The organism is Amycolatopsis sp. MEPSY49, assembly GCF_051337345.1.
Taxonomy (GTDB): domain Bacteria; phylum Actinomycetota; class Actinomycetes; order Mycobacteriales; family Pseudonocardiaceae; genus Amycolatopsis.
The window spans coordinates 1716216-1771095 of record NZ_JBDLYJ010000001.1 but is presented as its reverse complement, the minus strand read 5'-3'; the positions used below and the strand labels follow the sequence as shown (position 1 = coordinate 1771095).

Here is a 54880-nt window from a genome sequence, read left to right as displayed (position 1 = left end):
AAGCCGTAGGGCGTCTCGACGTCGAACGCGCTGCCGAACACGACGTCGGGCTGGAACCGCCGGATCTCCCGGCAGATGTCGCGGCGCAGGTCGAGGCCGTAGACGAGCACACCGTCCGGGTGCTCGAGGACGGTCAGGTGCTCGACGCCGACGGCGTCGCAGGCGGCCCGCTGCTCGGCGACCCGCAGGCGAGCCGTCTCCTCGGGCGGGTTCGGCATGCCGGCTTCGCCGCGGGTAAGCAGCAGATAACCGACCTCGACGCCCCGCGCGGTCCACCGGGCGACGGCCGCGGACGTGCCGTACTCCATGTCGTCGGGGTGCGCGACCACGCAGAGCACGCGCCGGAAGGACTCTTCGGGGAGAGCAGGCAGGGTCATGCCGGCCATCCTCCCGCATCCGGGGCCCGCCGTCCGCCGATTCGCCCGTCACTGCCCGCTGAGCCGGCCGACGGTCCGCCGCGGCAGCAGCGCGCCCGCCAGGACCGTGAGCAAGGCCACCGCGGCGGCGATCGCAGCGATCAGGTACGCGGCCGTCGCGACGATCGAGGTCGGCGCCAGCAGCATGCCGGTCCACAACATCGTCGTCACCGCCGCGACGAGCGTGATCCGATAGCGCCGCTCGATCCGCAGCTCCAGCCGCGCCGCGGCGGCCGTCCGGGTCACAGCCGCGCGCCGGTGACGGCGGCGAAGACCTCGTCCAGCGACGCTTCGCGGGTGTGGACGGTCTCGACGGAGCCCGCGCGCAGCAGCTCGGCGAACGTCCCGTCCCGCCCGAGGTCCGCCAGCGGGGACTCCTTGCGCCGCACGACGTCCTCGTCGCGGTACTCGACGATCGCGGTGGGCTTTCCATGCGCCAGCCGGAATCCTCGCGGCGAGTCGATCGCCGCGATGCGGCCGTCGGCGACGAACGCGACCCGGTCGCACACCTGGTCGGCGGTGGCCATGTCGTGCGTCGTCAGGAACACCGCCCGTCCCTGGGCGGCCTGGTCGCGGATCAACCGGCGCACCGCGGCGGCGTGCACCGGGTCCAGCCCCGAGGTGGGCTCGTCGAGGAACAGCACCCGGGGCCGGTTCACCAGCGCCCGCGCCAGGTGGAGCCGCATCTGCATGCCCTTGGAGAACTCGGCGACCGGCCGGTCCGCGGCGTCGGCGAGGTCCACCAGTTCGAGCAGGCGCGCGGGCTTGTCCACCGGCCCGGCGAACAACCCGGCGAACGCGGCGAGGTTCTCCCGCGCCGTCAGCTTCGAGAAGTGCGCCGGCAGCTCGAACCCGACGCCGACGTGCTCGTAGAAGTCCGGCCCCCAGCGCTCGACCGCGCGGCCCAGGACGTCGGCGCGGCCGCGGTGGCCGCGCAGCAGCCGGGTCAGGATCCGTTGCGTGGTGGACTTTCCCGCGCCGTTCGGCCCGAGGAACCGAAAACCTCGCCCGGCGCCACCGAGAACGAGACGCCGTCGACCGCGTCCGCCGGCGCGCCGCGGTACCGCATGCGCAGGTCTTCTACCAGGATGGCGTATCCCATTCGAGCCTCCGGTCGGGGTTCGCCGGGTGCCGGTTTGCCTCGACGCGGCCGATGAGGCATGTTTACCCGCGGAGCGCCGGGAAGTCTGGTCGGCACAACCCGCCCCGCCGGGGAGCGGGTCGAGACGACGTGGACGGGAGAACCTGGTGCTGGATCCGACGGTGCCGGCATGAGCACGGTCGTCGCGGTCGTGGTGTTCGTTGTTGCCTACGTCTTCATCGCCACCGAGAAGATCCCCAAGATGGTCGCCGCCCTCGCCGGCGCCGGCGTCGTGCTCGCCTTCGGGGTCGTCGGCTCGGAGGACGCGTTCTTCTCCCACGAGACCGGCGTCGACTGGGACGTCGTCTTCCTGCTGCTCGGCATGATGATCATCGTCGGGGTGCTGCGCAAGACGGGCGTCTTCGAGTTCACCGCCATCTGGGCCGCCAAGCGCGCCAAGGGATCACCGCTGCGGGTGCTGGTCCTGCTCGTCCTGATCACCGCCACCGCGTCGGCGTTCCTGGACAACGTGACCACCGTGCTGCTGATGGCCCCGGTGACGCTGCTGGTCTGCGACCGGCTCGACGTCAAGCCGGCGCCGTTCCTCATCGCCGAGGTGTTCGCGTCCAACATCGGCGGCGCGGGGACGCTGATCGGCGACCCGCCGAACATCATCATCGGCAGCCGCGCCGGGCTGAGCTTCAACGACTTCCTGGTCAACATGGGCCCGATCGTGTTGCTCGAGGTCATCGTGTTCGCCCTCGTGCTGCCCCGGCTGTTCCGCGACTCGTTCACCGCCGACCCGGCCCGCGTCGCCGACATCATGAAGCTCAACGAGCGCGAAGCCATCCGCGACCCGCGGTTGCTGCTCACGTCCGGCGTCGTGCTGGCCGCGGTGTTCACCGCGTTCGTCGGGCACTCGCTGGTCCACATCGAGCCGTCGGTGGTCGCGCTGCTCGGCGCGGGCGTCCTGGTCCTGGTCTCGCGCGCGAAGCCGAAGGACTACCTGGCCGCGGTCGAATGGGAGACGCTGCTGTTCTTCGCCGGGCTGTTCATCATGATCGGCGCCCTGGTCAAGACGGGCGTGATCGGCGACCTCGCGAAGCTCGCGGCCGACGCCACGGGCGGCAACGCCCTGCTCGCCGTCATGCTCATCCTCGGCGTCTCGACGCTGCTGTCCGGCGTCATCGACAACATCCCGTACGTGGCGACCATGAGCCCGCTGGTCCTGGCGCTCACGCAGGACATCCCCGACCCGACGCATTCCGAAGCCCTGTGGTGGTCGCTGGCGCTCGGCGCGGACTTCGGCGGCAACATGACGGCGATCGGGGCCAGCGCCAACGTCGTCGTGCTGGGCATCGCGGCTCGCGCGGGCAGCCCGATCTCGTTCTGGGAGTTCACGAAGAAGGGCGTGATCGTCACGCTGATCACGGTGCTCGTCGCCGCGCCTTACCTGTGGTTGCGGTACTTCGTCTTCAGCGCGGGGTGAGGGCGAGTTCGAGCAGCCGGGACGCGGTGATCACGCCGACGAGGGTGTTGTCCCGCAGGACGGCGGCCAGCGGGCACCGCAGCCGAGCCATCGTGGCGGCAACCTCCACGATCGTGTCATCGTGGTTGACGGCGGCCAGTTCCTGCGGCTCGTCGGGCAGCAGGTCGCGGACGGTTTTGCCGCTCAGCTTGTCGGCGACCCGATCGGCCATGGACTCGTCCAGCACCCCGGCGAGCGACGGGTCATCCTGCACGTACTGCGGCACAAGAAACTTGACGACCTCCGAGGCAGGCAGGATCGAGAAGGGCCGGCCGTCTTTGTCCGTGACGACCAGACCCGGCAGCCGACGCCCAGCCAGCGAGCGCGCGGCGTCGAGGGCGTCGGAGTCCACGTCCACGACCGGGAACTCTTCGGCCATCTGCTCGGCGTGCATCTTCGCAGCCTACGACCTACGTGGCCGTCGCGATGCGGTCTTGTCGTGTTCTTTATCCCGGACACCTCGACGGCACGAGGCGGAGTTCGAGCTGTCATCCACCAGCAAACTCTCAGAGCCGGACGGCCCGCCGTCCCAAACCGCGACCATCTTGTCCACGATGGACAGAACGCGTTCACTGGCGGTCATGTGGGCGTCGCGGTTCGACTTGGTGAACGGCATCGGGTGGATGCCGCTCGCGTTCGCGACGAGGCTGTCGAACTCGGCCGCGTTGTCCGGCTTGACCTTGCGCTCGCGCTGCCCTCGAGGATCTCGTGGAGTTCACCTGCCACGAGCTGGGCGGTGGCCACGGTCAGGTTGGTGTGGCCGGTGGTTCCGATGCGCACCACGGAGTGTCCTTTCCCAGGACCGCGAGCTTGCCCCCGGCTCGGCCGCGCGACCAGCGCGTTTGGTGCCCCCGACGGGACTCGAACCCGCACTGAATCGATTTTAAGTCGACTGCCTCTGCCGATTGGGCTACGGGGGCACCGCCCACTCTAGGCGACCGCCACCCGGCTCACCACGACGGCTCGGCCGGCTGTGCCGCGCCGCCGCGCTGCGTGGCTCCGAGAATCGATCACGAAAGTCGCCACGACAATCAAATGACCTGATTCTGTCCACCTCGATGAACCGGTGCGCGGCCGCCTCCGGCGATATCCTCGAAGAAACCACACTTCCGCCGGGGCAGGAGATGGACCACTCGCGCACGGAATCGCTCGCCGCCGAGTTGCTCGGCGTTTCTTCGGTTCAGGATCTCGTGCGGTCCCAGCTGGCCCGTTCCGTTCTGCCCGGTGGACGTGTCGAAGCCCAGGAGTTCGGACGCGATCAGCACTCGTCGGCCTCTGCCGGCGGGGTACTGATCGGCCTCGCCGGCTGTCCTTGCGTGCGCGACCAGCTCATCGCCCCGCTCGCCCGGCTCGTGGGCGATCTTGTCGACGACACGGGCCAGGTCCGGCCGCACGACGGGAACCGCAGGAACGGCGACAGCACGTGGGCCGAAGCGCAGATTCTGCTCGGGCTCCTGATCCGGCCGCACCTGAGCGACATCCCGGCGAAGATCACCGCCCTGGTCGGCAGGTTGACGGCGCTGCAGGACGGCAGCGGTGGCTGGCCACTGCGCACCGGCGGGGAACCATCGCCCACCTTCACGTTCTACCCGGTTCTCGCCTTGGCGCAGGCCGTCCGGCTGGGCTTCCGCACCGGCGAAGCAACTCCGGCTCTGCACGCGGCGGGGAGGTTTCTCGATCAGCAGCTCGCCTCGGCTGCCCTGCGCGCCGAGGAGCGCGTTCTCGCCCAGTTCGCGCTCGAACGGGCAGCCGCGTCGACCGGGACGGCCTTGGGCCCTGCCGCGCTCGGCCGAAGAGCTGAACTGCTTTCCTCGTGCTGGAGCGCGCAGGCGGGAATTCGGCTCCACGACCAGCAGATCACGATCCACGACCAACCCGTGTGGCACACCGTCACCTGGCGGCCGCTGCTCTACCTCTGCCTCCGGAAATGGACACCGCCGCTCGGGCCCGTCGCCACGGTGCTCGGCGCCGAACTGATCGATTCCTTCGACGCCGGCATCAGCGCCTGGCACGGCCCGGCGAGCAACCGGAACGCGGCGGGAACGTCGTGGGCGTCGGCTCTCGCACTGCGCGCCACGATTGCTTTCGCGCACGACCTGCGCCTGAACGGCCACACTCCCGCGGAGTTCCGGGCACGGCACACGGAACTGACGTCCGGGAAATACGCCTACGACGTCGCGATCTCGTTCGCCGGCACGGACCGCGGGACCGCCGAGACAATTTCCCGCCACCTCCAGGCCGCCGGTCTCCGCGTGTTCTACGACCGCGACTACCAGCACGCCCTCCTCGGCGAGGACCTCACCAGCCTCCTGCAGAACACGTACTTCTCCGCGAGCAGGTTCGCCGTCGTGCTGGTGTCGCACGCTTTCCTCCGGTCCCGGTGGGCCGGCAACTGGGAGTGGCGCGCCGTGCTCGCCCGGATGCAACAGCAGACCAGCGGTTACGTGCTGCCCTACCTTCTCGACAAAGTCGAGATTCCGGGCTTGAGTCCCACGATTGGCTACGCTTCGGCCACCCAATTCAGTGCTTCGGAGTTCGCCGACCTGGTGATTCGCAAGGTGCGGGAAGCACGATCGAACCTCGATCAAGAACCAGACGGAAATCGCTAATCCCATTGAGGGAATACGGCGTGTCCGGCACCGACAATCAGGAAGTTTGGCTATACTCCGCCCATGTCCGATTCAGACGCAGCCACCAGAGCGAGACCCAGAGTGCCGGAGGAACTGATCCGGCAAACCGAGCAGGTCGTCCGGGAAAAACTGCGAAATGAGCCCACCGGTCACGACTGGTGGCACGCCGATCGCGTTCGGAGCACGGCGGTACGCATCGCCAGAGAAGAGAGCGCTGACGCTTTTGTTGTCGAGCTCGCCGCACTTCTCCACGACGTCGAAGATTACAAGCTGTCGGGAAGCGAAGAGGCAGGTCCGCGTTTCGCGAGTGAATTCCTCACCTCAATCGGTGTCGCCGGGGAAGACGCGGACCACGTCGCGGAAATCATCCGGAACATGTCCTTCAAAGGCGCGCGCGTCGCGCCGGCGCCGCTGTCACTCGAGGGCCGCTGCCTCCAGGACGCCGACCGGCTCGACGCCATCGGAGCGATCGGGATCGCCCGCACCTTCGCCTACGGCGGCTACAAGCAGCGGCCGATCCACGACCCGGAAGTACCGGTGGTCGCCCACGACTCGGTCGCGAGCTACCTCGCCTCACAGGGCACGACCATCAACCACTTCCACGAAAAGCTCCTGCTCCTCCGGGAGCGCATGAACACCGAGTTCGGCCGGAAACTCGCCGAAGCCCGTCACCGGTACATGGAAGAGTTCCTCGAGGAGTTCGCCGGTGAGTGGAGCGGCGAACGCTGACGCAGCGGCGGGTCCGAGCCGGCCGGCGGAGGAGCACGATCGGCCCGGACCCGTCGCCGCGACGAGTTCTAATGCAGCGTCCAGGACTGGTTAGCCGCGCCAGTACACGTCCAAATCTGCAACGGCGTTCCATCCGCCGAGCTGGGACCGGTCGCGTCCAGGCACTTGCCCGAGGCCGGGTTCACCAGCTGGTTGCCCGAATGCGTCCACTGCTGAGCGCCCGTCCCATTGCAGTCGTACAGCTGGACGCGGGTTCCGTTCGCCGTGCCCGCGGCGTTCACGTCCAGGCACTTGCCCAGCGCTCGCAACGTGCCCGCCGAAGATGTCCACTGCTGAGCGCTCGTCCCGTTGCACGTGTACAGGTCCACTGCAGTTCCGTTGGCGGTGGCAGCACCGGCCACGTCCACGCACTTGCCGCCGTAACCCGTGATCGTTCCACCCGACGCAGGCGGCGTTCCGCCCGTGATCGCGTTGAAGATCCTCGAGTACGCGTAGCCCGTCGCGCGGTCGTAGTCCTGGAGTTCCCAGAACGACAGCTCCGCCACTCCGTTCGAAGCCGCGAACGTCTCCAGCTGCTGGGCGTCCGACTGGCTGAACTGGGCGCCGTCGTCGTTGCGGCCCGCTATCGGCGTCAAGCCCATCATCGCGTACGCCGCTGATGTCGAAATGCCGTACAGGCTCGACAGCTGGGACGCCGATGCCCGGGCCGCCGACAGGGCGTCGCCGAGGACCGGCTGGCCGTCGTAGAAGTCCATCACCATCAGGTTGACCACGCTGACCTTGACGCCCTTGCTCTTCGCGTCGCGCAGGAGGTCGAGCTCGTTCGACGGGATGCCCGTCGGGTCGACCGCCAGCGTGTAGTCGACCTGGACCGCCGGGTTCTGCTGCTGCAGCGCCGCCAGTGCCGAGTTGCGGCGCTGGTTGGACGCCGTGTCGTTCAGGACGCCGCCCTCGATGTCGAAGTCCAGGCGGGGTGTGCCGTACGTGTTGACCACGTTCGCGTACGCCGCGGTCAGGCTGGCCGTGTTCGTGCACGTCTGGGCCAGCTCGCCGCCTTCGGCGCCGCCGAACGACGGGATCACGTTGCCGCCCGCCGCCTGCAGCGCGCTGATCTGCGACTTGAACGAGCCGACGCCGGTGCCGTTCGCCTCCCACACCGGCGTGCAGCCGGACTGCGGGGTCAGGAACGCCAGCGTGTAGAACTTCGTGCCGGTCGCGTTCATGTCGGCCGCCATCTGGCCGGCGTCGGCGTCGCTGATCTGCAGGTACGGCGCCGCGTAGTGGGCCGGGAAGGCGGGGCCGGCCGCCTCGGCGGTGGCGGGGACCGCGAGGGCGAGCGCGGGCATGACGGCCACGAGTGCCGCTCTGAAAAGGGAAAAGCGCATGGAAGCTCCAAGGAGGGGACCGTGGGGAGGGAGCCGGAGCGGACTTATTCCGCGTTGTGAAGAAAGGGTTTACCCGCTCATCGGCCCAGTTGTCCAGACCATGTCGCTCACCGGCACATAGCCGGGCATTTCCCTGCAATAGCCCCGAAAACGACGAAAGCCCCCGGCCGCGAGGGCCAGGGGCTTTCGAAAAAAGGGCGTCAGGACTTCGAAACGCGCGCGAACTCGTCCTTCGGGTTGTTGATCTGACCCAGCGAAATGACCTCGCGCCGGAACAGCCCACCGAGGATCCAGTCGAACAGGATGCGGATGCGGCGGTTCCACGTCGGCATCGCCTTGAGGTGGTACGCGCGGTGGAAGAGCCACGCCGGGAAGCCCTTGATCTTCAGGTTCAGCGCGTCCGCGACGCCCTTGTGCAGGCCGAGGCTCGCCACCGCGCCGAGGTTCTTGTGGAAGTAGTCCTTCGGCTTGCCGCCGCGCAGGACCTTGATGATGTTCTTCGCCAGCAGCGTCGCCTGGCGGACCGCGTGCTGCGCGTTCGGCGGGCACGTCGCCGTCGGGTCCTCTTCGGTCCGCGAAAGGTCCGGGATCGCCGCGTTGTCGCCCGCGGTCCACACCTCCGGGTGCCCCACGACCTGCATCGCGGCCGTCGCCTCGAGGCGGCCGCGCTTGTCCAGCGGCAGGTCCGAGTTGGCCAGCACCGGGTTGGCCTTCACGCCGGCCGTCCAGATGATCGTGTCCGTGTCGAACTCCGTGCCGTCCGAGAGCACGACGTGGCCGTTCTCGAACGACTTCGCCGCCGTCGACAGGTACACCTCGATGCCGCGCTTCTCCAGCTGCTCGACCGTGTACACGCCGAGGGTCTCGCGGACCTCGGGCAGGATCCGGCCGGCGGCCTCGACGAGCACCCAGCGGATGTCGGAGACCTTGATGTTCGGGTAGTAGTTCTCCACCGCGAACCGGGTCATGTCCTCGAGCTCGGCCAGCGCCTCGATGCCGGCGAACCCGCCGCCGACCACCGTGAACGTCAGCAGGCGCTTGCGCAGCTCGGGGTCGAGCGTGCTGGCCGCCTCGTCGAGCTTGGTCATGATGTGGTTGCGCAGGTAGATCGCCTCGCCGATGGTCTTGAAGGCGATGCCCTGCTCGACCAGGCCCGGGATCGGGAGGATGCGCGCGACGGCGCCGAGCGCGACGACCAGGATGTCGTAGCCCAGCTGCTCGATGTGGCCGTCGGCCGCCTCGACCGTGACGGACTTCTTCTCGTTCTCGATCTTGGTGACGCGCGCGGTCAGCACATGGCAGCGCTTGAGCACCCGCCGCAGCGGCACGACCACGTGCCGGGGCTCGATCGCGCCGGCCGCGGCCTCCGGGAGGAACGGCGCGTAGGTCATGTGGGGCTGCGGGTCAACGACGGTCACGGAGGCCTCGTTGGCCCGGAGCATCTTCTGGAGGCCGTACGCCGTGTAGAGCCCGACGTACCCACCACCGAGGACGAGGATCCGAGTCGGTTCCGACTTCGACTTCGCAGCAGCCATGTCCTCATGGTGACACCTTCGCCGCGACCCCGCTCGGGGGCCCCATCCGGCTGTGACCAGCGTCGCTGCGGTTTCCGTAACGATTCAGTTCTGACCCGTCACCGAGGTCGCGGCGCGGAACACGTCGGCCACCATGGCGTGGGTCACGCGGTGAGTCTGGACATTGCGCGGGGATACGTGATAACAGCCGAAAAGCCGCAGGTCGCCCAGCTCCACGACGGCGCCGTGCGCGAACGCCGGACGCGGTCGCGGCACCGGCCAGCCCGCCGCGGCGAGCACGGGCAGTAACGCCTGCCAGCCGAACGCCCCGAGCACCACGATCGAGCGCAGTGTCGGACGTAACAGCGTCAGCTCCTCCGCGAGCCACGGACGGCACGTGTCGCGCTCGGCCGGGGTCGGCTTGTTCTCCGGCGGGGCGCAGCGCACCGGCGAGACGAGCCGCGTGCCGTACAGCTCGAGACCGTCGCCCAGCCGCGCGGACGTCGGCTGGGACGCGAGGCCGACCTCGTGCAGCACCCGGAAGAGGAAGTCGCCCGACGGGTCGCCGGTGAACATCCGGCCGGTGCGGTTCGCGCCGTGCGCCGAGGGCGCCAGCCCGACCACCGCGAGCGACGCGTCCGGCGGCCCGAAGCCCGGCACCGGGCGCGCCCAGTACTCCTCGCCGCGGAACGCCGCCTTCGTGCCCGCGACGCCCTCGCGCCAGGTCACCAGCCGCGGGCAGGCGCGACACCCGGCGACCGCGACGTCCAGCTCGGCCAGTGACCTCATCGCAGCGCCGCCCGGGACAGCCGGTCGGCCCGCCGCGTCGTCTCGGGCAGGCGGTAGCGCGGGGTCAGGTAGCCGGCGTGCACCCCGATCTGCTGCCCGGCCGGGAGGTACCCGGCCTTGATGCCCTCCTGAACGCGCCCAACCGGGTCGACCGATGGCGCTCGACGACCGCGGGCGTCGAGATCGTCGACGGTCCGGGGCTCGACGACTCCGAACGCCGGCCACCCGGGCATCAGACCTGCGCGACTTGCGGAGGCGGAGCACAGAACGTGGGCGACCCGGTGGCCTTCGTCGACCAGCACGCCGCACTGCCGGTCCGGCAAAATCGACAGCTGCTTCGACTCGCGAAAACCGACCGGACCGGCCTCGCCCGTACCACCGGCTCGCACGCGCCCCGTTGCCCTTCTGGTCTCCGAAATGACGGCCGGCGCGTCGTAGGCGACGTCGAGGCCGGTCACCGTCGGCGGCAGCTCCGGGAGGTCGTCGGTGAAGTCGACCAGCACGCGCAGCCGCTCCTGGACGGCCGGCGCCTCCTCGACCGTCGCCGGCCAGTCCCCGGTGTGCACCAAGTCACCCTGCCACAACTAGGTTGGGGCCATGGCGGACACGACCCCCGAAGAGGCCCCCGAGAAGAAGGCCGCGGAGACGACGGAGATCCCGGCCGAGCCGACCGACGACATCGTCACGACCCAGCACACGCTCACCGTGAAGCGCAAGAAGCTCGCGTACACGGCGAAGGCGGGCCGGATCGTGCTCCGCAAGGAGATCGTCAAGGACGGCAAGTCCGAGGGCTTCAAGGCGAAGGCGGAGGTGTTCATCACCTCCTACACCCTCGACGACGCCGACCCGGGCACGCGGCCGGTGACCTTCGCCTTCAACGGCGGCCCCGGCTCGTCGAGCATCTGGCTCCACATGGGCCTGCTGGGGCCGCGGCGGGTGCTCTCCGGCGACGTCGACGACCTGGTGCCGCCGCCGTACGGGCTGGCCGACAACCCCGAGACGCTGCTCGCGCACAGCGACCTGGTGTTCATCGACCCGGTGTCGACCGGCTACTCGCGCGTTTCGGGCGGCGAGGAGACGAAGGACTTCCACAGCTTCAAGGGCGACATCGAGTCGGTCGGCGAGGTCATCCGGCTCTGGGTGTCGCGCCACCAGCGCTGGCTGTCGCCGAAGTTCCTGGCCGGCGAGTCCTACGGCACGCTGCGCGCCGCCGGGCTGGCCGCGCACCTGCAGGAGCGGCACGGGCTCTACCTCAACGGCCTGCTGCTGATCTCGTCGGTGCTCGACCTCGGCACGCTGCGGTTCACCGAGGGCAACGACCTGCCGTACTCGCTGTACGTGCCGACGTACGCGGCCATCGCGCACTACCACGGCCTGCACGGCGAGCGCCCGCTCGACGACGTCCTCGCCGACGCCGAGGACTTCGCGGCGAAGGACCTGCCGTACGTGCTTTCGCGCGGCGCGCGCCTGTCCACTCAGGACCGGGCCGAGGCGGTGGCCACGCTGGCGTCGCTGACCGGCCTCACCGAGTCCTATGTGGACCGGGTGAACCTGCGGATCGAGCACGTCCGGTTCTTCACCGAGCTGCTGCGCGACCGCGGCCTGACGGTCGGCCGGATGGACGGCCGCTTCACCACGTGGGAGCCGGACGGCGGCCGCGAGCACATGAGCGACGACCCGTCGATCTCCCGGGTGATCGGCGCGTACGCGGCGTCGTTCAACCACTACGTGCGGGCCGAGCTCGGGTACGAGAACGACCTGCCGTACGAGCTCATCCACGAGGACACGTTCAAGGCGTGGTCGTACTCGGACTTCGAGGGCCGCTCGGTGTCGGTGGTGGACTCGGTGAGCGCGGCGATGCGCGCGAACCCGCACCTGCGGGTCCACGTGGCGTTCGGCCACTACGACGGCGCGACGGCGTACTACGCGGCCGAGCACGTGCTCGCCCACCTGCAGATCCCGGAGGAGCTGCGGGAGAACATCGACACGGCGTACTACCCGGCGGGGCACATGATGTACGTCCACGAGCCGACGCGGGTGCAGCAGTCGAAGGACCTCGCGAAGTTCGTGAAGAAGGCCTCGAACCGCTGAGCTTCACCGGTCCCCGGAGAGACCCTGCTCCAGGGACCGGTGGAGGTCGTCGGCGCGTTGCCGGACGTCCGCCCACGCGGGGCTGACGTGCACGATCTCCTTGGCCTCGGCCAGGGAAGCGCCGGTCAGCGCGCACACCGCGCGGATGCCGTCCACCTGGGTGCACCCGCCCTCGCGCAGCTCGGCGAGCACGGCGTCGAGCGGGACGCCGGCGGCTAGGCGCGTCCTGGCGGCTTCGAGCGCGCTGTTGTCGATCACGTCGCCAGTTTGCCCGGTCAGCGGGGGCCCGGGGGCGACCAGTCGACCTCGGACCCCCGCGGCACCGGGTCGCCGTAGTGCCCCGGTGGCAGCGGACGGCGCCCCCGGACGTACGCGACCAGCTCGGCCGCCACGACCACCCCGGCGTACGCGACCAGGAGCGGCCAGTACCCGCGCGGCAACGGGGACTTGGTGACGACGTCCAGGAGCGACGGCACCGCGACCAGGGCCGGCGACGCCGCGTGGACGTTCTCCGCCCGCAACCCGCGGTACACCGCGGCCGACGCCTCGTCCACGGCGAGCACCGGCGCCCGCAGGAAGCTGACCAGGATCAGCACCGCGCACAGCCCGAAAACCCCCAGCAGGATCAGCCGGCCGGTGGCGTAGCGCGGCGCCGTGGACAGCAGCGGGACCGCGATAGCCACGCCGCCGCCGTAGGCCAGCGCGCAGGCCGTGAGGAACCAGCCGCCAGGGCGTCCCACTTCCCTGCGCCACGGGGAAATCTGCTTCGCCAGCTGCCGCTGCGCGGACCGGACGGACCGCCACACCGACAGCTGGATGGCCAGGCAGATGAAGTACACCGGCGCGCTCGTGTTCGCGCCGAACAGATCCATGTAGCCGACCGCACCGACGAGCGCGGGGACGCCGAACACCACCAGCCACAGCAGGCTGCGGCGGGTGAGGTTGCGCGTGGCCAGCAACGCGTCGATGAACGGCGTCGGTGCCGAGACGCGCTGTCCGCGGCTCGCCAGCCAGCGCAGCGCGGCCGCGCGCTCGCTCGCGCGGCTCACGCCGGCACCCCGTAGTCGCCGGATGCGGGCAACTCCGGAACCCGGCGACGCTGGGCGAACCACGCGACGACGTGCGTGGCGACCGCCAGCACGACGTAACCGGTGAGCCACGGCCGGCCCGGCGGGTTCTCGAAGACGAGGTCGACGACCACCGGCACCGCGAAGAACGACGGCAGGGCGAGGTGGACGTCCTCCAGCCGCGTCACGACGTCGACCGCCAGCGAACCGTCGTCCTCGGCGAGGACCGGCCGGCGCAGCACCCCGGTCAGGATCACCGCCTCCACGACGGCGCCGACCGCGAGCAGGGCGAGCCAGAAGACCGCCCACAGCGAACCGGCGGCCGCCAGCGCGATGCCGAGGACGGCGCCGCCGCCGAACGTGATCGCCAGCGACGTCACGTACCAGCCGCCGACCACCTCGCGCCACGGCGGCGTCGGCCGGTCCAGGCGCCGGGTTCCCAGCTGCACCGCGGCCCGCCGGTCGCCGGCGCGGCGGTGGAGCCACGCCACCGACAGCACCAGCACGGCCGTCAAGGTCGCGATCCCACCGGCCGGCAGGTCGGCTCGCTCCACTCCGGGCAGGAGCTGCAGGAACCGGTAGCCGAACAGGGCCACGCAGTTCACCACGGTCACGACGACCACCGGGACGAACGCCTCCGGCACGCCCTTGCCGCCGCGGGGGCTCAGCCGCGCCGTCAGCAGCGTCGCCGGCTCGGCCACGCTCACGCCGTGCCGCTTCAGCCACTTCGCCGCCGCGCGCTCCTCCGCCGTCAGCACGATCATCGGACCTCCCCTTATCCCGACGTACACGCGCGAAGCGCCGGAGAGGTTTACCGGCCGTAGAAGCCCGGCGGCAGCTCGCGGCGGCGCGTCACCAGCCAGCCGGCCACGAAGGTCCCGAGCGCGACCACGGCGTACGCGACCGCCGTCCACTCGAGCCAGCCGGGCAGCCGCCCGGCGGCCATCGTCGCGGGCAGCACCGCGAGGGCGAACACCGCCGACGGCGCGTAACGGTAGGCGTCCTGGGCCCGGAGCAGGGCGTCGACCACCCGCGAGCTGGCATCCTCCGCGATGACCGGGGCCCGCAGGATCCGGCCGGCGACCGCGACGGTGGCGCCGGCCCCCACGGCCAGCGCCGCGGTCTGGGCGAAGGCGTCGAAGGCCGGATCGAGCACGATCGTCGCCGCGCACAAGGCCGCTCCCCCGGCGAAGGTGATCGCGGTGGCGGCCAGGTACCACCCGCCGACCTGCCGCACGGCCTCCCGCGGCGCCGGCGGCGTGCCGGTGCCCGCCCAGCGCTCGGCGACGTCTTCCCGGCGGCGGATCTCCCGTGAGCGGACCACCATCAGGACGGCGAACACGACGAAGAGCAGGCCCAGCCGGCCGGGCACCTCCGGCAGGAAACTGCCCACGGTGAGCACCATGACGTAAACCGCCCCGAACCACGGCGACACCATCTTGGCGGCCCACTCCCGGGAGCCGAGCCGCAGCGAGAGCAGCCGGGTCGGCAGCCACACCCGGACGCCCCGCTGGGCGAGCCACGCCCGGGCGGCCGCCACCTCCGCGACCGTCGGCTCGCCCGGCAACCACGGATCGACCGGCAACGCCGGTTCACGCACGTCCACCCGAAACCTCCCCCTTGTCCCGGTGGATACGCCCGAGCCCCCGAAAAGGTTGCCGCGCGACGCGAAACGGCCCACCCCCGGCTGGGGGTGGGCCGTCGTGCGGAACTTCCTACTTCAGGTACTGCGAACCGCGCGTCACCGCCGCGTAGGCGTCGACCGCGCCGTGGCCGTAGAAGCCGTTGAACGACGGGTCACCCACGCACGTGGCCGTGAACGACGCGTCCCGGCCTTCGTCCAGGTAGTCCACCGTCCGCGGCGTCGGGCAGGCGATGTCCGTCGCCGTGCCCTCGAGCACGCGCTGGACCTTGTCCGGGTCCAGGCCGAACTCACCGTGCGACTTCTTGCCGTACTGGGAAATGATCAGCGCCGAGACGCCGGTCGCGTGCGGGGTCGCCATCGACGTGCCCTGCAGCCACTGGTAGTAGCCGACCCGGCCGTCGGCCGCCGTCGCCTTCTGGACGCCCAGCGCGACACCGGCCGGCGTCACGTTGCCGTTCGCGTCGATGTTGCCCTCGGCCACGCCCACGTTCTTCGGGTACGTCGAGAGGATCTCGTTCTCGACCGTGCGGAACCACGGCGTACCGAAACCGTCGCGGAAGTAGCCGCCCGGCGCGGAAACCGAGATCTGCTCGGTGCCGTAGTTCGAGTAGTCCGCCTTCGCCTGCGACGGCCCGAACGCGCTCACGCCGATCGTGTGGTTGCCCTCGACCGGCAGGTTGAGGCACGAGTTGTTGTCGATCGTGCGCGGGTGCGTCGTGTTCGCCGGGTAGTCCGGGCTGGTGGTGTCCGGCTGCGGCGCGCCGAGGTCGGTGTGCTGGTTGCCCAGCGCGACCACCATCGTGACGCCCTTGCGGTGCGCGTAGTTCAGCGCGCGCTGGGTCGCCTCGATGATCGTGCGCTGCTCGGCCTGCTCGGCGGCCGAGTCGGCCGGGTTCGCCGTGCAGTTGTACAGCCACGGGTCGGTGTAGAACGACATGTTGACGACGTCGATGCCCGCGTCGCCGGCGTAGGTCAGCGCGTCGACGGTCGGCTGCAGGAAGAAGTACCCCGAGTCCTGGCCGGCGCGGATGTTCACCAGCGTCACGTTCGGCGCGACGCCCGAGACGCCGAAGCCGTTGGCCGCGGCGGCGATGGTGCCGGCGACGTGCGTGCCGTGGCCGCCGTCGTCGTGGTTGGCCGGGTCGACGCAGCCGCGGAACTCACAGGGCCCGTCGACCTCGACGCCGTTGACGTCGAACGGGATGTCCTTGGTGAAGTTGCGCGAGTCGGCCGCGTCGAAGTTCGGCGCGATGTCCGGGTGCGTGCCGTCGATGCCGGTGTCGATGACGCCGACCTTGACCTGCTTGCTGCCGGCCTGCTTGGTGCGCGAGAGGTCGGAGCGGACGGACTTGAGGCCCCAGAGCTGGTCGTCCAGCGGGTCCATCCCGACGGCATTTGCGGCTGTGACACTTTTCTTCGACGTCGCGCCGCGGCCTTCCTTCTCGGCGTTGTCGCTCTTGGCCTTCTTGCCGTTCTTCGGCAGCGAGCCGATGACCTGCGACTTGGCCGCGCCGAACACGGCCCGGTTCGCCGAGACGCGCTCGGTGAACCCGGTGGCCGGGGCGCTGGCCTTGATGAGGCCGACGGCGGTGTTGGTCTCCAGCACGGTGCCGCCGGCGGCCTTGATCGCCTGCTGGGCGGTGCCGATGCTCTGCGTGTCCTTGGCGAGCACGGTGAACTCGGTCGCCGGGCCGGACAGCGCGGGCTGCGCCGACGCGACCGGGACCGCGACGGCCGAGATCGCCCCGAACAGCGGGACGGCCATGGCCGCGGCGAGAAGCCTGGGTCTGTGCACGATTCTCCTCCTCGGAAAGCGGTTCCTGCACCGTATAGACCGGACATTGCACTTACAACGGCAGAAAGTACGTTACGGAACAACCGACTTCTGCTCGGCGAAGTGACAAGCTGACAAGTGGCCGTCCGTCCTGGGCACCAGCTCCGGGACCTCCGTCGCGCACTTGTCCTGCGCCTTCCAGCAACGGGTGCGGAACCGGCACCCGGACGGGGGATCCAGGGGACTCGGCACGTCGCCGGTCAGCCGGATCACCTGCCGCTGCCCGCGCACGGCCGGGTCGGCCACCGGCACCGCCGACAGCAGCGCCTGGGTGTACGGGTGGGAGGGTCGCTCGTAGATCTCCTCGTCCGTCCCGATCTCGACGATCTTGCCGAGGTACATCACCGCGACCCGGTTGGACAGGTGCCGCACCACGGACAGGTCGTGGGCGATGAACACGTACGACAGCCCGAACTCGGTCTGCAGGTCGCCGAGCAGGTTCATCACCTGCGCCTGGATCGAGACGTCCAATGCGGACACCGGCTCGTCGCAGATGATCACCTTGGGCCGCAGCGCCAGCGCCCGCGCGATGCCGATGCGCTGGCGCTGCCCGCCGGAGAACTGGTGCGGGTAGCGGTTGAGGTGCTCCGGGTTGAGCCCGACGACTTCCAGCAGCTCCTGCACCTTCGTCGCCCGCGATCCCTTGGGCGCGACGTCGGAGTGGATCTCGAACGGCTCGCCGACGATGTCGCCGACGGTCATCCGCGGGTTCAGCGAGGTGTACGGGTCCTGCAGCACGATCTGGATCTCGCGCCGCAGCTTCCGCAGTTCGGCGCCGCGCATCGAAAAGATGTCACGACCTTCGAACTTCGCCGACCCACCGGTGGGTTCCTCCAGGCGCATCAGCACCTGGGCCAAAGTGGACTTGCCGCAGCCGGACTCGCCGACGACGCCGAGCGTCTCGCCCGGCATCAGGTCGAACGAGACGCCGTCGACGGCTTTGACCTGGCCGATCGTGCGCTTGAACAGGATGCCGGTGCGGACCGGGAAGTACTTCTTGAGGTCGGTGACCGAAAGGATCGGCTCAGGCACGGGAGTTCACCACCTCTTCGGCGAAGTGGCACGCGCTGGTCCGGCCGAAGCCGATGCCGTGCGGTGGCGGCACTTCCTCGCTGCACCGCGCTTCGGCCCGCTTGCACCTCGGGTGGAACGGGCAGCCCGGTGGGATGTCGAGGAGGCTCGGCGGCAGGCCCTTGATGGTTTCCAGCGTCTGTCCTTTGAGGTCGAGCCGGGGCAGGGAGTCCATCAGCGCGGCGGTGTAGGGGTGGGCCGGCGCGCGGAACAGCTCGACGACGTCGGCCTGCTCGACGATCCGGCCCGCGTACATCACCGCGATCCGGTCGGCGACCTCCGCGACCACGCCCAAGTCATGGGTGATGAGGACGAGCCCCATCTTCCGCTCGGCCTGTATTTCACCTAGGAGGTCCATGATCTGGGCCTGGACGGTGACGTCGAGGGCGGTGGTCGGCTCGTCGGCGATGAGCAGGTCCGGGTCGAGGGCCAGCGACATCGCGATCATCGCGCGCTGGCGCATGCCGCCGGAGAACTGGTGCGGGTAGTCCTTGATCCGCCGTTCGGCCGCCGGGATGCGGACGATGTCGAGCAGCTCGATCGCCCGCTTCCGGGCGTCCTTTTTGGACATCCCGAGCCGCACGCGCAGCTGTTCCTCGATCTGGAAGCCCACGGTGAACACGGGGTTCAGCGCGGAAAGCGCGTCCTGGAAGATCATCGCGATCTCGCTGCCGCGCACTTCGCGACGGCGTTCGTCGGACGCGGTCAGCAGGTCTTCGCCGCGCCAGCGGACGGCGCCGGCGGTGATCACGCCGGGTGGCATGTCGAGGATGCCCATCACCGTCTGCGCGGTGACGCTCTTCCCGGAACCGGATTCGCCCAGCACGGCGAGGGTTTCCCCGGCGTGCACCGAATAGCCGACGCCGTTGAGGACGTTGGCCACGCCGTCGGACGTGCGGAACTCGACGTGCAGGTCCTCTACTTCGAGCAGGAGTTCGTTGTCGGACAAGAGGATCTACCTCGACTTCGGATCGAGCGCGTCGCGGATGCCGTCACCCAGCATCACGAAGGCCAGCACGGTCAGGGTGACGAAAGCGCCGGGGAACAGCAGCATGTGCGGGTCGTTGCGGAAGTAGTCCCGCGAGTCGCTGATCAGCACGCCCCACGAGATCACCGGCGGGCGCACGCCGATGCCGAGGTAGGCCAGCGTCGCTTCGGCGCCGATGAACGCGCCGAGCGCGATCGTCGCGTACACCAGCACCGGCGCGAGGGTGTTCGGCAGCAGGTGCCGGAAGATGATCCGCGGCGTGCTCGCGCCGAGGCCGCGCGCGGCCTTGACGTAGTCGAGCTGCTTGGCCACCAGCGTCGCCGACCGCATGATGCGCATGGCGACCGGCCAGCTCAGCACCGCGATCGAGCAGACCACCTGGATGATGATGGTGACCGCGCCGGGGTTCGAGCCGGGCGCGTTGAACGTCGTCAGGATGACGATCGCGCCGAGCACGAACGGCAGGCCGGCGAAGATGTCGCCGAAGCGCGACAGCAGGCTGTCGACGAGCCGGCCGTAGTAGCCGGCGAGGATGCCGACCACCGAGCCGATGAGGACGGTCAGCAGCGTCGCGAACACCCCGACCAGCACCGACGCGCGGGTGCCGTAGATGGTGCGGGCGTAGACGTCCTGGCCCTGGTTGTCGTAGCCGAACCAGGCGTCCGCGGACGGGCCTTCGTTGGCGTGCGCGAGGTCGCTGAAGCCCGCCTCGCGCGAGCTGAACAGACCGGGCGCGATCGCGATCAGCACGATCAGCAGGATGATCACGGCAGAGGCGACGAACGCGGGTTTGCGCCGCAGCTGGCGCCACGCGTCGCTCCACAGGCTGCGGGGTTTCTGCGGGCCGGTGGCGGAGTCGTCGACGCGGGACAGCTCGGCCGCGTCGGCCCCGCCGCCGCCCACCAGGTTCGGGTCAGTCATAGCGGATCCTCGGGTCGAGAACGGCGTAGAGCAGGTCGACGATCAGGCTCATCAGCAGGTACACCAGCACCAGCAGGACGACGACGCCGACGACGGTCGCGCTCTCCCGGTTCTGGATGCCGCGGAAGATGAGCCCGCCCAGGCCGTTGATGTTGAACACGCCTTCGGTGACGATCGCGCCGCCCATCAGGGCGCCGAGGTCGGTGCCGAGGAACGTCAGCACCGGGATCACCGAGTTGCGCAGCAGGTGGACGAGCACGACCCGGCTCTGCGGCTGGCCCTTCGCGATCGCCGTCCGCACGTAGTCGGCGCGGCGGTTCTCGGCGATGCTCGTTCTCGCCAGCCGGGCGACGTAGGCCATCGACAGGCTGCCGAGCGCGATGCCGGGCACGATCAGCTCGCCGATGCCCGGGTCGTCCGACACGCTGGCCTCGATCAGCCCGAGGCCGTTGCCGCCCAGGGCGAGCTGCAGCACGATCGCCGTGACGAAGACCGGCAGCGAGATCAGGAACGTCGTCGAGACCAGGACGAGGTTGTCGAGGAAACCCTTGCCGCGCAGACCGGTCAGCACGCCGGCGGTCAGCCCGATGAGGGCCTCGATCACCACGGCGATCACGGCCAGGCGCAGCGTGATCGGGTACGACGTGGCGATCAGCTCGCCGACGGAGGTGCCGTTGAAGGTCTCGCCCCAGTCGCCGGTGAGCAGGCTCCCGAGGTACTTGAAGTACTGCACGAAGATGTTGTCGTCCAGGTGGAACTTCTCGGTCATCTGGGCGATGTAGGCCGGCGGGCAGGCGGTCTGGCCGCACTTGCCGGAGAAGGGGTCGCCGGGCACGGCCCAGACCAGGACGTAGATGAGGAAGGTGGTGCCGAAGAACACCGGGATCAGCTGGAGCAGCCGTCGCAGGACGTAGCGGATCATGACGAGTTCCTAGTGCGCGCCGGCCGTCGTGAGTGGGAAACAGGGTCAGGACACTGTTTCCCACTCACGACGGCGTGGTGGTGGTTGCGGCAGATCAGCGCGTCACTACTTCTTCAGGACCTCGATGGACGGGTAGTCCGGCATGCGCCGGAAGTCCAGCGCCGCCGACTTGAGGTTCTTCGACTTCGCCGCGACGCCCTTCTCGTCCCAGACCGGGATCGTCGGGAGGTCCTGCGCGATCAGGTCCTCGGCCTGCTGGTACAGCTTGACCGCGGCGTCCTTGTCGGCGGTGCCGTCCGCCTGCGCGAGGAGCGCGTCGACCTTCGGGTTCGAGTACGTCGAGTCGTTCGAGGACCCGCCGGTCTTGTAGAGCGGGTTGAGGAAGTCCTCGATGGACGGGTAGTCCGCCGACCAGTCCGAGCGGCCCATGCCGGTCAGCTTGTGCCCGGTCACGATGCTGCGCCACTGGCCGAAGTCGGTCGCGGGCACGAAGTCGCACTCGACGCCGAGGGTGTTCTTGATGCTGTTGCAGGCCGCGACCAGCGGTTCCTTGCGGCCACCGTCCGCGTTGGACGCGATGGTCAGCTTGCCCGTGAACCCGGACTTCTGGAACGCCTCCTTCGCCGCCGCGGGGTCGTACTTGCAGAACTTGCACACGCCGGGACGCGCGCCGGGGATGCCCTGCGAGATGTAGCCGTCCGCCGGCACGTAGGTGTCGTTCATGACGGTCTTGGTGATCTGCGCGCGGTCGATCGACATCGAGATGGCCTTGCGCAGTTCGAGGTTGTTGTAACCCGGCACGTAGTACGGGATGGCGATGGTGCTGATGCCGAGCAGGTGGCCGGTGACGAGCCGGTCGCCGAGGTCGGACTTGTACTTGCCGCCCGCGACCGCCGACGGCGGCAGCGCCTCCATGAAGTCGAGCCGCCCGCTCAGGAGGTCCTGGTAGGCGGTCTCCTGGCTCGAGTAGATCTTGATGTCGAGGTCCTTGAAGTGGACCTTGTCGTCACCCTTGTAGTCGTCGTTGCGGGTGAGCTTGATGTCCTGGTTCGGCGTCCGCGAGACGAACTTCATCGGGCCGTTGCCGATGGGGTGCTGCTCGAAGCCCTTGGGGTCCTTGAAGAACGCGTCGGGCAGCGGCGCGAACGCCTGGTAGCCGACCTTGATGTCGAACACGGAGAACGGCGCGTCCAGGGTGACCTGGAACTCGTAGTCGCCCTTCTGCACCAGGCCGGACATCTTGTCCGTGGCCGGCTTGGCGTTCTCGTCGGCGGGGTGGACGTCCTTGTACCCCTGGATGTTCGAGAAGAAGTCGGTGTTGAGCTGGCCGTTCGGGGCGTAGGCGCCGTAGTTCCAGGCGTCGATGAAGTTGTGCGCCTTCACCTCGGTGCCGTCGTGGAACTTCCAGCCCTGCTTGATCTTGATGTCGTAGACCTTGGAGTCGGTCGTGGTGATCGAGTCGGCCATCAGGTTGAACGGCTTGGCGTCCGCGCCCTTGAAGCCGACGAGCGTGGCGAACATGACCTGGATCGCCTTGGTGCCGCCGAGGTCGTTGATGTTCGTCGGGACCAGCGCGTTCTGCGGTTCGGTGCCGTAGACGCTGACCGCGCCGTCCGGGTTTGTCTCGCCGGCTCCCGCGGAACTGCCCGACCCGCCACCGCACGCGGCGAGCACGAGTGCCAGCGAAGTCATCACCACCGTGGGTCCCCAGAGCCTGCGCGAACGACGCATGATCCCCTCCATATCCGGTGTGTCCGAAAGGTGAGACGCACGCTATCGGGGCCGATGAAGCTGATCACAGGACTGCGGTGTTGCAAATGTGTGACGGTCGTCGGGACCACCTGGTTGGAGCACAACCAACGTAGGAATCCGGATACTCCGGACGGCCTAGCGTGGACAGGTGGTCATCACGCGCTCACCCACGGTTCCCTTGTGGCACAAGTCTTTTGGGGTGGCCGAACGGTCGGTCAGGCACTTCACGCCCCGCCGGATGACATGAAAGGGTCGTTCATGTCATCCGGCGACATGAACGACCCTTTCATGACGTGGGTGGCGGCCGATCAGGCCAGGGAGAGGGCGATGCCGTCGAGGATGTCGTGCTCGCTGACCACCAGTTCGGTCGGGCCGCCGCGCGCCGCCAGTTGCTCGGCCAGGGTCTGGACCACCACCGCGCCGCCGCCGATCACGTCGACCCGGCCCGGGTGGATCACCGGGTTGGCCGCTCGCTGCGCGTGGTTCTCCGACAGCAGCCGCGACGCCAGCCGGTCGATGTCCGCCGGGCTCAAAGTGGACAGGTGGACGCGCTCGCTGTCGTACTCCGGCAGTCCCAGCGCGATCGCCGACAGCGTCGTCACCGTGCCCGCGACGCCCACCCACGTCTTCGCGCGGGCGACGTCGACCACGTCGAACGCCTCGGTCAGCACCTTGCCCGCCAGGTCGCGGGCGGTGGCGATCTCGTCCGCGGCCGGCGGGTCGCTCTTCAGCGCGCGCTCGGTGATGCGGACGCAGCCGATGTCGACCGACTTCGCGGCGAGCACCTCGGCCTGGCGGCCGTCCCACGTGCCGAGGACCAGCTCGGTCGAGCCGCCGCCGACGTCGGCCACCACGAACGGGCCGTCGTCCGGGTCCTGCTCGCCCACCGCGCCGGTGAAGGACAGCCGCGCCTCCTCGTCGCCGGTGATCACCTCGGCCTCGACGCCCAGCGTCTCGCGGGTCATGCGGAAGAAGTCGTCGCGGTTCTTCGCGTCGCGGGTCGCGGACGTGGCGACCATCCGCACCTTCTCGACGCCCTTGCGCCGCGCGGCGATCGTGTAGTCGGCGAGCGCGGCCCGGGTGCGTTCGATGGCTTCGGGAGCCAGCTGCCCGGTGGCGTCGACGCCCTGGCCGAGCCGGACGATCCGCATCTCGCGGTGCAGGTCGCGCAGGTCGACCGTGCCGTCGTGGCGCGGCGTCAGCTCGGCGACGAGCAGGCGGATGGAGTTGGTCCCACAGTCGATCGCGGCAACACGAGGCATGCGATCACCCTAACCGGCGGGTGGCGGCCCCACGGTCGTGGTCGTCGTGGTCGTGGTCACCGAGGTGATCGTGGCGCCGCACGTCGGGGACGGGGTCGTGGTCGGCGGCTCCGGGCTGCTGACCGAGGTCGGCGGAGTCGTCTCCTGCGGCGGGGTGGTCGTCGTGCTGATCACCGTGGTCGTGGTGGGTGTCGTCGTCGGCGGCTTCGTACACGAGGCCGGCGGCGTGGTCTTCGGCGTCGTCGTGCCCGGGGTGGTCGGCGTCGTCGTGGGGACCGGCGGAGTCGTCGTCGGGACCGGCGGGGGCGGGATCGCCGGCGGCGCGGGCAGGGCCGCCGCGTTCGGCGCGCCGATCGGCACGGTGCTGTCCGGCACCTGCATGATCCCGTTGCGGTAGGCCTCGGCCCAGAGGATCACGGTGTTCACGTACGTGTCGGAGTTGTTGTACCGGTAGATCGCGCCGCGCAGCTGGTCCGGGTTCGCCAGGTCGAAGCCGCCCGAGCAGAGGTAACGCCCGGTCGCCAGGGCCGCGTCGAAGATGTTGTTGGGGTCGGACTTGCCGTCGCCGTTGCCGTCGGACGCGTAGCCCTTCCACGTCGCCGGGATGAACTGCGTCGGGCCGACCGCGCGGTCCCAGACCGGGTCCGTGTCGAGCTCGCCGTGGTCGGTGTCCGGGATCGCGGCGAACCCGCCCTGGCCGTTGAGCTGGGGGCCGAGGATCGGTTCGCGGGTGGTGCCGGCCGCGTCGACGTACCCGCCGCGCGCGTGGTTGGACTCGATCCGGCCGATGCTGGCGATCAGGGCCCAGTCGATGTGGCACGCGGGCAGCTCGCGGCCGAGGACGTCCGCGGCGTTCTTGTAGGCGGCGAGCGCGGTGGCCGGGATGCCGAGGGGACCGTCGGGGAGCTCGTACGCCGGGAGCGGCAGCGGGGTGGGCGCGCCGGGAAGGGTGCCGTCGACGGCGATCTGCTGGAGGGCGGCGTTGCCGGGGTCGTAGCCCTGGCCGAGGGCGGCGTCGCGGGTGTGGTCACCGGTACCGCCGAGCCAGCCGAGGGTGCCGCCACCGGCCGCCACCGCGGGGAGCACCGCGAAGATGCCGGTGATCAGGGGGAACGCGGTGCGGTGGCGGAGCCCGAATCTTCGGGCGTGACTCCCGACTGCGTCAGGCAGCCGCCGCACGCGCATGTCTCAGAGCCCTCCTGGCCGGATCGGTCGCCCCGCTCGGGAGACAGCCTGCCGTACCCGACGCGAGGTTTCACCCCTTCGAGAGAACCGAATGGGGTTTTCGCTCACCCAGACCAGTTATCTGTTCACGACGCGCGAGCGTTACGCGGCGCAATCCCCCGAGGGCCACCCGTTCGCCTTAAGGAGCTCCAGCGTCTCGTCACCGAACGGGTTCACGCCGGGACCGACCGCGAGCGCGTGGGCGACGTGCACGTGCAGGCACTTGACCCGGCCGGGCATGCCCCCGGCGGTGACCTGGTGGCCGAGCGGCTCGATGGCGTCGCGCTCGGCGAGGTAGGTCTCGTGGCAGCGCTGGTACCGCGCGGCCAGCTCGGGATCGGTGGTGAGCCGCTCGGTCATCTCCTTCATCAGCCCGGAGGCTTCGATGGTGCCGATCATCGAGTTCAGCTTGGGGCAGGTCAGGTAGTAGAGCGTCGGGAACGGCGTGCCGTTCTCCAGCCGCGGACTGGTCTGCACCACGGAGGGGTGCCCGCCCGGGCACCGCGCGGCAACGGCCCGCAGCGCCCGCGGCGGCCGCCCGAGCTGCTCCGCGATGATCTCGCGGTCGGCTTCGGTGACGGGCTCGTACCGGTGCTGCTGCGTGCTGTTCACGCGCTCAAGGTTAGAGCGTGCGGCTCATCACCCCGCCCGCGCCCCGAGCCCGCTCGCCACCCGGATGTCATGAATGACTCATTCATGTCGCCTGACGACATGAATGAGTCATTCACGTCATCTCGACCCGGGCTTCAGCCGCCGGAGACCTGGTTCCAGAGGTTCTCGTACCACGAGCCCGCCGCGGCCGGCTGCTGTCCCTGCTGGGGCGCCGCGTCCGGGGCCTTGTCCTCGGGCAGCTGGACGATGTACGGCGTCTCGCCCGGCTTGACGTACCGCAGCCGCCGCCGGGCCTCCGCCTCGATCTGCGCCGGGTCGCTCAGCTCCGCCTTGCGGCCCTGGAGCTGGGCGACCGTCTGCTGCAGCTGCGCCTGCTGCGCCTGCTGCTCGCGGATCTCGGTCCGCTGGGCGAGGTACGTGCGCAGGGGCACGGCGATGGTGAACGCCAGCGCGCACACCACGATCGCCACCACCGCCGCGCGGCGGGTGGTGGACATGCCGAGCACCTTCGCCGCACCGGACGCGCGCTTCGCCGCCAGGCTCCGGCGCAACCGGGCCCGGGTGGTGTCCGCGTCGCCGGTGCGGCGGCGCGCCGCGGTCGTGCCGTCGGCGGTCCGGGGTGGCCGGGAGCCCGGGCTCCCCGCGCGCGCGGCTTCGGGCCGGCGGGCTCGCGAAGCCCCACCGGCCCGTGCGGCCCCGCCGCTGCCGCGACGTCCGCGCGTCGTCCTCCCCCGGTCCGCCATCGCGGGCTCAGCCCTCGGCGCTGAACCGCGGGAAGGCCAGCTCGCCGGCGTACCGGGCGGCGTCACCGAGGGTCTCCTCGATGCGCAGCAGCTGGTTGTACTTGGCGATCCGCTCGCCGCGGGCCGGGGCACCGGTCTTGATCTGGCCGACGCCGGTGGCGACCGCCAGGTCCGCGATGAACGTGTCCTCGGTCTCGCCGGAGCGGTGGCTCATCATCGACTTGTAGCCGAACGACGTGGCCAGCGAGATCGCGTCGAGCGTCTCCGACAGCGTGCCGATCTGGTTGACCTTCACCAGCAGCGCGTTGGCGGCGCGGCGGGTGATGCCCTCCTCGAGGCGGTCCGGGTTGGTGACGAACAGGTCGTCGCCGACGATCTGGACCTTCTCGCCGACCTCGGCGGTCAGGGTGACCCAGCCGTCCCAGTCGTCCTCGCTCAGCGGGTCCTCGATGGACACGAGCGGGTAGTCGCGCAGCAGTTCGGCGTAGTAGGCCGACATCTGCTCCGCGCTCTTCTTGCTGCCTTCGAAGGTGTACGCGCCGTCGGCGAAGAACTCCGTCGCGGCGACGTCGAGGGCGAGCGCGACGTCGCGGCCCGGGGTGTAGCCGGCCTTCTCGATGGCCTGCAGGATCAGGTCGAGCGCCTCGCGGTTGTTCGCCAGGTTCGGCGCGAAGCCGCCTTCGTCGCCGAGACCGGTCGAGAGGCCGCGGCCCTTGAGCACCGACTTCAGCGAGTGGTAGACCTCGGCGCCCCAGCGCAGGGCCTCGCGGAAGGTCTCCGCGCCGATCGGCGCGATCATGAACTCCTGGACGTCGACGTTGCTGTCCGCGTGCGAACCGCCGTTGAGGATGTTCAGCATCGGGACCGGCAGCACGTGCGCGTTCGGGCCGCCCAGGTAGCGGAACAGCTCCAGCTCGGCCGACTCCGCGGCGGCCTTCGCGACGGCCAGCGAGACGCCGAGGATGGCGTTCGCGCCGAGGCGGGACTTCGCCGGCGTGCCGTCGAGGTCGACCAGCTTCTGGTCGACGATCCGCTGGTCGACGGCCTCGATGCCGACCATCTCCGGACCGATCTCGTCGAGCACCGCGGCGACCGCGCGCTCGACGCCCTTGCCGTTGTAGCGGCCCGTGTCGCCGTCCCGCAGCTCGACCGCTTCGTGCTCACCGGTCGACGCACCCGACGGGACCGCGGCCCGCGCCAGCGTGCCGTCGTCGAGGGCCACCTCCACCTCGACCGTCGGGTTGCCACGCGAGTCCAGAATCTCGCGCGCGCCTACCTGCTCGATGAGAGCCACGCCATGCTCCTCGGTGCGTCGTGCCTGCGGTAACGCTGCCAGCCTAGCCGTCGTGGCTGTTCACCCGTTGGAGGACTCACCGCCCGCGCGGACGGCCTGCCAGCCCGGCGGCAGTTCGACGGTCTCGGACGTCTGCTGCCAGAACGTCCAGCTGTTGCCCCCGAGATCGGCGACGGTGAACACGCGGGCGCCGTAGGGCTGGTCCTGCGGCGGGTCGAGCTCGCCCTCGTCGCCGAGGGCCGTCCCGACCCGTTCGTACACATCGTCGACATCGTCGACGTAGAGGATGTTGAGCTGGCCGACCGGTCCGTCGACGCCCTTGGCCTGCCAGTAGTCCGGGCCGACGCCGGCGATCTGGATCCGCGCTTCGCCCGCGCGCAGCGCCGCCTGGAAGACCTCACCGGCGCCGTCGCAGAACCGGACTTCCTCGGTGAACCCGAAGACCCTGGTCAGCCAGGCGAGCGCCGCGGTGGCATCGGCGTAATACAGGTAGGGCGCCAGGCCCCGGTACGGGCTGCTCATGGCGGCACAGTCCATCACGTCCCGATCGGCGGCGTGTGCAACCCCCTCTTCCGAGGTAACGTGGGATGACCATGACGGACGCCGCAGCTGCTTCGCAGCCTCCCGAGGAGTCGCGGTTCCATGCCTTCCGTCAGGCCGAGGACCTGGTGGGCCGCCGCCGTCCGCTGGACGCGCTGAAAGCGTTGCAGCCACTGCTGGAGTCGGAGACGGACAAGCCGTCGGTGCACCTCCTCGCCGGGCGCGCGTACTTCCACTCCGCGCAGCTGCGCCGCGCCGAACAGGCGTTCACGCGGGTGCTGGAGCTGGATCCGACCGACCACTACGCCCGGTTCATCCTGGGCCGGACCCTGCAGCGCCTCGGCCGGTTCGTCGAAGCGCTCGCCCAGATGCGGATGGCGTCGGCGATGAACCCGGTGCCCGAGTACCTCGAGGCGATCAGCGAGGTCAAGGCGCACATCGCGTTGCGCGACTCCTGAGCTGCCAGGGCCGAACGGCCTGGGCGGCCTCGGACTTTCGGCCGATCAACGCGGGCCCCTCGGCCGATCCGCGCGACCCCCGTGAGCGGCGAAGCTGGTTCCAGACCGAACGAGGGAGGAACCGGAAATGTCGATCTTCGCCACCCTGGGCGCCTACGCCGGATTGCTGCTGCTGGTCCTGATGGCCGTCACACCGTTCTTCGCCGACCGCGAGCTCTAAGGCGCGACACTCGCTTCCGCGTAGGCATCCGCCGCGCTGAACACGTCCTGGCCGTACGCGACGGCCTGGTTGTAGAACAGGATCGCCCGCCACCAGCCGGCCGGCGTGCCGAGGTCGTCGCCGCCCGAGCACAGGTAGCGCGCCGCCGTGAAGGCCGCGTCGTCGACGTTCTGCGGGTCCGGCGCGCCGCCGTCGCCGTTGGCCCGCTCCTGGTACTTCTTCCACGTCGACGGCAGGAACTGCAGCGGGCCGATCGCGTGGTCCCACGACTTGTCGCCGTCGAGCTTCCCGCCGTCGGTGTCGTGCACCGCCGGGACGCCCGGCGAGCCGTCCAGCGGCGGCCCGACCACCGGCTTGACGACGCGGCCGTTCGCCGCGACCGCCGCGAGGTCGAAGTCCCCGCGCTCGGTCTCCACCCGGCCGATGCCGGCGAGGGTCGCCCATGACAGGTGGCACGTCGGCTTCTGCCGCTGCATCCACATCTCCGCCCGGCCATACGCGGCGAGCACGCGCGCCGGGAGGTGTGTCTTGTCCGCGACGCGCGTCGCCCACGCGTCGAGCTCGGCCTGGTCGGACACCGCGGGCCGGTCGACGGGCGCGGCGAGCCCGGCGCGCGGCGACTCGGCGCCGGGCTGCGGGCGCTGCTCCGGGATGGCCAGCGCCGGCTGGACCGGCGGCGGCGCGGCGGGCGCGTCCGGGTTCCGGACACCGATGGTGACGACGAGGATCACGCCGGTGAGCACCAGCCCGAGCGCGAGGGCGATCCGGCCGACGTACCGCCTGGGCGGGCCGCCCGGAGGCGACGACGAAGGCGTGACGGTCGGCTGAGCGGTATCGGCCACCCGATCAGGTTACGGAGCCACTCAAGAGGGTCGCCCGGAAGCCTGACCAGGCAAGCGGATGGTTAAAACAGGCCCACTGCCAGCGACGTCACAGAATTCGTTATCGAGTCGACGCGCAGGCCCCTGACCTGCGGTTACCCTAACCTAACTTCGAAGCGATGTCCTGTTTGTCCGATTGCATCGTTTCGAGCCGCCGCCGGACCGCTGGACTTACAGGTGAGCCTTACCTAAAACCATCTCGGAAGCAGAAACTCAGGGAGGCGGACCGGTGTTGTTCTCGAGCGCGCTGATCGGGCTGCGCGAAGGCCTGGAAGCCGCGCTGGTCGTCAGCATCCTGGTGGCCTTCCTGGTCAAGACCGACCGGCGCCACGCGCTGCGCTGGGTGTGGCCGGGCGTCGGCGCCGCGGTGCTGCTGTCGGTCGCCGTCGGCGCGATCCTGACCTACACGACCGCCCAGCTCTCGTTCGAGCACCAGGAACTGCTCGGCGGCAGCCTCTCGATCGTCGCGGTCGTGTTCGTCACCGCGATGATCTTCTGGATGCGCAAGGCGTCGAAGAGCATCGCCGCCGAGCTGCGCGGGAAGATGGACGAGGCGCTGGACGTCGGCCCGCTGGCCGTCCTGCTGCTGTCGTTCCTCGCCGTCGGGCGCGAGGGCCTCGAGACCGCGGTGTTCTTCTACTCCGCCGTCCAGACCGCGCAGTCGAACACCGTGCAGCCGCTGATCGGCTTCGCCATCGGCATCGCCGCCGCCGTCGTGCTCGCCTGGCTGCTCTACAAGGGCGCCGTCCGGTTCAACCTGGGCAAGTTCTTCACGATCACCGGCGTCCTGCTCGTGTTCGTCGCCGCGGGCGTGCTCGGCTACGGCCTGCACGACCTGCAGGAGGCCGCCTTCCTGCCGGGCATCGGCACGCTCGCGTTCGACGCGTCGGCCACGCTGCCCGAAACCTCCTGGTACGGCGCCCTGCTCAAGGGCATCTTCAACTACTCGCAGCAGACGACCGTGCTGCAGGCCGTCGCGTGGGTCGCCTACGTCGTCATCGTGCTCCCCCTGTTCCTCAAGCCCAGCAAGAAGACCGCGCCGGCGCCCGCCGCCGCGGCCGCCTCGAAGGAGTGACCGTGCGCAAGACCCCCTCGCTGGCCGTACTGGCCGGCGCCGCCGTCCTGGTGACGCTGGCCGCCTGCGACAGCAAGAGCGACACCGCCGGTGCCCCGGCGGACGGCGGCCCGATCAAGGTCTCGGCGTCCGACACCGCGTGCGAGGTCTCCGCCACGACGGCCAACGCGGGCAACGTCACCTTCGAGATCACCAACAAGGGCAGCAAGGTCACCGAGTTCTACCTCTACGCCGAGGGCGACCGGATCATGGGCGAGGTCGAGAACATCGCGCCCGGCCTGAACCGGCGGCTGATCGTCGAGGTCGCCGACGCGGGCAAGTACCAGACGGCGTGCAAGCCGGGCATGGCCGGCAACGGCATCCGCGGCGACTTCACCGTAACCGGCGGCGCGCCCAAGCAGAACGACGCGAACGCGCAGAAGGCCCAGGCGACCAAGAGCTACAACGACTACATCGCGAACAACACCGCCGCCCTCGAAGAGGAGACGGCCAAGTTCGTCGACCTCGTCAAGGGCGGCAAGGTCGACGAGGCGAAGGCCGCGTACGCGCGCACCCGCGTCTACTACGAGCGCATCGAGCCGGTGGCCGAGAAGTTCGGCGACCTGGACCCGGCGATCGACGTCCGCGAGGCCGACCTCGAGCCGGGCCAGCAGTTCACCGGCTTCCACCGGCTGGAGAAGGACCTGTTCAAGACCGGCCTGCAGCCCGACAGCCCGCAGATCGCGGACAAGCTGCTGACCGACGTCAAGGACCTCGTCGCGAAGACGAAGACGCTGGAGCTGACCGCGCTCGACCTCGCGAACGGCGCGAAGGGCCTGCTCGACGAGGTCGCGACCGGCAAGATCACCGGCGAGGAGGAGACCTTCTCGCACACCGACCTCTGGGACTTCCAGGCCAATGTGGACGGTTCGAAGGGCGCGATCACCTCGCTGCGGCCGGTCCTGCAGGCGAAGGACCCGGCCTTGGTGTCCACTTTGGACAAGGAGTTCGCGAACGTCCAGGGCCTGCTCGACAAGCAGCGCGCGGGTGACGGCTTCAAGCTCTACACGGATCTTTCCCAGGACCAGGTCAAGGAGTTCGCTTCGGCGGTCGACGCGCTGAGCGAGCCGCTGAGCAAGGTTGCGGAGGTCGTGTCGAAGTGACGTCGGCGGAGGGCACGCGGGTTTCGCGGCGGAAGCTGTTCGGCCTGGCGGGCGCGGGGGTCGCGCTCGCCGGGGCGGGGGCCGCCGCCGGGATCGGGATCGACAAGGCGACGGGCAGCGCCGAGGCGGCGGTGAACACCGTCGCGTTCGACGGGGAACACCAGGCCGGCATCGTGACGCCGACCCAGGCGAACCTGCACTTCGCGGCCCTCGACGTCATCACGAAGGACCGTGAGAAGCTGCGGCAGCTGCTGAAGACGTGGACTGACGCCGCCCGCCGGATGACGGCGGGCCAGGAGGTCGTGGCGAACGGCGCGGTCGGCGGCGGCGAGTACGCCCCGCCCGGCGACACCGGCGAGGCGCTCGACCTGCCCGCGTCGAACCTGACGCTGACCATCGGCTTCGGGCCGTCGCTGTTCGACGGCCGGTTCGGCCTGGCGGGCAAGCGGCCGCCGCAGCTGATCGACCTGCCGCTGTTCCCGAAGGACAAGCTCGACCCGGCCCGCAGCGGCGGCGACCTGTGCATCCAGGCCTGCGCGGACGACCCGCAGGTGGCGGTGCACGCGGTCCGCAACCTGGTGCGGCTCGGCTTCGGCGTCACCGAGGTCCGCTGGTCGCAGCTCGGGTTCGGCCGCAGCTCGTCGACGTCGCGGGCGCAGGCGACGCCGCGGAACCTGTTCGGCTTCAAGGACGGCACGAACAACATCAAGTCCGAGGACACGGACTTCCTGCGCGACCAGGTGTGGGCCGACGCCGGCGACGGCCAGGCCTGGATGGCCGGCGGCTCGTACCTGGTGGCGCGCCGGATCCGGATGCACATCGAGACGTGGGACCGCGAAACCCTCGACGGCCAGCAGCAGATCGTCGGTCGCACGAAGGGCACCGGCGCGCCGCTGGGCCAGACCGCGGAGTTCGACGAGCTGGACCTCGACGTCGGCGGCGCGGGCGGCGAGAAGGTCATCCCGGAGGACGCGCACGTCCGGCTCGCCTCGCACCAGGCGCTGAACGGCGTACGGATCCTGCGCCGGGGCTACAACTTCGTCGACGGTTCCGACGGCGTCGGGCACCTCGAGGCGGGGCTGTTCTTCTTGGCGTTCAACCGGGACACGCGCAAGCAGTACGTGCCGATGCAGCAGGCGCTGTCCTCGAAGGACGCGATGATGGAGTACGTCCAGCACACGGGTTCGGCGCATTTCGCCGTGCCGCCGGGTGTCTCGAAGACCGGTTATTGGGGCGAAGGGCTCTTCGCCTAGCGCCCTTCACGTCGACGTCGTCGATAGCATGCCCCGCATGGCCATCAAACTTGAGAACGTCGGCATCGCCGTTCGCGACCTCGAAGCGACGATCGCCTTCTTCACCGACCTGGGGCTCACGGTTGTCGGCCGTGAGACGGTCAGTGGTGAGTGGACCGACACCGCCGTCGGCCTCGACGGCAACCACGCCAAGATCGCGATGCTCCAGACGCCGGACGGTCACGGCCGCGTCGAGCTCTTCGAGTACATCCACCCTGAAGCGATCGAGTCGGAGCCCACTCGTCCGAACGAGATCGGCATGCACCGCGTCGGCTTCTCCGTCGACGACCTCGACGAAGCTCTCGAGATCGCCGCAAAGCACGGCTGCCATCCGCTTCGCGGCGTGGCGACGTACGAGGACATCTACCGGCTCACGTACGTCCGCGGCCCCAGCGGCATCATCGTGATGCTCGCCGAGGAGCTGAAGAAGAACTGATCGGCGCTAGTCCACCTGTTCGGTCGGGTACTTGTCGCGGATACGCGTGTTGAAGAACCGCCCGAGACTCGACGACGCCATCAATTCGCGGTGCACGGACTCCGGCACCAGCCGGTACCGGTAGACGCTCTCGTTCACGAACTCGATCTCCAGGAGGTGCTCCTCCCGGTCGTAGCCGATCGACGCGATCGTCGACGAGCTGACGGCGTGGCGGCGCATGTCACCCATTATCACCTTGCCTAAAGCCTTTAGGTAGATCTATGTTGGCTTTAGGAGGTGGCTGATGGTACGCGTCGGGTTGACGACCGAACGGCTGGTGCGCGCGGGCGCCGAGCTGGCCGACGAGCTCGGGTTCGACCAGGTGACGCCGTCGGAGCTGGCGCGCCGGTTCGACGTCAAGGTGGCCAGCCTGTATTCGCACGTCAAGAACGCGCACGACCTGCGGACGCGGATCGCGCTGCTGGCGCTGGAAGAGCTCGCCGACCGGGCCGCGTCGGCGCTGGCCGGCCGGTCCGGGCGGGACGCGCTGATCGCGTTCGCCGACGTCCACCGCGACTACGCCCGGGCGCACCCTGGCCGGTTCGCGGCGGCGCAGCTGCGGCTCGACGCGGAGACCGCGGCGGCGAGCGCGGGCGTGCGGCACGCGGAGCTGATGCGCGCGATCCTGCGCGGCTACGACCTGACCGGGCCGGACCAGACGCACGCCGTCCGGTTGCTGGGCAGCTTCGTCCGCGGGTTCGTCGCCCTCGAAGCCGACGGCGGCTTCGACCACAGCCCGCCCGCGGCGCCCGAGAGCTGGACGCGCCTCCTCGACGTCCTCGATTCCCTTCTCCGTGATTGGCCACGCTCATGATCACCACCCCGTTGTCCGCGGACTTGATCCGCGGCGCTCTCGAACTCGAAGAGACCCCGCGCGGCCTGGTCCCGCACCGGCTGCCGGCCCGCGCGCGGGCGCAGAACACCGACCCGCGGCTCGCGATGGCCGAGGCGCAACCAGCGGGCGTCCGCCTGCGGTTCCGCACGACGGCTCGCGTGATCGAACTCGACACGCTGCCGACGAAGGTCGAGTACCCGGGCGCGCCGCCGCGCCCGGACGGCGTCTACGACCTGCTGGTCGACGGCAAGCTCGCCGCCCAGGCGACCGCGCCCGCCGGCGTGCGGTTCGCGGACCTGCCCGGGCACGACAAGGACGTCGAGCTCTGGTTGCCGCACAACGAACTGACGACGCTGGTCGCGTTGCGCACGGACGCGCCGGTTTCGCCCGCGCCCCGCGCCGGCCGCGTGTGGCTGCACCACGGCAGTTCGATCAGCCAGGGCTCGAACGCGGCGAGCCCGTCGGCGACGTGGACCGCGCTGGCCGCGCTTTCGGCCGGGGTCGAGCTGGTCAACCTGGGCTTCAGCGGCAACGCGCTGCTGGACCCGTTCACCGCCCGCGCGCTGCGCGACACCCCGGCGGACGTGGTCAGCGTGAAGCTCGGCATCAACGTCGTCAACGCGGACGTGATGCGGCTGCGCGCGTTCGGCCCGGCGGTCCACGGGTTCCTGGACACGATCCGCGAAGGTCATCCGTCGGCGCCGCTGCTGGTCGTCTCGCCGTTGTACTGCCCGATCCACGAGCAGACACCGGGTCCCGGCGACTTCGACCACGCGGCGCTGGCGTCGGGAGTCGTACGCTTCCGGGCGACCGGCTCCCCGGAACCCGGGAAGCTGACCCTGGAGGTGATCCGCGAGGCGCTGGCGGAGATCGTCGCCCAGCGTTCCGACCCGGCTTTGCATTACGTGGACGGGCTGTCGTTGTACGGGCCCGCCGACTACGCCGAGTTCCCGCTGCCGGACGAGCTGCACCCGGACGGTGCCGCCCACGAACGGATCGCTTCGCGGTTCACGCCGTTGCTTGACTTCAACCTCCCTTGAAGTTGAAGGCTGGTGGCATGTTCACCGAAGCAGAGCTCGAGTACCTCGACGCCCAGCCGCTGGGCCGGCTGGCGACCCAGCAGCCGAACGGAACCCTGCAGGTCAACCCGGTCGGGTTCCGGTACAACCCGGACGAGAAGGCCATCGACGTCACGGGTCACAACCTGAGCGGCAGCAAGAAGTTCCGCAACGTCCGCGAGAACGGCCGGGTGGCGTTCGTGGTCGACGACCTGCCCTCGACGAACCCGTGGCGCGTGCGGTGCCTGGAGATCCGCGGCCACGCGGAGGCGCTGACGGGGGTCGGCGTCGGCGACGACCACTTCGACGACGCCGTGATCCGCATCCACCCGAAGCGCATCATCGCCCTCGGGGTCGAGGACTGGGACCGGGAGCCGCTGGAGCTGGAAGCGAACATCCGCAACGTGTGACGCCGGGCCGCCACGGGGTAGCTGGGGGTTCCCGTGGCGGCCCGCGTCAACGGCGGCCGCCCCTCGCGGTGTAGGCCGCCGTGCCCGCGACGGCCAGGGTCACCGCCGTCCAGGTGGCCGCCGGCACCCCCGCCGGCTGCACCATCCACGCCACGACACGGCTCGTCGTCGTACCGTCGTTCTGGACGAAAGGCGTGATACCCGCCCAAACCAGCGGAAGCGTCCACCCGTACTGGCCGCCCGCGACCGTCGCCGCCAGACCGGCCAACCCCAGCAACCCCGCCGCGTCACGCACGATGATCGACATGTCGACAGTGACCGACCCCAGCTGCTGGACCGCCAGCACCGCGCCCCCGGCCGCCACGCCGATCAACGCCAGGTGCGCGAACCGGCGGACCGGCCACGGCAGCGCCGCGGTGCGGTCGAGGTCCGGGTCCTGGCCGCTGAGCCCGATCGCCGCCACCGCGATGCCCGCCGTCAGCGTCAGCATGACCGGGATCGACGACCACGAGTCGCGCGCCAGGAACCATACGCCCGCCGTCGCGGCCGGCAGCGCGGTGAACGCGGCCGGGACCTGCCGCGAACGCGCGTAGAGCGTCACCCATCTCATCGCCGGTACCCCGGCACCAGCGTGTCGAGCGGGTCACCTTGGCAGGTCAGGAGCGCCTGGCGCAGAGCGACGACCCGCGCGAAACGCACCTCCGCCGGCAGCGCGCGGAACTTCGCCCACGCACCCTCGATCGGACCGGATTGGCGGCCGATCCACTTCGCGCTGTACTCGGGCAACAGCTTCAGCTCGCCGGTGAAGTACGCCGCCGCGATCATGCGGGCGCCCGTGTCGGCCACGTCGCCGTAGCTCGGCGGCAGGCACGTGGGCAGCCCGGCCCCGGCCAGCACCGCGAGCCGCAGGTCGTTCGCGTCCGCCGTGAGCAGGTCTTCGTTCAGCTGGAAGTCGAGGTGGACGACGCCGGCATCGCGAGCAGGCGCGGTGGCGAAGGAGTCCGGCGCCACCTGCTCTTCGATCCGGGTGGGCGCGCCGGGCAGCTTCGCCAGCATGGCCAGCGCTTCCCGGCCCGGCGCGGCCAACGCGGCCAGCCTGTCCTCGTGTGCCCGGCTGACGCAGATCGGCCCGTCACAAACCTTCTGCGCGGCAACGCCGTCGGGGACCAGGAGCCCGTCGGCGGACACCGGGAAGACCGGCAAGGCGATCGCGGCCCCGGCCACCACCGGGATGAGGCCGAGGAGCCGGGCCCGCACGGAGTTCGCCGCCAGCAGCAGGAATCCCGTCACGGCCAGCCCCGCGAACCACGCCGCCTGCCCGAGGTCCACCGAACCCGCCGTCGTCACCAGGACGCCCCGCGGTTGCCCGAGGGTCGGCGCCAGCAACCCGAAGCGGCTGTACGGCATCGACAGCACGGCCCCTTCGAGCGACGTCCAGGCCAGGATCGACACCACCAGCGTCAGCACGGCCAGCGCGGGCGCGGTCAGCGGGTGCGGCAGCAACCGCCCGGCCGCCAGGCCCACCCAGCTCCCCGCCACGACGGCGAGCAGGCCGACGAGGACGACCGGCAGGAAGCTCGCGGACACGAACCCGTCGTGCCCGAGCACCTCCACCAGGCCGACGCCGAACACCAGCAGGTACCCGAGCGCGCTCAACGCCCCCACCGCGCCCGCCAGCCGGACCGCCCGGTGCCAGCCCGGCCGGGACGTCGTGGCCAGCAGCTCGACCATGCCGGAACGGCTGTCGCGCATGCCCTGGATCGCCCCGGCGCCGACGGCGATCGGCCACAGGAACACCAGCAGGAACCGCAGCCACAGCGCGGTGGTCGTCGTGTGCGCCATCCACGGCGCCGGCACCTTCCACCACGGCCCGGACAGCAGGAACAGGAAGCCGAGCGCCACCACGAGCAGCGCGAGCCCGGCCCAGGGCGCGATCGAGCGCCGCAGTTCGGTGCGCAGGATCATCACCACGCCCCCTTGCCCGGCCGGTGGTCCAGCAATGCCGAGTAGCCACGTTCGATCGGGCTGTCCCCGACGTGCTCCGCGGTGCCGGCCGCGGCCAGCTCGTCCGGCGTCCCCTGGAACACCAGCTTGCCCTCGGCGAACAGGACGACGTCCGAGCACGCCGTCCCGACGTCCTCGACCAGGTGCGTCGAAATCAGCACGCAGGAGTCCTGGCCGAGCTCCTGCACCAGGTCGCGGAACCGCACGCGCTGGGCCGGGTCGAGCCCGGCGGTCGGCTCGTCCAGCAGCAGGATGTCGGGGTCGTTGACGATCGCCTGCGCGATCCCGACCCGCCGGACCATGCCGCCCGACAGCGTCTTCATCCGGTCGTCCGCGCGGTCGGCGAGCCCGACCCGGTCGATCGCGCGCTGCACCGCGCCGGGGATGTCCTCTTTGGACATCTCCTTGAGCCACGCGATGTACTCGACGAACTCCCGGACGGTGAACCGCTTGTAGAACCCGAAGTCCTGCGGCAGGTAGCCGATCCGCCGGCGCAACGCGCGCTGCCCCTGCCCGCCGAGCAACGTCAGCGTGCCCGACGCCGGGCGCAGCACCGTCGCCAGCGCGCGGATCAGCGTCGTCTTGCCCGCGCCGTTGGGCCCGAGCAAGCCGTGCACCCCCTTGCCGAGCGACAGGTCCAGCCCGTCGACGGCCATCTTCTTGCGGCCGACCCGCACCTTCAGCCCTTCGGCCTGGACTTCCCAGGCGTAGGCCGTTGGCGCGACCTCCGCGGCCCCGACAGCACGCATGGTCTTCCTCCCTAGTGTCGCGCGCCGAGCCGGGTGAACGCGCCCTTGCGCAGGGCGACGACCACCGACGTCAGCGCGAAGATCCCCGCCCACACCGGCACCGCGCCGGTGCTGAGCGCAAACGTTTGCTCATGGGCCGCCACGGTGGGCAGCACCAGTACGGCGACCCACACCGCGATCAGCGCGTACGCCGCCCGCGTGACGCCGATCAGCCCGCCCAGCGCGAGCGTCCCCGTGGTGAAGGCCAGGCTCGGCAGCAGCCAGAGCGCCAGTGCCGTGCCGGTCAGCCAGCCCGCGACCCCGAGCACCGGCAGGACGACGACGAGCACGGCCAGCGTCCGCCGCGCGATCAGGTAGAGGCCGGCCCGCGGCGTCGCCACGACGACTTCGTACGCCGGATCCAGCCCCCGCGCCCACGACGCGGCGACGCCGAGCACCGGCAGCACCGGCGCGAAGAGCTGCACCGCCGTCACGTCCAGCACCGAGTGCGCGACGTGGTCGAACACCACCGCGAGCAGCGTGACCAGCACGATCATCCCCAGCCACGGCAGCATCGCCGGCGTGACCCACGTATCGAGCCACCGCCGCCGGGACTGCCGCGGCCGCGGCAGCAGTTCGACGGCGATCCGGTCCCAGACGGCGTCGACCACCGGCCGCACCGGCGCCACCGCCGCGAGCCGCGCCCGGCACGGCGCGCACGTCTCGAGGTGGGCTTCGAGGCCCCACAGCCGGTCGCCCGGGAGGTCGTCGCCCGCCGCGTACCCGGCGATGAGCTCGTCCGACGCATGGGTCATGACAGTGCCTCCCGCATCGCGATCCGCGCCCGGCGGGCACGGGTCTTGACGGTCCCTTCCGGCAGCCCGAGCAGCACGGCGGTCTCGCGGACGGTCAGCCCGTCGAGCACCATCGCCTGCAGGACCTGCCGCAGTTCGGGCGCGAGGTCGCGCAGCGCGTCGCCGACCTCGTCACCGATCGCCGCCGCCAGCGCGACGTCTTCCGCCGCCGGCACGGGCGCGACGTCGAGGAGCACCTCCGCCGGCACTTCGGCGTGGTGCGCCCGGCGCCGGAACGCGTCGACGAGCCGGCGCGCGGCGATCGTCCACATCCAGCCGACCGCGGTGCCCCCGGTCGCGGCGCCCGCGAACGAGCCCGCCGCGCGCCAGACGGCCAGGAACGTCTCCTGCATGACTTCGGCGACGACCTGCTCGTCCGCGCACCGGCGGCGCAGGCGCACGGCGAGCCAGGGCGACGTGCGGCGGTAGAGCTCTTCGAAGGCCGCGCGGTCGCCCTTGGCCGTGCGCCGGACGAGGTGCTCCTCGTCGGCGTCCTGCAGTGGCGGATTCCTCACACCAGGCAAGACGCCGGATGCTCGCGATCGGTTCTCACCCAATTGTGTGCTGCGTCACAGCGCACTTTCACGTGAAAGTGCGCCCCCCAGGTGGGCACTTTCACGTGAAAGTGCCGCTTCCCTCAGTCCCGGGAAGGCCAGAACTTGCGCCAGCCGTCGGCTTCCAGGGTCGTCGGTTCCAGGCCGGCGTCGCGCGCGGCCCGCTCGGCGGCGCGGATGTCGGCGGCGAACTGCTTCGCCACCGCGCGCAGCTCGCCCTCGGGGTCGACGCCCGCGCGCCGCGCCGTCGCCGCGATGCGGAACAGCTGGGCGGCGGCGCCGGTGCCGGCCGGGAAGAGGTCGAGCGGGATGCCCGCGCGCCCGGAGCGCTGCCCGAGCTTGCCGGCCAGCGCCACCGCGGGCTGGCCGAGCGCGACGCCGTCCACAATGGACAGGCGCTGCTTCTCCTGCTGCTTCAGCTCTTCCCACTTGACGTTCTGGTGCTCGACGGTGTGCACCCCGTCGGCGTCGGCGAACACGTGCGGGTGCCGGCCGACCAGCTTCGCGACGAGCTCGGCGGCGACGTCGTCGATGCCGAACGGGTCAGCGGGGTCCTCGGCCGCGACGCGCGCGTGGAAGAGCACCTGGAGCAGGACGTCGCCGAGCTCCTCGCGCAGGGCCTCGCGGTCGCCCGACTCGATGGCGTCGAGCAGCTCGTAGGTCTCCTCGACGAGGTACTGCCGGAGCGATTCGTGCGTCTGGGCGGCGTCCCACGGGCAGCCGCCGGGCGAGCGGAGCCGGTCCATCACCTCGGCGGCCTCGACGAGCGGCGGCGCCGGCGTCTCGATGACTTCGGCGCCGGTCGCGATGAGCAGCGACGCCGCGGGCTCGTCCCGGGACCCGGCGAGCAGCACGACGTCCTTCAGCGAAGGCGCCTCGGTGACGGCCGGGATGCCGAACGCGCTCGCGTCGATGTCCGTCGCCGCGTACACGGCGGTGGAGTCACGCAGGATCTTCAGGGCCGCGGCGGGCAGCGTCGCCCCGCGGACGACTACGACGACACCCGTGCTCACTGCTGGGCTGGTGCGGCACCGCGCAAGGGCACGACGGTGCCCTTCGTGGCGTCCTGGTTTGGCGCGAGGTTCATGCCGACAACATCCCACACGCCGTACCGGGGGTTGACGCGCAGCCCGGCGTCGGCCAGGTAGGGCTGCAGGAGCCGGGTGCCGATCGAGGTCAGCTGCTGGTCGGTCGGCTTCTGCGCTTCCTGGTCGGCCGGGACGGCCTTGTCGGTGCCGCGGCTGCGGACGACGAAGACGTACCAGTCGGGCTTGGCGGGCATCCGCGCCTGGAACGCGACGACGCTGTTCGCCGGCGAGCCGAAAAGCGGCGTCTGCGCGAGCGAGAGGTACTGCGCGGCGCCGAAGAGCTCGGTCATGCCCGCGTCGGAGAAGCCGCCCGCCCCGGGCATGCCGGTCTGCTGCGCCTGCTGGGCTTCCTGGCCGGCCTGCTGGATGGTGGCCTGGATCTTGGCGGGGTCGGCCGCGAACTGCTGCGCGAGGTCGAACGCGCGCGTGCGGGCCGCGGGGTCGGTCTCGCTGGTGGCGGCGATGCCGACGTAGTCCGCGCTGACGGACAGCTTCGGCAGGTACTTCTGCGCGAGCTGCATTTCGAGGACGACGTCGTTCGCGACCTCGTTCGGGTCACGCAGCTTCGAGACGATCTGCGTGACGGCGACCGAGTCGCCCTGCCCGGTGTCGGTGACCGGAGAGGACTTCTCTTGAGCGGTCAGGGCGGCGACCTTGGCCTGGTCGGCGACGAGGCCTTCCTTGCGGGCGGCGATCTCGGTGAGCTCGTGCAGGACGGTCTGCCGGACGATCTCGCGGCCCAGCTGGTCGAGCTTGTGCTCACGCGCGAGCTTCTGGCCGTAGGGCTGTTCGCGGACGGCCTGGTCGATCATCGACTGGACGCGGTCGAGCGAGACGGAGCTGTCCCCGACGATGACGGCGCTGCCGACCTGGCTGGGGCTCGACCCGCACCCGGCAAGCAGAAGAGCACCGGCAACGACCGCGACCAGCGCGCGAGGGCGCCCCATGATCCGCATCACAGGCCATACCCTCTCACACCATCGCACCCGAAACGCAACACCCATGGGCTACGCGCGGCGGTAATGTCGATTTATGGACCAGTGGCTGACGATCGAGGTGTTCGACGGCGAGTCCACGGCAACGTTGTGGCGCCTGGCGCATGGCGACGCGCTCACGGAGGCAGCGCTGACGAACGGCGCTGAGCAGTGGGTTTGGCACGAACACCGCTGGGGTGTGGTGCTGGAGATCGAGTTCGCGTCGGAGGAGCGCAGGGACGCGTTCCGGGGGTTGCCGGTGGTGACGGCGGCGCTGGACGCGGTGCCGGATCCGACTCGGGGGTTGCTGGTTTACCCCGGACGGGGTGGAGGCGCGGGGTCTCGGATGCCGCGTCGGCCCCGGCCGTTGCCGATGGCTGGTGCCGGGGCGGTTCCGGTGCCCGTGGAGTCGGTGCGGATGGGGTTGGCGGAGAGTATGCCGCCGATGTTCAGCGAAGTCGGCTGAGCAGTTCCCGCCAGCCGGGGGTGGGGATCGTGAGGATGCCCCCGGCCCGGTCTTTGGTGTCCCGAACCAGCACGGTTCGGTCGAGAGCCACCTCGACACACTCGCCGCCATTGGTGCTGTAGCTGCTCTTACGCCAAGTCGGCATCTTCGCGCTCCCGTCTAGAGGTCGGCGATGAATCTCCTCGATTCTGCCCGATCGAGCGCGATCTGATCCAGCCCGCCGAGCACTCGCCGGTAGGCCACCACATCGGGGGTTTCCTCCAGGAACAGCGAAGAAATCTCGCTGTCGATGTGGATCACCGGCGTGAAGTCCTTCGACTCGATCAGCTGGAAATGCCCGGCCATCGCCGGGTGCCCCCCGCGATTCGCTGGCACGACTCGGATCGAAACGTGGCTGCGGTCGGACAGCCGCACCAAATGGCCCAACTGGCCGCGCATGACCTCGGGCGCTCCACGCCCGATCGGCAGCCGGAGCACGAACTCGTGCAGGTAGAACTCGAACGCGACTCGAGGCTGCTTGTCGAGGATCACCTGGCGGGACATCCGGGCGAAGACCAGCTCATCGATGTGGTCCGGCTCGGTAGCGTTGCCGATCTCGGAAATCAAGTTGCGGGCGTAGTCGGCGGTTTGCAGCAGTCCCGGAACCAGGCAGCCGTGGAACTGGGAGATGGCAGTGGCCCGCTCCTCGTGCCAGATCAATGTCCGAAGCTGCAGAGGTTTCTCAAGTAGGCCGGGCTTGCGCATTTCGTCGCCCAGGGCCATCAGCTCGCGGAATTCCGCTCCCCGAACCCCCAGTTCCGTCAGGAATCTCGCCAACCGCACCGGGTCGGGCCGCACCTGGCCTCGCGTCACCGAGGAAACCCACTGCGCACTGACCTCGAGCCTCCGGGACATCTCCCGGACTCCCCACCGCTTCTCCGCCATGCGCTGGAGCAGCCGTTCACCAAGCTGCCTGCTACGGATGTTCATGCGGCGAACGTAAAACCACCGAAAGCAAGAACCCCGGCGCCACAACGAGAAGTCCCCCGAAGTGGCGCCAGGTGTCCGCTGCCCCTTACACCGGCGCAGGCTTCTTCGTCAGCTGCGTCAGCAACTTCGTGCACCAGTCCAGCAGCTCTTCGTCCCGCAAGGTCGGCGCGCCGATCCGGCCACCCGCCGGGCCCTCGGTCGGCTTCGGCACCGACACCGTGTTCGTCACGGCCTTGAACATCGCCTTCGGGTACAGCCGCTTCAACCGGACCAGCTGCGAATCGGCCAGCGGCAACGGCGCGAACCGGATCGTGTTGCCCTGGACCGCCACCTCCGTCACGCCCGCCTCGCGGCACGTGTGCCGGAACCGCGCCACCGCCAGCAGCCGGTTCACCGGCGCCGGCGGCTGCCCGTACCGGTCGATCAGCTCTTCGCGGACCGCGTCCAAGCCCTCGGTGTCCGGCGCCGCCGCGATCTTGCGGTACGCCTCCAGCCGCAGCCTCTCCCCTGGCACGTAGTCGTGCGGGAGGTGGGCGTCGATCGGGAGGTCGACGCGGACGTCGGCCATCTCCTCGTCCTCCGCCGGCTCGGCGCCCGCGTGCCGGCGGAACGCGTCGACCGCTTCGCCGACCAACCGCACATAGAGATCGAACCCGACGCCCGCGATGTGCCCCGACTGCTCCGCCCCGAGGATGTTCCCGGCGCCGCGGATCTCCAGGTCCTTCATCGCGACCGCCATGCCCGCGCCCAGCTCGGTGTTCTGGGCGATCGTCGCCAGGCGGTCGTGCGCGGTCTCCGTCAGCGGGGCCTCCGGCGGGTACAGGAAGTACGCGTACCCGCGGTCACGGCCACGTCCGACCCGGCCGCGCAGCTGGTGCAGCTGGGCCAGCCCGAGCAGGTCGCCGCGCTCGACCAGCAGCGTGTTCGCGTTCGAGATGTCCAGGCCGGTCTCGACGATCGTCGTGCAGACCAGGACGTCGTACTCGTTCTCCCAGAAGCCCTGGATGATCTTCTCGAGCTTGTCCTCGTTCATCTGGCCGTGCGCGGTGACGACCCGCGCCTCCGGGACCAGCTCCCGGATGTGCCGCGCGGCCTTCTCGATCGAGGAGACGCGGTTGTGGACGTAGAAGACCTGGCCGTCGCGCAGCAGCTCACGCCGGATGGCCGCGCCGACCTGCTTGTCGTCGTACGCGCCCACGTAGGTCAGGATCGGGTGCCGGTCTTCCGGCGGGGTCAGGATCGTCGACATCTCGCGGATGCCCGCCAGCGACATCTCCAGCGTGCGCGGGATCGGCGTCGCGGACATGGTGAGCACGTCGACGTGCGTGCGCAGCGCCTTGATGTGCTCCTTGTGCTCGACGCCGAAGCGCTGCTCCTCGTCGACGATCACGAGCCCGAGGTCCTTGTAGCGGATCCCGGTCTGCAGCAACCGGTGCGTGCCGATCACGATGTCGACCTCGCCGCCGGCGAGCTGCTCCAGGATGATGTCCGACTCGGTCTTGTTCGTGAACCGGGACAGGCCCTTGATCGTCACCGGGAACGAGCGCATCCGCTCCTGGAAGGTGTTGAGGTGCTGCTGGGCGAGCAGCGTCGTCGGCACCAGCACGGCGACCTGCTTGCCGTCCTGCACCGCCTTGAACGCGGCCCGCACGGCGATCTCCGTCTTGCCGTAACCGACGTCGCCGCAGATCACGCGGTCCATCGGGACGCCGCGCTCCATGTCCGCCTTGACCTCGTCGATGGCGGCGAGCTGGTCGTTCGTCTCGGTGAACGGGAAGGCGTCCTCCAGCTCCCCCTGCCACGGCGTGTCCGGGCCGAACGCGTGCCCGGGCGCGGCCTGGCGCGCGGCGTAGAGCTGCACCAGCTCGGCCGCGATCTCCTTGACCGCCTTCTTGGCCCTGGCCTTGGTGTTCTTCCAGTCGGACCCGCCGAGCTTGTTCAGCGTGGGCAGCTCGCCGCCGACGTACTTGGACACCTCGTCGAGCTGGTCGGTCGGCACGAACAGCCGGTCGCCCGGGTGCCCGCGCTTGGACGAGCCGTACTCCAGCAGCAGGTACTCGCGAGTGGCGCCGGCGACCGTCCGCTGGACCATCTCGACGAACCGGCCGATGCCGTGCTGCTCGTGCACGACGTAGTCGCCGGCCTTCAGCGCCAGCGGGTCGACGGCGTTGCGCCGCCGGGACGGCATCTTGGTGGTGAGGTCCTTTGTGGACGTTCCGGCGCCGGAGCCGCGGCCGGTCAGGTCCGCCTCGGTGAGCACGACCAGCGCGCGCTCCGGCGAGATGAAGCCGTCGGTCAGGCCGCCGCAGGTGACCGTGACGACGCCCGGCGCCGGCGCGCTCTTCAGGCCGTCGCCGGCCAGCGCGGCCGGGACGTCGGCGGCCGAGAACTGCTCGACCGCGCGAGCCGCCGTGCCGTGGCCGGCGACGACGAGCACCGCCGTGCCGCCCGACGCGATGTGCGCGCGCAGGTCCGTCGTCGCGCGCTCCAGCTCGCCGCGGTAGGCGGGAGCGGCCTCGACCGAGACGCGGTAGACGTCCGGGTCTTCGCTGGTCAGCTGGGTGAGCGTCCACCAGGCGCGCTTGGTGTCCTGCGCGTGGGACGCGATCTCGTCGAGCCCGCGGTAGGCGGACGCGCCGAGGTCGATCGGGGCCTGGCCGCCCGCCGCGGCCGTCGTCCAGGAGGCTTCGAGGAACTCCTGGCCGGTGCGGACGAGGTCGGCGGCGCGGGCGCGGATCTTCTCCGGGTCGGTGAGCAGGACGTGGGTGCCGACCGGCATCGCGTCGGTGAGCAGCTCCAGCTCGCCTTCGCAGAGCACCGGGATGAGCGCCTCCATGCCCTCGACGGGGATGCCGTCGGCGAGCTTGGTGAGCATCTCGGCCAGGTGGGCGTCGGCTTCGTACGTCTTCGCCAGCTCCGCGGCCTTCTCCTTGACCGGCGGCGTGAGCAGCAGCTCCCGGCACGGCGGCGCGGTGACGCGCGGGATCTCGCCGGGCAGCGACCGCTGGTCGGAGACGGCGAACGCGCGGATCTCGCTGACCTCGTCGCCCCAGAACTCCACCCGGACGGGGTGCTGCGCGGTCGGGCCGAACAGGTCGAGGATGCCGCCGCGGACGGCGAACTCGCCGCGCTTCTCGACCATGTCGACGCGGGTGTAGGCCAGCTCGACGAGCCGTTCGAGGAGGCCCTCGAAGCTCTGTTCTTCACCCACGACGAGGTCGACGGGGGCGAGCGAGCCGAGGCCGGGCGCCATGGGCTGGATGAGGCTGCGGACGGTGGCGACGACGACGCGCAGGGTGTCGTCTTCGGTCTTGAGCCGGTGCAGCACTTCCAGCCGGCGCCCGACGGTGTCGGCGCGCGGGGAGAGCCGCTCGTGCGGAAGGGTCTCCCAGCTGGGGAAGTCGGCGACTCTGCCCTCGCCGAGGAGTGCGCTGAGGGACGCGGTCAGCTCGTCGGCCTCGCGGCCGGTGGCGGTGACGGCGAGGACGGGCTTGGCCGCACCCTCGTCGGCGGCGAGCGCGGCGGCGACGAGCTGCCGGGCGGCGATCGGGCCTTGCAGCTCGAGCAGCGGCGCACCGGCGCGCTCGACCACGCCGCGCAGGGCCGGGTCGGGAAGGATGGCGGTGAGGAGTCCGGACAGTGGAGCGTCGGTCACGGTCCCAGCCTACGTGCCACCCCCGACAAGTTTCCGATCACGGCTGGTCGCGGCCCGGAACGCCCCAATGTGGCCTTCGGTGCGTCTGACGCACCCAAGGCGGCCTTCGGTGCGTCTGACGCAACCAAGGCCGCCTTGGGGCGCTGGCAGGCCGTCAAGAGCGCAGCAGGTTCGCCACCTCCGCCAGCCTCGGCAGCTGCTCGTCGAACACCTTCGGGTCCGTGCTCGCGATCCGCAGCAGCACGTGCTCCGCCCCTTCGTAACGCCGCAGCTGAGCCGCCACCTCCGCGGCCGACCCCGTCACCTGCATCTGGATCCCCTGGACGAAGTCCGCGGGCATCCCGTAGTTGCGCTGGCAGTACTCCTCCAGCAACTCACGCCCCCGAACGGGATCGTCCTCCACCAGGACCGTCGCGAACAAAGCGGGCGTAATCGGGCGCGTCGCCGACGAGCGGATCTGAGCCAGCCCGGACACGTAGTCCGCGGGGTCCGGCGGGTACGGCAGCCACCCGTCGTACAGCCGGCCGACGCGTTCCAGCGCCCCCGGCGTGTACGCCGCCAGCCACACCGGCGGACCACCGACACGCGCGGGCGAAGGAAAGACCGGCAGTGACTCGTAGTGCAGCACCGTCCCGTGGAAGGAACCTGCACCGCTCCACGCCGCCCGCCACAACCCCACGATGTCGTCCAGCCGAGCCCGGCGACGGGCCCACGGCACCCCCACGAACGCGAACTCCGGCTCACTCCGCCCGGCGAACCCCGCGCCGACGGCCACCGTCAACCGGCCGCCGCTGAGCAAGTCCAGGGACAGCAGCTGGTTCGCCGAGAGAACCGGGTCCCGCAACGCCGGGAGCAGCGCGGATGTCCCCAACGTCACCCGTGAGGTCCGTGCGGCGAAAGCACCCAAAATCGTGAAGGCGTCGAGAGGCGCGCGCGCCAGGGTGTCGCCCACCCACACCGAGTCGAGGCCGAGCTCCTCGGCGGAGACGGCGACGTCGACCAGCTCGGGCGCGGTCCGCCCGGCGTCGAGGATGGGCTGGTAGGTCGGTACGACCAGGCCGTAGTTCGTCATACCGGAAGCGTCGGGCAACGCGGGTATGCCCTCAATTCCCCGCGGGGAATGGCGCGCCCGAGCAAGATGAACCCGTGGACTTCGGAACGGCGCTCAAGGACTGGCGCACCCGGCGCCGCCTCAGCCAGCTCGACCTGGCCCTGCGCGCGGGCACGACGCAGCGGCACGTCAGCTTCATGGAAAGCGGCCGGTCGCTGCCCGGCCGCGGCATGGTGCTGCGCGTCGCCGAGTCGCTCGAACTGCCGCTGCGCGAACGCAACGGCCTGCTCCACGCGGCCGGCTACGCGCCGACGTACCCCGAGACGCGGCTCGACGACCCGGCGATCCGGCCGGTGCTCGACGGGCTGCGGCGGCTGCTCGACGGCCACCGCCCGTACCCGGCGATCGTCGTCGACCGCTACGGCCTGCTCGTCGCGAAGAACGACGCGTTTTCCCTGCTCACCGAGGGTGTCTCGGCGGAGTTGCTGAAGGAACCGGTCGACACGCTGCGGCTCGCGCTGCACCCGGACGGCATGGCGCCGCGCGTGCGGAACCTCGACGACTGGGCCCGGCACATCCTCGAGCGCCTCCGCAACGACCTGGCCCGCACCCCGGACGACCGGCTGGCCGCGCAGCTCGCCGAACTGGAGTCCTACCTGCCGCCGCAACGGCCGCCGACGGACGGCCACCTCGGCTTCGCCGTCCCGGTGCGACTGTCCACTTCGGTCGGTGAGCTGCGGTTGATCACGGCCATCACGACGTTCGCGACCGCCGCCGACGTCACGGTCTCGGAGCTGAAGCTGGAGACGTTCCTGCCCGCGGACGCCGAGACCGCCGAACGCCTTCAGACGACCAGCGCCGTGACGTGACCCGCCAGCAGCTCCGCGCTCGCCCACAGCACCGCCGCGCACACGCTGCCCGCCGCGAACCGGCGGTACGGCATCGCCGCCGAGCCCGCGACGCGCGGCACCAGCGTCCGCAGGCCGGCCAGGCAGCGACCGGCGATCACCGCCGGGACGCCGTAGCGCGCGACGGCCGCTTCCGCGCGGTCCCACCGGTCTTGGCCGACGCGGCGCGCGAACCGGGACCGGCGGAGGCGCCGTCCTTCCAGGTACGCGAGCTGGTCCCCGAGGACGGCCGCGAGCACCGCCACCGGCAAAGCGAGTCCGAAGTGGAGCGTGCCACGCTCGGCGAGGAAACCCATCAGCAGCAACGTCGACAACGTCGGCAGCACGATCCCGGGCAGCAACGCCGTCTCGGCCGCGATGATCACGAAGCAGACGAGGTAGACGACCGGCGGGGGCGCGTCAAGCAGTGGCCGCAGCAGGCTGTCCATCCCGAGTCCTCCCCACCGCCACCGGGAGCGCCGCGCGGTAGACGAACGCGGGCGGCAGGTTGCCCCAGACGACCGAAGTGCGCTCCACGACGGCGAAACGGCTTCGCAGCGAAGCGGCGAAGCGACGCGCGGGTGGCGTCCAGGCCGCGTGGGCATATGCGAAGGTCGTGAAGCGGCCGTTGGGGGCCAGCGCCGCCGTGACCGCGTTGAGGATGCGGCGCTGGCGGTCGGCGGTCATGGCCGTCCACGGCAGACCCGAGACGACGACGTCGACGCCGTCCAGCGTCAGGTGCTCGGCCGAGTCCGTGACGACGTCCACCTCCGGAAACCGCTCGTGAAGTGCGGTCGCGAAACGCGGGTTGATCTCGTAGGCGGTCAAGCGCGCTTCGGGGCGAAGCAGCGCGAGGACCGCTTCGGTGAACACGCCCGTGCCCGGCCCCAGTTCGGCGACGCAGGCCGCGCGTTCCAGGCCGAGGCCCGCCGTAATCGTCTCGGCCAGCCGCGGCGAGCTGGGCGCGATCGCGCCCGTCAGCATCGGGTGGCGGAGGAATTCCCTGGTGATCGACATGCCTCCGACGCTAGGAACGACCGGGGTGGCCGCGAATCCGTCGGATCGACCGGTCGAGTCCTCCCAAGGGAGGACACGGTCGGACCGAAGGGATGACGCCCCGGAGCCGCTCCCGGCGCTACGTTCGGTGGCGTGGAACGACTCGTGATGTGGGTGCGGAGACACCGGTGGACGGTGGACCTGCCGCTGTACGCCGTCTTCGTCTTCCTCGCGCCGAACTGGGCGGGCGAGGAGCCGTGGACCACACGCGCGATCCCGATGCTGTTCCTGCTGCCGCTGCTCGTGCGGCGCCGGTACCCGCGGACGGTCGCCGTGCTGATCATCGCCGGCGCGGTGGTGGTGTACGTCAACGAGATCTGGGCCTACGACCGCGGCCGCACCGAGCTGGCGATGGCGGTCGTGCTGTTCAACCTGGTCAAGCTCGGGCAGCGGCGGTTCGCCGCGGTGATCGCCGTGGCGATCTTCGCGCTCGGCTGGGAATGGGGGTTCGCGTGGGGGAGCTACACCGACAACCCCACCGCCACGATCGTCGGCATCTGGCCCCTGCACATCGCCGCCTGGGCACTCGGGGAGTTCTTCCGCAGCAAGGAAAAGCTCACCGCGGAGGAGGAGAAACGCGCCGACGCCCAAGCGCGGGCGGCGGTCGCGGAGGAGCGCACGCGGATCGCGCGCGAACTCCACGACGTCCTCGCGCACAGCATCAGCGTGATCGTGCTGAACGCCGAGGGCGCGAAGCTCGCCCGGCACCGCGACCCCGAAGCCGTCGACCGCACGCTCGACACGATCGGCCGCACGGGCCGCAACGCCCTCGCCGAGCTGCGCCGCCTGCTCGAAGTCCTGCACGCCGGCCAGGAGGCGCGCAGTCCCCAGCCGACCGCCGACGAGCTGCGCCGGCTCGTCGAGCACGCCGGGCGGGACGTCACGCTCGACGTCACCGGCGACGCGGCCGGCCTGCCCGCGAGCGCCGCGCTGCAGACCTACCGGATCGTCCAGGAGGCACTGACCAACATGATCAAGCACGCCCCGGCCGACGCGACCGGCCGCGTCGAAGTCGCGTTCGCCCCGGAGGCGATCCGGATCGAGGTGACGAACACCGGCGGCAAGTCCCCGCCGGCACCCGCGTTGCCGTCGTCCGGGCGCGGGCTGGCGGGGATGCGCCAGCGTGTCGAGATGTACCACGGCGAGCTGGCGACGGGCCTGCTACCGGACGGCGGCTACCGGGTGCGCGCGAGCCTGGTGGTCGGGTCGTGAGGGCCCGGACGCGAGCCCGCCCCCGGCCCCGGACGGACAGCGGCCGCCGGTCGGCCGGCCACGTCCGCGCCGCTGCCCGGCCGCCAGGCGAGCTCGGCGGCCGGCTCCCGACCGAGTGCGGGCTCCCCGGCGACAGCGACAACCCGCCCCCTGCCGAGCCGAGGCCGGGGCCCGGACTCGGCGCTGGCCCGCCATCCCCCTGGGTGCGGCGCGCTGCCCGGCCGCCAGGCGAGCTCGGCGGCCGGCTCCCGACCGACTTCAGGCTCCCCGGCGGGCTCGGACTCGTGCCTGCCCCGCGTTCCCACGGGGTGCGGCCCGCGGAACACCGCGGGGCCCACGCGAACCCGGAGGTACGGGCGAGTCCGGTGGTCGGGTCGCCGGTCCGCGTCGGAGCGCGGGCGGCCGGACCCGCGCGGGCACGCTCGTCCCCAGGACGGCGGCGGGCCGAGTTCGCCGACGACACCCCGGAGGTGCGGTCGTGACCACGCGGGTGCTGCTCTGCGACGACCAGGAGCTGGTGCGCGTCGGGCTGCGGATGATCGTCGAGAGCCAGGACGACCTCGTCGTCGCGGCCGAGGCGGCGAACGGCGAGGAGGCCGTCGCGAAGGCGCGCGAACTGCGGCCGGACCTCGTGCTGATGGACGTCCGGATGCCGGTGCTCGACGGCGTCGCGGCGACCGGGCGGATCTGCGCCGAGCTGCCGGACGTGCGTGTCCTCATCATCACGACCTTCGACCTTGACGAATACGCCTACGCGGCCTTGCGCGCCGGGGCCAGCGGGTTCCTGGTGAAGGACGCGCCGTCGGAGGAGATGCTCGTGGCGATCCGCGGCGTGCTGCGCGGTGACGCGATGGTCTCGCCCTCGGTCACGCGGCGGCTGCTCGACCGCTACCTCGCCGACGACCGAGACCCGGTCGACGTCGCGAAGCTCGACGTCCTGACCGAGCGTGAGAAGGACGTGCTGGGGCTCATCGCGCGCGGGCTGTCCAACGGCGAGATCGCGGCGAAGCTGTACATCGGTGAGACGACCGTGAAGACGCACGTCGGGCGGATCCTCGGCAAGCTGCGGCTGCGCGACCGGGTGCACGCGGTCGTCTTCGCCTACGAGTCCGGGCTGGTGCGACCTGGTTCCTGATCGTTCCGTATTTATCCTCTTGATAGGGAACGATAGAGTATGTTGCATGACGATTTACAAGTCCGAAGCCGGGGCTCGCCTGCTGCGTGAGCGCTACCTCGAGGCGCTGAAGGCGTGGCCCGGCGCCCGCGAGGAGGTGCGCGTCCTGACGCCCGAAGGCGAGACGTTCGTCGTGGTCTCGGGCCCGGCCGACGCCCCGCCGCTGGTGCTGCTGCACGGCTCCGGCAGCAACGCTGCGGAGTGGGCGCCGCGGATCCCGTCGCTGACCGAGCGGTTCCGCGTGTACGCGGTCGACATCATCGGCGAGCCGGGGCTGAGCGCCGAGACGCGGCCGCCGCTGGTAAGCGACCGGTACGCGCGCTGGCTGGACGCCGTGCTCGACCACTTCGGCGTCTCGCGGGCGGCGTTCCTGACCTCGTCGTTCGGCGGCTGGCTCGCGCTCGACCACGCGATCCGGCGCCCGGAGCGCGTCGCCGCATTGGCGCTGCGGTGCCCGATCGGGCTCGGCCCGATGAAGAAGAGGTTCGTCGTCAAGGCGGTCCTGCTGTCGCTGCTCGGCGAGAAGGGACGGCGGAAGTCCGTGGCGGGCACGATCGGCGCGCCGGAGACGTCGCCGATCGTCGAGCACCAGCTGCTGGTGTCGGCGCACTACCGGTACCGCACCGGCCCGTTCCCGGTCTTCGGCGACGCCGCACTGGGCCGGCTGACCATGCCGGTGTACGCCGTCGCGGGCGCGGACGACGCCATGGTCGACTCCGCGACGACCGCACGGCGCCTCGAAGCGGCCGGCGCCGTCGTCGACCTCGTACCGGGCACCGGCCACTTCATCCCCGGCTCACGTGACCTGGAGTTCCTGACGGAGGCGGGCGCGAACGGCGATTTCACCGCTTGATGGCAGGATGAGCCGTATGCGACGTGTGCTGGGTCTCATCGGTGCGGTGTCCCTGCTGGCCGCGGCCTGTTCGGGGGCCGCGAGCGCGCCGGTCCAGAACGTCCCGCCGGCGTCCACACCCCCGGCGTCGACCGGGAAGTTCAAGGTCGAGACGGTGACCGCCGGGCTCCAACACGGCTGGGACGTCGGCTTCCTGCCGGACGGCGGCATCCTCGTGCCGCAGCGCCCCGGCAAGCTCGCGCTGGTCCGCGGCGGGACGGCGACCGACGTCAAGGCCGACTTCTCCGACGTCCTCGTGCAGGGCGAAGGCGGGCTGCTCGGCATGGTGATCAGCCCCGACTTCGCGACCAGCCGCGAGTTCATCACCTGCCAGGACCACAAGGAGGGCGGCAAGGCCGTCGACATCCGGCTGGTCACCTGGAAGCTCGCGGAGGACGGCACGAGCGCGTCCCGCGTCAAGAACCTCCTGACCGGGCTGCCGGTGAACCCGAGCGGACGCCACTCCGGCTGCCGCCCGACGTTCGCCCCGGACGGCGCCCTGCTCGTCGGCACCGGCGACACGGCCCGCGCGTCGATCGCCCAGGACCGGCACTCCCTCGGCGGCAAGGTGCTGCGGCTCGACGCGAAGACCGGGGAACCGTTGCCGGACAACCCGTTCATCACCTCGTCCGACCCGCGCGAACGGCTGATCTACACCTACGGGCACCGCAACGTCCAAGGCGTCGCGATCCGGCCGGGCAGCGGCCAGGTCATCACGGCCGAGCACGGGCCGACCTTCGACGACGAGGTCAACCTGCTCAAGCCGGGCGCGAACTACGGCTGGGACCCGTCGAAGGGCGGCACGGACTCGAGCTACGACGAGAGCGTGCCGATGACGGACCTCAAGCGCTTCCCGGACGCGGTGAGTCCACTGTGGACGTCCGGCAAGATCACCGAGGCGATCAGCGGCGACGCGTTCCTGACCGGCGCGCAGTGGGGCCCGAACGACGGCGCGCTGGTCGTGGTGGCACTGAAGGGCCAGAAGCTGCTGCTGTACCACTTGGACGAGGCGGGCAAGGTCCTGGACGTCTCGCTCCCGCCGGAGTTCGACGACAAGTTCGGCCGCCTGCGCGCGGTCCGCAGCGGCCCGGACGGTGCCCTGTACGTGACGACTTCGGACGGTTCGGACGACAAGCTGCTGAAGGTCACGCCCGCCTGATCATGAGAAACCCACGGCCGCCGGATGCCGTGGACACTTCCGCCAGGGCGGCGGATCGCGGAACATGGTGTGCACCAAGAGTTTTCGCCCGCCCCCGACGAGTGTTGGACGCGGTCCGAAGATAGCGTTCCCGCGGCAGCACCGCGCCGGTCCTCGATCGTCATCGCCGACCTGACGATCGGGGACCGGCATCCAAATGCCCTATTTACCCAGGTGAGCCCCGCCGTTGACGTGCACCACCTGTCCGGTGACGTGCCCGGCGGCGGGGCTCGC

At 70.6% G+C, this 54880-nt stretch carries 58 protein-coding genes and 1 tRNA gene (2 of these 59 only partly in view); 18 read left to right on the top strand and 41 right to left on the bottom strand.

Features of this window, described 5'->3' with window-relative positions; all coding sequences use genetic code 11:
- The 3 genes in view from ABFJ78_RS08935 to ABFJ78_RS08925 are tightly spaced (at most 39 nt apart) and all read right to left on the bottom strand, a layout consistent with a single transcriptional unit that may run on beyond the window.
- Nucleotides 1-386, bottom strand: partial view of a PIG-L deacetylase family protein gene (locus ABFJ78_RS08935; RefSeq protein WP_436385319.1) — the 5' portion only. It extends 358 nt beyond the left edge of the window; 386 of the gene's 744 nt are visible here — the first part of the coding sequence; the start codon lies at nt 384-386; its stop codon lies off the left edge, out of view.
- A gap of 39 nt (nt 387-425) precedes the next feature.
- On the bottom strand, nt 426-662 hold the full coding sequence (locus tag ABFJ78_RS08930) for a hypothetical protein (protein ID WP_436385318.1): 237 nt from the start codon (nt 660-662) through the stop codon (nt 426-428).
- A complete protein-coding gene (locus tag ABFJ78_RS08925) occupies nt 659-1357 on the bottom strand; it encodes an ABC transporter ATP-binding protein (protein ID WP_436385428.1) in 699 nt (232 codons plus the stop codon). The genes ABFJ78_RS08930 and ABFJ78_RS08925 overlap by 4 nt, the downstream gene beginning before the upstream one ends.
- 330 nt (nt 1358-1687) lie before the next feature.
- On the opposite strand from ABFJ78_RS08925, the gene ABFJ78_RS08920 reads away from it, so the two are divergent.
- Nucleotides 1688-2986: an SLC13 family permease gene (locus ABFJ78_RS08920; protein ID WP_436385317.1), complete on the top strand. Its 1299-nt coding sequence runs from the start codon at nt 1688-1690 to the stop codon at nt 2984-2986.
- Here the strand turns inward: ABFJ78_RS08920 and ABFJ78_RS08915 are convergent.
- Nucleotides 2973-3419, bottom strand: a complete 447-nt coding sequence (locus ABFJ78_RS08915; protein ID WP_436385316.1) for a CBS domain-containing protein — start codon at nt 3417-3419, stop codon at nt 2973-2975. The two genes, ABFJ78_RS08920 and ABFJ78_RS08915, sit on opposite strands and share 14 nt — an antisense overlap.
- A 449-nt stretch (nt 3420-3868) precedes the next feature.
- A tRNA-Leu gene (locus tag ABFJ78_RS08910) sits at nt 3869-3945 on the bottom strand.
- Here ABFJ78_RS08910 and ABFJ78_RS08905 point away from each other — a divergent pair.
- Nucleotides 3931-5634, top strand: a complete 1704-nt coding sequence (locus ABFJ78_RS08905) for a TIR domain-containing protein (protein WP_436385315.1) — start codon at nt 3931-3933, stop codon at nt 5632-5634. The genes ABFJ78_RS08910 and ABFJ78_RS08905 overlap by 15 nt on opposite strands.
- 102 nt (nt 5635-5736) lie before the next feature.
- Nucleotides 5737-6384, top strand: coding sequence for an HD domain-containing protein (locus ABFJ78_RS08900; protein ID WP_436385314.1), 648 nt, complete (start codon nt 5737-5739; stop codon nt 6382-6384).
- Between the two features lie 68 nt (nt 6385-6452).
- On the opposite strand, the gene ABFJ78_RS08895 is transcribed toward ABFJ78_RS08900, so the two are convergent.
- The 4 genes from ABFJ78_RS08895 to ABFJ78_RS08880 form a co-directional block, all read right to left on the bottom strand.
- On the bottom strand, nt 6453-7769 hold the full coding sequence (locus ABFJ78_RS08895) for a ricin-type beta-trefoil lectin domain protein (protein ID WP_436385313.1): 1317 nt from the start codon (nt 7767-7769) through the stop codon (nt 6453-6455).
- A 200-nt stretch (nt 7770-7969) separates the two neighbouring features.
- The gene (locus ABFJ78_RS08890; RefSeq protein ID WP_436385312.1) at nt 7970-9304 is read right to left on the bottom strand and encodes an NAD(P)/FAD-dependent oxidoreductase; all 1335 of its coding nucleotides are present in this window, start codon (nt 9302-9304) and stop codon (nt 7970-7972) included.
- A gap of 84 nt (nt 9305-9388) precedes the next feature.
- Nucleotides 9389-10072: a uracil-DNA glycosylase gene (locus tag ABFJ78_RS08885; RefSeq protein WP_436385311.1), complete on the bottom strand. Its 684-nt coding sequence runs from the start codon at nt 10070-10072 to the stop codon at nt 9389-9391.
- Nucleotides 10069-10638 (bottom strand): endonuclease V, encoded by a 570-nt coding sequence (locus ABFJ78_RS08880; protein WP_436385310.1) that lies wholly within the window; start codon nt 10636-10638, stop codon nt 10069-10071. Before ABFJ78_RS08880 ends, ABFJ78_RS08885 begins: the two co-directional genes overlap by 4 nt.
- Before the next feature lie 31 nt (nt 10639-10669).
- Here ABFJ78_RS08880 and ABFJ78_RS08875 point away from each other — a divergent pair, with 31 nt between their 5' ends.
- Nucleotides 10670-12163 (top strand): S10 family peptidase, encoded by a 1494-nt coding sequence (locus ABFJ78_RS08875; RefSeq protein WP_436385309.1) that lies wholly within the window; start codon nt 10670-10672, stop codon nt 12161-12163.
- A gap of 3 nt (nt 12164-12166) precedes the next feature.
- Here the strand turns inward: ABFJ78_RS08875 and ABFJ78_RS08870 are convergent, their stop codons facing one another.
- The 16 genes from ABFJ78_RS08870 to ABFJ78_RS08795 all read right to left on the bottom strand — a co-directional run bounded on the left by ABFJ78_RS08870 (nt 12167) and on the right by ABFJ78_RS08795 (nt 28020).
- Nucleotides 12167-12421 carry a hypothetical protein gene (locus ABFJ78_RS08870; protein WP_436385308.1) on the bottom strand — a complete coding sequence of 85 codons (255 nt, stop codon included), beginning with the start codon at nt 12419-12421 and terminating at the stop codon, nt 12167-12169.
- A gap of 17 nt (nt 12422-12438) precedes the next feature.
- A complete protein-coding gene (locus ABFJ78_RS08865) occupies nt 12439-13212 on the bottom strand; it encodes a hypothetical protein (RefSeq protein WP_436385307.1) in 774 nt (257 codons plus the stop codon).
- On the bottom strand, nt 13209-13994 hold the full coding sequence (locus ABFJ78_RS08860) for a hypothetical protein (RefSeq protein WP_436385306.1): 786 nt from the start codon (nt 13992-13994) through the stop codon (nt 13209-13211). The genes ABFJ78_RS08865 and ABFJ78_RS08860 overlap by 4 nt, the downstream gene beginning before the upstream one ends.
- Nucleotides 13995-14041: 47 nt before the next feature.
- Nucleotides 14042-14836, bottom strand: coding sequence for a hypothetical protein (locus ABFJ78_RS08855; protein ID WP_436385305.1), 795 nt, complete (start codon nt 14834-14836; stop codon nt 14042-14044).
- Nucleotides 14837-14945: 109 nt separating this feature from the next.
- The gene (locus tag ABFJ78_RS08850) at nt 14946-16640 is read right to left on the bottom strand and encodes a S8 family serine peptidase (protein WP_436385427.1); all 1695 of its coding nucleotides are present in this window, start codon (nt 16638-16640) and stop codon (nt 14946-14948) included.
- A gap of 102 nt (nt 16641-16742) precedes the next feature.
- Nucleotides 16743-17741: an ABC transporter ATP-binding protein gene (locus tag ABFJ78_RS08845; protein ID WP_436385304.1), complete on the bottom strand. Its 999-nt coding sequence runs from the start codon at nt 17739-17741 to the stop codon at nt 16743-16745.
- Nucleotides 17734-18729 (bottom strand): ABC transporter ATP-binding protein, encoded by a 996-nt coding sequence (locus ABFJ78_RS08840; protein ID WP_372663360.1) that lies wholly within the window; start codon nt 18727-18729, stop codon nt 17734-17736. Before ABFJ78_RS08840 ends, ABFJ78_RS08845 begins: the two co-directional genes overlap by 8 nt.
- Before the next feature lie 6 nt (nt 18730-18735).
- Nucleotides 18736-19689 (bottom strand): ABC transporter permease, encoded by a 954-nt coding sequence (locus ABFJ78_RS08835; protein ID WP_436385303.1) that lies wholly within the window; start codon nt 19687-19689, stop codon nt 18736-18738.
- On the bottom strand, nt 19682-20611 hold the full coding sequence (locus tag ABFJ78_RS08830) for an ABC transporter permease (RefSeq protein ID WP_436385302.1): 930 nt from the start codon (nt 20609-20611) through the stop codon (nt 19682-19684). The genes ABFJ78_RS08835 and ABFJ78_RS08830 overlap by 8 nt, the downstream gene beginning before the upstream one ends.
- A gap of 105 nt (nt 20612-20716) precedes the next feature.
- Complete coding sequence (locus tag ABFJ78_RS08825; protein ID WP_436385301.1) at nt 20717-22342, bottom strand: peptide ABC transporter substrate-binding protein; 1626 nt, start codon at nt 22340-22342, stop codon at nt 20717-20719.
- Nucleotides 22343-22671: 329 nt separating this feature from the next.
- Nucleotides 22672-23625, bottom strand: coding sequence for a Ppx/GppA phosphatase family protein (locus ABFJ78_RS08820; protein ID WP_436385300.1), 954 nt, complete (start codon nt 23623-23625; stop codon nt 22672-22674).
- A gap of 9 nt (nt 23626-23634) precedes the next feature.
- Entirely contained in the window at nt 23635-24810 is a 1176-nt protein-coding gene (locus ABFJ78_RS08815; protein WP_436385299.1) for a lytic transglycosylase domain-containing protein, read from the bottom strand.
- 141 nt (nt 24811-24951) lie between these two features.
- Complete coding sequence (locus ABFJ78_RS08810) at nt 24952-25461, bottom strand: DUF501 domain-containing protein (RefSeq protein ID WP_436385298.1); 510 nt, start codon at nt 25459-25461, stop codon at nt 24952-24954.
- A 134-nt stretch (nt 25462-25595) separates the two neighbouring features.
- On the bottom strand, nt 25596-25958 hold the full coding sequence (locus ABFJ78_RS08805; RefSeq protein ID WP_364452528.1) for an FtsB family cell division protein: 363 nt from the start codon (nt 25956-25958) through the stop codon (nt 25596-25598).
- Nucleotides 25959-26211: 253 nt separating this feature from the next.
- On the bottom strand, nt 26212-27498 hold the full coding sequence (gene eno / locus ABFJ78_RS08800) for a phosphopyruvate hydratase (RefSeq protein ID WP_086865093.1): 1287 nt from the start codon (nt 27496-27498) through the stop codon (nt 26212-26214).
- Nucleotides 27499-27558: 60 nt separating this feature from the next.
- Nucleotides 27559-28020, bottom strand: a complete 462-nt coding sequence (locus ABFJ78_RS08795) for a VOC family protein (RefSeq protein WP_436385297.1) — start codon at nt 28018-28020, stop codon at nt 27559-27561.
- Nucleotides 28021-28091: 71 nt separating this feature from the next.
- On the opposite strand from ABFJ78_RS08795, the gene ABFJ78_RS08790 reads away from it, so the two are divergent.
- On the top strand, nt 28092-28496 hold the full coding sequence (locus ABFJ78_RS08790) for a tetratricopeptide repeat protein (RefSeq protein WP_436385296.1): 405 nt from the start codon (nt 28092-28094) through the stop codon (nt 28494-28496).
- Nucleotides 28497-28712: 216 nt separating this feature from the next.
- Here ABFJ78_RS08790 and ABFJ78_RS08785 read toward each other — a convergent pair whose 3' ends face one another.
- A complete protein-coding gene (locus tag ABFJ78_RS08785; RefSeq protein ID WP_436385426.1) occupies nt 28713-29459 on the bottom strand; it encodes a lytic murein transglycosylase in 747 nt (248 codons plus the stop codon).
- Nucleotides 29460-29826: 367 nt separating this feature from the next.
- Here ABFJ78_RS08785 and efeU point away from each other — a divergent pair, with 367 nt between their 5' ends.
- Genes efeU through ABFJ78_RS08765 form a run of 4 tightly spaced genes read left to right on the top strand, consistent with a single transcriptional unit; the run spans nt 29827 to nt 33542 of the window.
- Nucleotides 29827-30672, top strand: coding sequence for an iron uptake transporter permease EfeU (gene efeU, locus ABFJ78_RS08780; protein WP_436385295.1), 846 nt, complete (start codon nt 29827-29829; stop codon nt 30670-30672).
- Complete coding sequence (gene efeO, locus ABFJ78_RS08775) at nt 30669-31814, top strand: iron uptake system protein EfeO (RefSeq protein ID WP_436385294.1); 1146 nt, start codon at nt 30669-30671, stop codon at nt 31812-31814. Before efeU ends, efeO begins: the two co-directional genes overlap by 4 nt.
- Nucleotides 31811-33067 (top strand): iron uptake transporter deferrochelatase/peroxidase subunit, encoded by a 1257-nt coding sequence (gene efeB, locus ABFJ78_RS08770; protein ID WP_436385293.1) that lies wholly within the window; start codon nt 31811-31813, stop codon nt 33065-33067. The genes efeO and efeB overlap by 4 nt, the downstream gene beginning before the upstream one ends.
- 37 nt (nt 33068-33104) lie before the next feature.
- The gene (locus tag ABFJ78_RS08765) at nt 33105-33542 is read left to right on the top strand and encodes a VOC family protein (RefSeq protein WP_436385292.1); all 438 of its coding nucleotides are present in this window, start codon (nt 33105-33107) and stop codon (nt 33540-33542) included.
- 6 nt (nt 33543-33548) lie between these two features.
- Here ABFJ78_RS08765 and ABFJ78_RS08760 read toward each other — a convergent pair whose 3' ends face one another.
- Entirely contained in the window at nt 33549-33761 is a 213-nt protein-coding gene (locus ABFJ78_RS08760) for a KTSC domain-containing protein (RefSeq protein WP_436385291.1), read from the bottom strand.
- 64 nt (nt 33762-33825) lie between these two features.
- Here ABFJ78_RS08760 and ABFJ78_RS08755 point away from each other — a divergent pair, with 64 nt between their 5' ends.
- The 3 genes from ABFJ78_RS08755 to ABFJ78_RS08745 are packed head-to-tail and all read left to right on the top strand — an operon-like array spanning nt 33826 to nt 35884.
- A complete protein-coding gene (locus tag ABFJ78_RS08755; protein WP_436385290.1) occupies nt 33826-34395 on the top strand; it encodes a TetR/AcrR family transcriptional regulator in 570 nt (189 codons plus the stop codon).
- A complete protein-coding gene (locus ABFJ78_RS08750; RefSeq protein WP_436385289.1) occupies nt 34392-35456 on the top strand; it encodes a GDSL-type esterase/lipase family protein in 1065 nt (354 codons plus the stop codon). The genes ABFJ78_RS08755 and ABFJ78_RS08750 overlap by 4 nt, the downstream gene beginning before the upstream one ends.
- A gap of 17 nt (nt 35457-35473) precedes the next feature.
- Nucleotides 35474-35884 (top strand): PPOX class F420-dependent oxidoreductase, encoded by a 411-nt coding sequence (locus ABFJ78_RS08745; protein WP_436385288.1) that lies wholly within the window; start codon nt 35474-35476, stop codon nt 35882-35884.
- A gap of 46 nt (nt 35885-35930) precedes the next feature.
- Here ABFJ78_RS08745 and ABFJ78_RS08740 read toward each other — a convergent pair whose 3' ends face one another.
- The 7 genes from ABFJ78_RS08740 to ABFJ78_RS08710 all read right to left on the bottom strand — a co-directional run bounded on the left by ABFJ78_RS08740 (nt 35931) and on the right by ABFJ78_RS08710 (nt 42059).
- Nucleotides 35931-36494: a hypothetical protein gene (locus ABFJ78_RS08740; protein WP_436385287.1), complete on the bottom strand. Its 564-nt coding sequence runs from the start codon at nt 36492-36494 to the stop codon at nt 35931-35933.
- Entirely contained in the window at nt 36491-37849 is a 1359-nt protein-coding gene (locus ABFJ78_RS08735; protein ID WP_436385286.1) for a hypothetical protein, read from the bottom strand. Before ABFJ78_RS08735 ends, ABFJ78_RS08740 begins: the two co-directional genes overlap by 4 nt.
- Nucleotides 37849-38637 (bottom strand): ABC transporter ATP-binding protein, encoded by a 789-nt coding sequence (locus tag ABFJ78_RS08730; RefSeq protein ID WP_436385285.1) that lies wholly within the window; start codon nt 38635-38637, stop codon nt 37849-37851. The genes ABFJ78_RS08735 and ABFJ78_RS08730 overlap by 1 nt, the downstream gene beginning before the upstream one ends.
- 11 nt (nt 38638-38648) lie before the next feature.
- Nucleotides 38649-39431, bottom strand: a complete 783-nt coding sequence (locus ABFJ78_RS08725) for a zf-HC2 domain-containing protein (RefSeq protein ID WP_436385284.1) — start codon at nt 39429-39431, stop codon at nt 38649-38651.
- Nucleotides 39428-39985 carry an RNA polymerase sigma factor gene (locus ABFJ78_RS08720; protein WP_436385283.1) on the bottom strand — a complete coding sequence of 186 codons (558 nt, stop codon included), beginning with the start codon at nt 39983-39985 and terminating at the stop codon, nt 39428-39430. Before ABFJ78_RS08720 ends, ABFJ78_RS08725 begins: the two co-directional genes overlap by 4 nt.
- A 122-nt stretch (nt 39986-40107) precedes the next feature.
- Nucleotides 40108-41037, bottom strand: a complete 930-nt coding sequence (locus ABFJ78_RS08715) for a MazG family protein (RefSeq protein ID WP_436385282.1) — start codon at nt 41035-41037, stop codon at nt 40108-40110.
- Complete coding sequence (locus ABFJ78_RS08710; protein ID WP_436385281.1) at nt 41034-42059, bottom strand: hypothetical protein; 1026 nt, start codon at nt 42057-42059, stop codon at nt 41034-41036. Before ABFJ78_RS08710 ends, ABFJ78_RS08715 begins: the two co-directional genes overlap by 4 nt.
- Before the next feature lie 85 nt (nt 42060-42144).
- Here ABFJ78_RS08710 and ABFJ78_RS08705 point away from each other — a divergent pair, with 85 nt between their 5' ends.
- Complete coding sequence (locus ABFJ78_RS08705; protein ID WP_436385280.1) at nt 42145-42552, top strand: hypothetical protein; 408 nt, start codon at nt 42145-42147, stop codon at nt 42550-42552.
- Here the strand turns inward: ABFJ78_RS08705 and ABFJ78_RS08700 are convergent.
- The 4 genes from ABFJ78_RS08700 to ABFJ78_RS08685 form a co-directional block, all read right to left on the bottom strand.
- On the bottom strand, nt 42536-42697 hold the full coding sequence (locus ABFJ78_RS08700) for a DUF397 domain-containing protein (protein WP_436385279.1): 162 nt from the start codon (nt 42695-42697) through the stop codon (nt 42536-42538). The two genes, ABFJ78_RS08705 and ABFJ78_RS08700, sit on opposite strands and share 17 nt — an antisense overlap.
- A gap of 14 nt (nt 42698-42711) precedes the next feature.
- Nucleotides 42712-43521, bottom strand: a complete 810-nt coding sequence (locus tag ABFJ78_RS08695) for a helix-turn-helix domain-containing protein (protein WP_436385278.1) — start codon at nt 43519-43521, stop codon at nt 42712-42714.
- An 85-nt stretch (nt 43522-43606) separates the two neighbouring features.
- The gene (gene mfd, locus ABFJ78_RS08690) at nt 43607-47161 is read right to left on the bottom strand and encodes a transcription-repair coupling factor (protein ID WP_436385425.1); all 3555 of its coding nucleotides are present in this window, start codon (nt 47159-47161) and stop codon (nt 43607-43609) included.
- A gap of 169 nt (nt 47162-47330) precedes the next feature.
- Nucleotides 47331-48248 (bottom strand): LLM class flavin-dependent oxidoreductase, encoded by a 918-nt coding sequence (locus tag ABFJ78_RS08685; protein WP_436385277.1) that lies wholly within the window; start codon nt 48246-48248, stop codon nt 47331-47333.
- 74 nt (nt 48249-48322) lie between these two features.
- Here ABFJ78_RS08685 and ABFJ78_RS08680 point away from each other — a divergent pair, with 74 nt between their 5' ends.
- The gene (locus tag ABFJ78_RS08680; protein WP_436385276.1) at nt 48323-49096 is read left to right on the top strand and encodes an MmyB family transcriptional regulator; all 774 of its coding nucleotides are present in this window, start codon (nt 48323-48325) and stop codon (nt 49094-49096) included.
- On the opposite strand, the gene ABFJ78_RS08675 is transcribed toward ABFJ78_RS08680, so the two are convergent.
- A complete protein-coding gene (locus ABFJ78_RS08675; protein ID WP_436385275.1) occupies nt 49072-49563 on the bottom strand; it encodes a DedA family protein in 492 nt (163 codons plus the stop codon). The genes ABFJ78_RS08680 and ABFJ78_RS08675 overlap by 25 nt on opposite strands.
- Nucleotides 49535-50131, bottom strand: a complete 597-nt coding sequence (locus ABFJ78_RS08670; RefSeq protein WP_436385274.1) for a class I SAM-dependent methyltransferase — start codon at nt 50129-50131, stop codon at nt 49535-49537. Before ABFJ78_RS08670 ends, ABFJ78_RS08675 begins: the two co-directional genes overlap by 29 nt.
- Before the next feature lie 147 nt (nt 50132-50278).
- On the opposite strand from ABFJ78_RS08670, the gene ABFJ78_RS08665 reads away from it, so the two are divergent.
- The 4 genes from ABFJ78_RS08665 (at nt 50279) to ABFJ78_RS08650 (ending at nt 54607) form a co-directional block, all read left to right on the top strand.
- On the top strand, nt 50279-51382 hold the full coding sequence (locus ABFJ78_RS08665) for a sensor histidine kinase (protein ID WP_436385424.1): 1104 nt from the start codon (nt 50279-50281) through the stop codon (nt 51380-51382).
- A 478-nt stretch (nt 51383-51860) separates the two neighbouring features.
- The gene (locus ABFJ78_RS08660) at nt 51861-52517 is read left to right on the top strand and encodes a response regulator (RefSeq protein ID WP_372663300.1); all 657 of its coding nucleotides are present in this window, start codon (nt 51861-51863) and stop codon (nt 52515-52517) included.
- Nucleotides 52518-52563: 46 nt separating this feature from the next.
- A complete protein-coding gene (locus ABFJ78_RS08655) occupies nt 52564-53409 on the top strand; it encodes an alpha/beta fold hydrolase (protein ID WP_436385273.1) in 846 nt (281 codons plus the stop codon).
- Between the two features lie 16 nt (nt 53410-53425).
- On the top strand, nt 53426-54607 hold the full coding sequence (locus tag ABFJ78_RS08650; protein WP_436385272.1) for a PQQ-dependent sugar dehydrogenase: 1182 nt from the start codon (nt 53426-53428) through the stop codon (nt 54605-54607).
- 201 nt (nt 54608-54808) lie between these two features.
- Here the strand turns inward: ABFJ78_RS08650 and ABFJ78_RS08645 are convergent, their stop codons facing one another.
- Nucleotides 54809-54880: the 3' portion of an SDR family NAD(P)-dependent oxidoreductase gene (locus ABFJ78_RS08645; RefSeq protein WP_436385271.1), read on the bottom strand. 654 nt of this gene lie beyond the right edge of the window; 72 of the gene's 726 nt are visible here — the last part of the coding sequence; its start codon lies off the right edge, out of view; the stop codon is at nt 54809-54811.

What these genes read in the sequence shown, in the direction of transcription:
- ABFJ78_RS08920 (WP_436385317.1), top strand. Translation starts at nt 1,688, where the DNA reads ATGAGCACGGTCGTCGCGGTCGTGGTGTTCGTTGTTGCCTACGTCTTC.
- ABFJ78_RS08915 (WP_436385316.1), bottom strand. Translation starts at nt 3,419, where the DNA reads ATGCACGCCGAGCAGATGGCCGAAGAGTTCCCGGTCGTGGACGTGGAC.
- ABFJ78_RS08895 (WP_436385313.1), bottom strand. Translation starts at nt 7,769, where the DNA reads ATGCGCTTTTCCCTTTTCAGAGCGGCACTCGTGGCCGTCATGCCCGCG.
- ABFJ78_RS08890 (WP_436385312.1), bottom strand. Translation starts at nt 9,304, where the DNA reads ATGGCTGCTGCGAAGTCGAAGTCGGAACCGACTCGGATCCTCGTCCTC.
- ABFJ78_RS08885 (WP_436385311.1), bottom strand. Translation starts at nt 10,072, where the DNA reads ATGAGGTCACTGGCCGAGCTGGACGTCGCGGTCGCCGGGTGTCGCGCC.
- ABFJ78_RS08875 (WP_436385309.1), top strand. Translation starts at nt 10,670, where the DNA reads ATGGCGGACACGACCCCCGAAGAGGCCCCCGAGAAGAAGGCCGCGGAG.
- ABFJ78_RS08860 (WP_436385306.1), bottom strand. Translation starts at nt 13,994, where the DNA reads ATGATCGTGCTGACGGCGGAGGAGCGCGCGGCGGCGAAGTGGCTGAAG.
- ABFJ78_RS08850 (WP_436385427.1), bottom strand. Translation starts at nt 16,640, where the DNA reads ATGGCCGTCCCGCTGTTCGGGGCGATCTCGGCCGTCGCGGTCCCGGTC.
- ABFJ78_RS08835 (WP_436385303.1), bottom strand. Translation starts at nt 19,689, where the DNA reads ATGACTGACCCGAACCTGGTGGGCGGCGGCGGGGCCGACGCGGCCGAG.
- ABFJ78_RS08830 (WP_436385302.1), bottom strand. Translation starts at nt 20,611, where the DNA reads ATGATCCGCTACGTCCTGCGACGGCTGCTCCAGCTGATCCCGGTGTTC.
- ABFJ78_RS08825 (WP_436385301.1), bottom strand. Translation starts at nt 22,342, where the DNA reads ATGCGTCGTTCGCGCAGGCTCTGGGGACCCACGGTGGTGATGACTTCG.
- ABFJ78_RS08820 (WP_436385300.1), bottom strand. Translation starts at nt 23,625, where the DNA reads ATGCCTCGTGTTGCCGCGATCGACTGTGGGACCAACTCCATCCGCCTG.
- ABFJ78_RS08815 (WP_436385299.1), bottom strand. Translation starts at nt 24,810, where the DNA reads ATGCGCGTGCGGCGGCTGCCTGACGCAGTCGGGAGTCACGCCCGAAGA.
- ABFJ78_RS08805 (WP_364452528.1), bottom strand. Translation starts at nt 25,958, where the DNA reads ATGTCCACCACCCGCCGCGCGGCGGTGGTGGCGATCGTGGTGTGCGCG.
- ABFJ78_RS08795 (WP_436385297.1), bottom strand. Translation starts at nt 28,020, where the DNA reads ATGAGCAGCCCGTACCGGGGCCTGGCGCCCTACCTGTATTACGCCGAT.
- ABFJ78_RS08790 (WP_436385296.1), top strand. Translation starts at nt 28,092, where the DNA reads ATGACGGACGCCGCAGCTGCTTCGCAGCCTCCCGAGGAGTCGCGGTTC.
- ABFJ78_RS08765 (WP_436385292.1), top strand. Translation starts at nt 33,105, where the DNA reads ATGGCCATCAAACTTGAGAACGTCGGCATCGCCGTTCGCGACCTCGAA.
- ABFJ78_RS08760 (WP_436385291.1), bottom strand. Translation starts at nt 33,761, where the DNA reads ATGCGCCGCCACGCCGTCAGCTCGTCGACGATCGCGTCGATCGGCTAC.
- ABFJ78_RS08755 (WP_436385290.1), top strand. Translation starts at nt 33,826, where the DNA reads ATGGTACGCGTCGGGTTGACGACCGAACGGCTGGTGCGCGCGGGCGCC.
- ABFJ78_RS08750 (WP_436385289.1), top strand. Translation starts at nt 34,392, where the DNA reads ATGATCACCACCCCGTTGTCCGCGGACTTGATCCGCGGCGCTCTCGAA.
- ABFJ78_RS08745 (WP_436385288.1), top strand. Translation starts at nt 35,474, where the DNA reads ATGTTCACCGAAGCAGAGCTCGAGTACCTCGACGCCCAGCCGCTGGGC.
- ABFJ78_RS08740 (WP_436385287.1), bottom strand. Translation starts at nt 36,494, where the DNA reads ATGAGATGGGTGACGCTCTACGCGCGTTCGCGGCAGGTCCCGGCCGCG.
- ABFJ78_RS08735 (WP_436385286.1), bottom strand. Translation starts at nt 37,849, where the DNA reads ATGATCCTGCGCACCGAACTGCGGCGCTCGATCGCGCCCTGGGCCGGG.
- ABFJ78_RS08730 (WP_436385285.1), bottom strand. Translation starts at nt 38,637, where the DNA reads ATGCGTGCTGTCGGGGCCGCGGAGGTCGCGCCAACGGCCTACGCCTGG.
- ABFJ78_RS08725 (WP_436385284.1), bottom strand. Translation starts at nt 39,431, where the DNA reads ATGACCCATGCGTCGGACGAGCTCATCGCCGGGTACGCGGCGGGCGAC.
- ABFJ78_RS08710 (WP_436385281.1), bottom strand. Translation starts at nt 42,059, where the DNA reads ATGGGGCGCCCTCGCGCGCTGGTCGCGGTCGTTGCCGGTGCTCTTCTG.
- ABFJ78_RS08705 (WP_436385280.1), top strand. Translation starts at nt 42,145, where the DNA reads ATGGACCAGTGGCTGACGATCGAGGTGTTCGACGGCGAGTCCACGGCA.
- ABFJ78_RS08700 (WP_436385279.1), bottom strand. Translation starts at nt 42,697, where the DNA reads ATGCCGACTTGGCGTAAGAGCAGCTACAGCACCAATGGCGGCGAGTGT.
- ABFJ78_RS08695 (WP_436385278.1), bottom strand. Translation starts at nt 43,521, where the DNA reads ATGAACATCCGTAGCAGGCAGCTTGGTGAACGGCTGCTCCAGCGCATG.
- ABFJ78_RS08685 (WP_436385277.1), bottom strand. Translation starts at nt 48,248, where the DNA reads ATGACGAACTACGGCCTGGTCGTACCGACCTACCAGCCCATCCTCGAC.
- ABFJ78_RS08675 (WP_436385275.1), bottom strand. Translation starts at nt 49,563, where the DNA reads ATGGACAGCCTGCTGCGGCCACTGCTTGACGCGCCCCCGCCGGTCGTC.
- ABFJ78_RS08670 (WP_436385274.1), bottom strand. Translation starts at nt 50,131, where the DNA reads ATGTCGATCACCAGGGAATTCCTCCGCCACCCGATGCTGACGGGCGCG.
- ABFJ78_RS08665 (WP_436385424.1), top strand. Translation starts at nt 50,279, where the DNA reads ATGTGGGTGCGGAGACACCGGTGGACGGTGGACCTGCCGCTGTACGCC.
- ABFJ78_RS08655 (WP_436385273.1), top strand. Translation starts at nt 52,564, where the DNA reads ATGACGATTTACAAGTCCGAAGCCGGGGCTCGCCTGCTGCGTGAGCGC.
- ABFJ78_RS08650 (WP_436385272.1), top strand. Translation starts at nt 53,426, where the DNA reads ATGCGACGTGTGCTGGGTCTCATCGGTGCGGTGTCCCTGCTGGCCGCG.